Raw genomic sequence first — 57,671 nt, 5'->3', positions numbered from 1 at the left:
ATTCCTTCCATTTGCAATACCTGCAGAAGGAAGCCCGTTTGCATAATAATCCGGTATAAACGGATACATACTAACAGTTTCATGAAGAATACTCCCTACTGATGCCGATGGATAAACTCTACTCTCTCTACGTCCGGCAAGATCAAAATTAACTTTCAGATTGTTACTTATTTTTACATCAATATTAGATCTTAGGTTGTATTGTTTAAACAATTCATCACTGTTTCTGAAATTACTTTCCTGATTAAGATACTGACCTGATAAATAATATTTCACATCCTCACTCCCTCCACTAACCGACAACGATTGGGTAGATTGTGGCGCATTTTGTCTGAAAACTGCTTTCATCCAGTCTGTGCTGGTATAGTTTGGGACATTTCCTGCTTTGTATTTATCAATATCAGATTGCGAGTAAGGTGGGGTATTTCCTTTGTTTACATTTAATTCGTTATAATAGGTCATATACTGCCACGAATTAACACGTTCCGTCATTCTGGTTAATTGCTGTATACCATAAGATCCATCATATTGAATGGTTGGTTTGCCAGCTTTTCCTCTTTTGGTTGTAACCAAAATAACCCCATTTGCCGATCTTACTCCATAGATAGCTGCAGAAGCATCTTTTAAGATGGTTACGGTTTCTATATCGGCCGGATTCATTCTGTTTAGGTCACGATCCGGTATTCCGTCAATCACTACTAAAGGTCCTGTACCACCACCAAAAGAATTAATTCCTCGAATCAGTATAGTTGCATTATCATCCCCGGGTCTTCCGGAGCGGTTGTTTGCAATAACACCGGCAACTCTACCGACTAATGTATTGGAAACGTTTGGTGTGGAACTCTTTACCAAGGCAGCGCCATTTATAGAAGATACTGCACCGGTTAAACTCCCTTTCTTTTGAGAACCGTATCCAACAACTACAACTTCATCCAATGTTTTGTTTTCTTCTTTTAGTTGCACAGTAATTGCATTCTCTCCTTCTGAAAGCGCAATTTCTTTTGAAACAAAACCCGTAAAGGAAACAATCAAAGTGCTTTTGTAACTTGGAATCTGAATTTCAAAATTTCCATCATCCTGCGTCAAAACCGTTTTTTTAGTTCCTTTTAAAATTACATTTGCTCCGGCAAGCGGCAAACCACTTTCGTCGGTCACTTTACCGCTAATCTGCAGTTGCACGGGATGTATTATTTCTGTGAAATTTCCAAAATTGCTACGTTTTTTCAGGATCACATGATTCCCTTCTACTGTATAGGTCATGGGTTGGTTTCTGAAAATCAATTCTAAAGCGGTCTCCAGTTTTTCATTCTGAATAGAAATCGTAATGTTTTGCGCCTTCGTCAGTTGCTCTTTCCCATAAACAAAACTATAATTAGTCTGTTTTTCTATTTCTCTAAAGACCGTCAGCAACTTATCATTTTTAAATGTCAGACTTACTTTTTGAGCCATTCCTGTTGCGCAGACCTGTATGGTTACTGCTAGCAATAAAACGCCGGTGATTTTCATCTTTAGTGATGTTTTAAATTTTGACGTTCGCTTGGTAGGCGAAGTCTTCAAAATTGGATTTAAATTCATAACTTTGGTTATTGGTTAATAATTAATACTTGTGGAACTTGTATGATTAAAACAACCTCTTATATTGCCGGAAGTGCTCGAACACTTTCCGGCTTTTTTTATAGGTTTATTTTAATTTTTGGTTAACCTTATTAAGACTCTCGAAAATCTTTCTACGGTTTTGTATAAGACATTACTATAATTTTTTTTCCTTCCCTTTTAAATCGTACCAAATCTGTCATTTCCATTATTTTGAGTATTTCAGACAAGGGCACGTCTTTAGCTATTTTCATCACAAACGAAGAAGTGACAGTTCCTTTATAAACCACATCAAGATCATACCATTTCGAAATCTGATTCATAACCACTTTAATATCCGCCCCTTCAAAATAAAACTGTCCGTCTCTCCATGCAGTTGTTTCTTCTATGTTTGCTTCTTTAATTAAAGTCAACTTCTTTTCGGCTATAACCTGTTGATTGGGTTTAACGATTAGACTACCTACCAAAAGTTTAGAGTTTCTCTTCTCTACTTTTATACTCCCCTCTACCAACGTGATTTTTGTAGTAGGCTGATCTGTATAGGCATTGATATTAAACTGGGTTCCCAACGCTTCTGTTTTTGTACCATTTGCCATTACTCTAAATGGCATATGTTTGTTCTTTGCTACTTTAAAGAAAACTTCACCTGTCATACTTAGTTTTCGCTCTGCACCTATAAATTGCAACGGAAAGGTTAAAGAAGATCCGGCATTTATCCAGGTCTTTGTGCCATCTGCCAGTATTAACTGCAGTGGTTTACTTCCTTTAGGAACAAATAAGGTATTTTGATTTAAAACCTCTTTTTTAGAATTAGTACCGTTTTTGTGAATCACCTTATCGTCAGCCATTTGTAGTGTTAAATCTGCTGCACGGATAATCAGTTCTTTCTTCGGATCATTGCGCACGATGATTTTTTTTCCATTTGAAAGCGTCAAAATCGCCTGATTGACCACAGGAGGCATAATTTCTGCACCGAAACGCTCTTTTTGAGACAAATTTTGATCCGGGATTGTCTGATCAGGAGTCTTATAAAACAACGAACCTATACCTAATGCCAATAACAAAACGGCAGCCACCATCTGAAACCACTTTATTCTCTTTTTCTGAGCTGTTTTTTTAGAATGTTTTAACGAAGCTGCAATCGTTTCCCAGCCTGCATTTTCTTCAAACTCATACATTTTATCTAATTCGGTGCTAACCCATTCTTTATTGGTAAGATTCTCAAAGATTTCTCTGTTAATTTTGGATTTGTTAATCCATTCCATTAAAACAGAATGTTCGTGAGGTGTAATTATTCCGCTCCGGAATTTTACTATCAATTCATCTATCTGAAATTGCAAATTTGACATAATCTTAACTTTGATTTTATAGTGTATAAACAACACGTATAAAATGTTTTTTTAACTATAAGAAAATGTAATTATTTTTTAAATATTTCGGAATTAACTGATTTACAGTGATAAATAAAATAAAAAAAGATGGTGTTTAGAGGAGGCTCCTCGGCTTCGCTCGGAGTGACAATATAGGGTGGCTCTTCGCTTAGAGTAACAATATGGATTGCTCTTCGGCTTCGCTCGGAGTGACAGAACGATAAAGGTAACGTCTGGGCAATTAAAACAAATTAGTGCAAATTCGTGTAATTAGCGGCAAAAAACATTATCGCTGTTTATAAAACAAAACAGAGAGCATGTTAACCAGTGCTATTGCAGACAATATATTCTCCTGATGCAATGCCAAACGAATTTTTTGCAATGCTTTTGATTTTTGATTTAAAACCGTTTGTGGGCTTATCTGCATTTCACCTGCAATTTGAGCGGTGCTTTTTCCATCGATAAAAATAGATTTGAAAACTTCCTGACATTGTTGTGGCAGATTCTCCATCTCGCAATAGATGGCTTGAAGTACTTTGGCAGTTATCATCTCTCCTTCTCCAAACTGTTCTACAGATTCGGTTAGAAAGCTGATCTCTTCATGTGCTTTTTTATGACGTTTCTCTTTTCTTAAAAAATCATAACAGGCGTTTCTCGAGCTTACAAAAAGGAATGCTTTTATATCGGATAAGGTATCAAAATCCTTCTTTTTTTGGAGTAATTTTAAAAAAGTTTCCGTAGAAATATCCTCTGCTTCCTGCGAATATTTAATCAAAGTCTTATTAAAATAACACAACGGTCGGTAATAAAGCAGATACAACTTACGAATTGCTTTTTCCTTGCCATTTCTGAAATCTTCAATCAGATCTATGTCGTTATTTTGGATCAAAATATTCTTTTTTATTTTAAAAATACAAGCAATCTGTTCACAAAACTTATACTATATTACCTCTAAATTGTATTATACTACTTAGTTTTATGTTAACTAATCTCTATAAAAATATTTCTAAAAAAAGCGCAGCAATTCCTGAACCATAGCAATTATGGAAGATTAATGACACGAAACATTCCCTGCTAAAATTGAAAATTAAGACAGCTGCCAGACGCAAAAACTGTTTTATAAAATCTAAAAAGGTTCAGTAACTGCTACACTATATTTATAAGGATGTTTTTAGAACAATTTAAATCATTCTGTAACAAAGAGATTTTACTTGTTGAGCCATTTGTTTAATGTATTCATAATAAGCGCCTGATCCGCTGAAGGAAAGTCTTTAACTCTGGTAGCATGACTTCCTTCCGGTAGCACCATTTTTAAGGCGTCTACAGTTGATTTTGGTGTTGGAGAACACGAGAACCAAGTATCATAACCTCCATAGATGTATAAAATATGGTCTCCCTTATTCTCCACATACTTACGTACTTTTTTAATATAGTCCGGATTGTATTTTATGGCAACTTCTTTTGGAGCAAATCGATCGTTGGAGCTGCTTTTTACGATTTTTAATAAATCTGCAACGGGAGAAAAGTCGAATCCGTAGTACCCTAACTCACTTAAGTGCTGGTAATATGAAGGCAGGTAATTGAAAAACATTTTATCATTATATGTTCCCACACCTACTATTTTATTCAGATAATCGAATAGTTCTTTGGGAGTTGCATTTGCAGTCGGAATCTCATCGCATTTCCCACCCCATTGCCAAAAAGAAAAAGGAAACTCTAAAACGGCATATTCTAAAGCCTCCTCCATGGGAACCTTAGTATATTGCATTTTTTTAGCTGTCGCATACTCTGAAAAAACAGCCATGACTTCTGCTCTCTTTTCTAAAACCGCTCGCTGAAGGGCCGTAACTTTTGCTCTGCATTCTGGTGTGCCAACCACTTTTACATGGGTTACGGTTCTTGGGTCTTCGCAGGTATTTATTAAAGGAGCTACGTATGGCATCGCTACATCAACATCTTTTGGATATTTTGACTTATAAATTAGAGCAGTCTCACCTCCTTTGCTTATTCCGGTTGAAATCCATTTTCCTGCATATAGTTTCTTTAGTTGTGTTACTATTCCATGATAATCTGCAATCGCCTGATCATTGGTTAAATACTCCCACGGAATCGGATCGGGTCTTGATTTTCCGTAAAAACGATACTCTACCGCAACCTGATTCGCTTGCAGCAAACTACTTACTTCACTTTTCGTATTTCCGGTATTATATCCATGCGTTTCTATGACCATTGGCTTATCAAAACCAATGTGAGACAAATAAATATAATGCTGAAAAGTTCCTTTTTCAGGGTGTTTGTGATCTAATGGTTCCTCTAAGATCAATTGATAAGATTCTGTATACCCATCGAGGTTTTCAATTGGTGTAATGACAGCTTTAGGAAATAGCACCGTTAATTTTTGTTGGAGATCGGCAGCAGATTGTACTAATGTCTGAGCCCAACCAATTGAACTACTCAAGCCGATGAAGAGCAATAAAGCGATGTACAGTTTTTTATTCATTTTTATAGTATTTAATTTTAGTTGCTGCTTGTGAAATGTGAAATGTAAAATGTAAGATGTGAAATGTGAAATGTGAGATGTTAGACTTAGAAATTATCTGGTTTTTTATAACAATCAAACCTTAATGAATAAAATACTTGCCAAAGCAAAAAACGATGCTGATTTCTATTTCATTAATTTATAAGAACCAAGCCCGAGCTTGTTATTAATTACTGTATTTCAACAATTTCTGTAAACTCCACAACTTTCTATGTTTTCCTTGTAAAAAAAGCCGCAAAAGAAAACAAACAAAATTTCAAACTCACATCTCACATCTCACATTATACGTTATACATTATACATTATACATTATACATTATACAACTTTAGTTATTCAATTTTTAAAATTACTGTCATTGTCAGATCAGAACCAATACTATGTTATCCCTTATTTGTAATATTTTATCTGATTCGGGATAAAATATAGTTATCCTCAAATAAAGTTCTACTTTTAGTCTAAAACCAACTAAAAATGACTACAATTCCCTTTATATCCGACTTATTTATAGCGGAAAATTGCCATTACCAAACCTTAATAGAAGTCTTGAGAAAAGGTTTCTCCAATACTGAAATCGAAGTCCCGATGCGGCATCATCACGACTTTCCAAATCCGGAAGAAAAAACAGATTCTACCTTATTATTAATGCCGGCTTTTCATCCGGGTAATAATCTGGGAGTTAAAATTGTAACGGTAAGCCCAAACAACGGCAATCACAATTTACCATCTATTCAGGGGATTTATGTTTATTTAGATGCACACTTAGGTCATGTAAAAGCCATATTGGAAGCAAAAGCTTTAACCGCAGCCCGGACAGCAGCAGTTTCTGCCTTAGCCAGCAGTTATCTTTCTCGACCTGATTCTACTACTTTATTTATGATTGGAACAGGTGCTTTGGCGACTAACTTAGTTCGGGCACATGCCAGTGTTCGTCCTATAACAAAAGTTTATGTCTGGGGCAGAAATTCGGATAAAGCAAAACAGGTTTGCGATTCCCTGAAAGAATATCCTTTTGTCTGTGAAGCGGTTGAATCTATAGAAAATACAATTCCAAAAGCCGATATTATTTCCTGTGCTACCTTATCAAAAACGCCATTGGTTTTAGGAGAATGGCTACAACAAGGACAACATTTAGATTTAGTAGGAGCCTATAAAAAAGACATGCGTGAGGCAGACGATGTGGCTATCACAAAAGCTTCCGTTTTTATCGACACTTACCAAGGCGGATTAAAAGAAAGCGGAGATATCGTAATTCCGTTGCAGAACAATGTTATTAAGGTAACCGACATCAAAGCCGATTTGTTTGAATTGTGTTCCGGTACAAAAAAAGGCAGAACGACCGATACCGAAATCACGTACTTCAAATCAGTAGGCCACGCTTTAGAAGATTTAGTGGCAGCCGCTCATTTTTATCAGGAATTCAGTACTTCAAAATAAATACCAGAAATGAAAAAGACTTACCAAACTATTTTAGAAAACAGCACTTATACTGTGCCCGAAAATTGTTTAGCTATTAAAACCATAGACATGCATACCGGCGGAGAACCGCTTCGGGTCATTATGGATGGTTTCCCGGAATTAAAAGGAAATTCTGTTTTAGAATATCGAAGATATATCAAGGAACATTATGATTCTCTGCGTACTGCCCTAATGTTTGAACCCAGAGGTCATGCCGATATGTACGGTTGTATTTTGGTTCCTCCAAACGATGAAAGGGCTGATTTTGGAATCCTCTTTATGCATAATGAAGGTTACAGCACCATGTGCGGACATGCGATAATTGCTATTACGACACTGGCCGCAAAAATGAATTGGATTCTTTTAAAAGAAGGAGAAAATGAATTAAAAATTGACGCTCCATGTGGAAGAATTCACTCTTATGCTACTATAAAAAACAATAAGCTGACTGGAGTTCACTTTCATTGCGTGCCGAGTTTTGTGGTGGGTCTTGATCGTGTGGTTTCTGTTCCCGGAATTGGAGATATTGTCTATGATTTAGCCTATGGAGGGGCTTTTTACGCTTATGTTGACCTCAGAAAAAATAAAAATTTGAGTTTTAATTTAACCCCCGAAGACAATCGCAAGATTATTCAGGCCGGAATTGATGTCAAACATGCCGTAATGGCTCAGGATAAGGAAATACTACATCCGTTTGAAGACGATCTGAGTTTTTTGTATGGCACTATCTTTATCGATAGCCCGTTAGATTCTAAAAATCACAGTCGAAACGTTTGTGTTTTTGCAGAAGGAGAAGTCGATCGTTCGCCAACAGGCTCTGGTGTTTCGGGAAGAATTGCAATAGAAAATATCAGAAATCAAATTAAAAAACATCAAAAAATTAGTATTGAAAGCATTACAAATAGTATTTTTAATGGCTCACTGGTTGATGAACTAAGCTTTGGTAAATTCAAAGCAGTTATTCCTCAAGTAGAAGGAACAGCCCATATTACAGGAACAAACACATTTATTATTGATCCCGAAGACCCAATGAAAAACGGTTTTATATTACGTTAATACTGATAAAGAAACCTTTAAGGGTTATGAGAGTACCCCGCTTTATAAATAACTTAAAAAAAGACAAACAAATGACAATTGGAGTTGGCGGTTCAACCGCAAGTATCGAACTAGACAAAATACAAAACATGACCACAACTGTTCAGCCGATTGCAATCGCTGAATACAAACAACGCCTTAAAAAAGCGGTTCTTTTAATGAAAGAACAAAACTGCAAAGTACTTTATCTGCATGCCGGAACCAATTTGTATTATTTTACAGGAACAAAATGGAATCCTTCTGAAAGAATGGTAGGTGCCTTACTCTTCGAAGATGAAAGCATCGAATACATCGTCCCTAAATTTGAAGAGGGCACTTTTAGAACCTTTATGCAAGTCGAAGGTCATCTAAACTTCTGGGAAGAACATGAGAATCCTTGCTTGTTATTTGGAGCTATTCTACAAAATAAAAACATCACAAACGGAACAATCGCTTTAGATGAATCAGCGACTTATTTTCAGGTTGACAGCATCATCAAAGCCAATCCGAACTATAGTTTTGTAAACGCACAACCTCTGACTGCAGGTTGTCGCATGCACAAATCTGCAGCTGAAATTGCTATAATTCAGCAGGCAAAAGACATTACAATGGTGGTGCAAAAAGCGGCTGCACGCATTCTATATCCCGGAATTGAAGCGGCTGCAGTTGTTGATTTTGTCAATAAAGCTCATATCAAGGCCGGAATAGCTTCAGGGTCTTATTTCTGTATTGTTCTTTTTGGAGAGGATTCACAATACCCACACGGTGTTACTGCTCCGCAGAACTTAAAAGATAATGATGTCGTATTAATAGATACCGGATGTCGTTTAGAAGGCTATCTTTCCGACATCACACGAACGTATGTATACGGTACACCAACCGAAGCGCACAGAAAAATATGGAACTTAGAAAAAGCCACTCAGAAAGCAGCTTTTGATGCCGCGCAAATTGGCGCAACTTGTGGTGCTGTAGATGATGCTGCCCGAAAGGTTTTACTGGAAGCGGGACTTAGCGGTGATTACCAAATCCCGGGTTTACCACATCGCGTAGGACATGGCACCGGATTAGACATTCATGAATACCCATATTTAGTAAGAGGAAATCAAACACAGCTTCAGGAAGGCATGGTCGTTAGTAACGAACCTATGATCTGTATTCCCGGTCAATTTGGTATTCGACATGAAGATCATTTTTACATGACCGCCACTGGCCCGAAATGGTTTACGACACCTATGGAGAGTATCGATAATCCGTTTGGAGTGTAAGAAGGTTTCTTTTGTTTCAAGTTTCAGGTTTCAGGTTTCGAAATACCAACGGAATGTCTCTGTTTAAATGTAAAATATCTAAACTTCAACCGAAGTAAATCGGATAGGTTTTAAAAACCTGTCCGATTTGTTATTTTGGATTCATCCTTTTAGTTCGTTTTTATCTCGCTAACAACGATCACTAAATTTATTAGTTTCGACCGAAGTAAATCAGACAGGTTCTAAAAACCTGTCTGATTTGTTATTTTGGATTCATCCTTTTAGTTCGTTTTTATCGCACTAACAACGATCACTTAATTTATTAGTTTCAACCGAAGTAAATCAGACAGGTTCTAAAAACCTGTCTGATTTGTTATTTTGGATTCATTTGATATACTCTACGGAAAGAACATACTGCATCTTAAGCAAACATTTTACATTTTACATTATTCATTATACATTTCACCTTAAAAGTAGAAAAATAAAAAAGGGACTGTTTTTTCAAACAGCCCCTTTTCGTTAAATTAACCAATTTAACTATTCAACTAATAACTTTTTCTTTTCGATAAAGTTCCCGTCAGTTGCTACTACAATATAAACTCCTTTTCTTAAAGAATTAACAGAATAAGAAGTGGTATTACGTACTACATCAACCAGGTTACCGGTGCTGTTGTAAATTGATACTTTAACTTTAGCAACGTCAATATTTGTAAAATTAAAATTCACTACATCTGAAGCCGGGTTCGGATACATGGTAAATGATCTTGTTGTATCCATTTGTTGTGGTCCTGCACTGGCTGTTTGCAAGTCAATTGTATGAGAAGCACTCCAGGCGCTTACTGCTGTTCCGTTTTTAGAGCGAACTCTAAATTCGTAAACCGTTTGTGTACCTTGTTTCGGAATCCACAAATAATAAGTAGTTGAAGTTCCTGCTAAAGTCCAACCAGTAGCACTGTTTAACTGTATTTCGTAGGATGTGGCCTCTGGTTTTGTGTCCCATGATGCATAAAATCCTGATGAGTAAACACCTGAGTTGGTAAGATTTGTTGGTGTTGGTAAAGTTGTAGGCTCAGGAGTTACAGTTCCTGATATAACGGTATAGTCTTCAATCTCACCATCTCCAATATTACCGCAAGCAGTCGTTGGATTAGAATTGTATTTCATCACAACACGCATACGAGTAGTACCTGTAAACGAAACCGGAGTAAAACTTCCTGTTACCGTTGTTTTTGCCGAAAGTGCGTTAATTACTTTTTCTGATGCCTCAAACTGATTGTTTTTGTTGTAATCGATCCAAACACCCCAGTATTCTGTATAAGCAGTACTTGAGAAGCCCGGAGTTAAACTAACATTCATGCTTGTATTAGGTGTTAAAGTAATCACTTTTGAAGTATGATCAGCATAACCTGCTGCATCTTTTCCTGTAGTATTTGTAAAAGTTCCAACTGCTACTGTATTGATATATTCATAGCCGTTTGCTGCCTGAGCACTGCAAAAAGCAGCGTTTGGAATCGTTACTGAAACCTCCGTAGTGTAAGCAGAATAAACTGCCCCCGCTTTTGCTCTAACTTTATATTTGTAGGTGCTACCAGCTGTTAAACCAGTATTGGTATAACTAGTTGCTGTATTGGCAACAGTAGCGATTTCAGCATAAACATTATCAGAACCGGCTCTTTCGATTACCACATTGGTGGCATTAGTCGCATTATTTACCCAAGTAAGTTGTGCTTGTAAACTAGTTGCATTTGCTACAGCTGCTAAATTAGAAGGAGCTAAAACAGTAACTGTTGTTTGAGTACCTGCTTGCAAGCTTTCGTTTGGTTTTGTATTGTAAGCATAGTCTAAAACAGTATATCCTACTCCACCCGCTTCTACTTTTATATGAAGCCATCCGTAACAAGTACGTCCTCTGCTTTTGTACTCAAAACCAACATATCCTGTTTTATTATCCCAGTTAGTATAAGTTGCTGTTCTTAAGTCCAATTGATCCGGATAGGCACTTCCGGGAGTAACAAAATTACTGCTTGCACCAATAGTAGTTCCTTCAGGTATAAATGAGATGTTTCTTGTACCTGTTTCACCTACTAATCTTTTTCCGTAGGTTTCAATCTTTAATGCTGCTGCCGCAAATTGCCACGCACCATACTCTGTGTTATCTCCTATTCCTAAATCAAAATACTGCCATGTTGAAGCTGCCGATGCCACATAATCCGGATTATTTACATAAAATATACCGTATGGTGCATCAAATTTCAGATTTATTGTTTTTACAGCATTATCTAAAGTTACAATTCCACCTGTAATGGCTGCATCTTTAAAAGTAACTACAACAGCCGCATCATTAGCAGGAAGATGTGCAGTCGCTTTTCCTGTAAAAGTTAACACTGCTTTAGAGTTACTCTGAAGTGTCAGAACTGCTGTTAATCCGGCAGGTACTCCTGTGATGGTGTAATCTGTGCCGGCAGTAAATGTTCCGCTGCTTTTTGTGTATGTTCCATTGTTTGTTGATAATGAAATAGTAGTACTTGTACTTACAGCACCATCATTTACTTCTGATTCATACAAAGTCCCTTCTGATAAAACTACAGCAGTTTTTGCAGTCATACCCGTGTAAATAGCAGTATTAGGTTGTGTATTATACGCATATTCAGAAATGGTGTAACCGTCTCCGTTAGCTGCAACGGTAACTTTAAACCATCCGTAGCAAGTCAAGCCGTCCAATAAATAATCAAAACCTACATAACCAGTTTTTCCATCCCAGGCAGTATAACCGGCTGTACGCAAATCAAGCTGATTAGGATATGCTCCCGGAGCCGTCATATTACTTGTTGGACCAACAGCAGTATTTGCTCCTAATAATGATATATTTCTGGTACCTGTTTCGCAAACTAGTTTTTTAGCGTAGGTTTCAATTTTCAAAGCATTAGCAGCATATCTCCAACCACCAAATGCACGATCATCTCCTTTTGCGATTTCAAAATATTTCCAGATTTGTGCGGCTGATACGCTAACATCCGGCATATCTACAAAAAAGATTCCGTACGGATCTGAAAATTTAAAATTAAAGAACAAAGAAGTACAAGACAAATCAGTCGTTCCACCAACAAAAGCAGCCGCTAAAAAGGTGATTCCACCGGAAGCATTGTTTGCCAACGCATGATTTGCAGCTTTCCCTGTAAGGGTAATTGTTACCTGATTGTTTGAATTTACAGTAAGAACAGGAGTTATTCCAGCTGGAAAAGTATGAGTGAAATGAGTCCCTGCAGTCATTGTTCCGGAACTAAGAGCAAACGTTTTTGTTCCGCTTAAAGTTACTGTTGAAGAGGTATCAAAAGAACCGTCATTTACAATTGCTTCTTTAAAAGTTGTAGCCGAAGCCAATAAAGCACTTCCGGTTAAATTAACACCTGTATCAATTAAGTTTTGTGCCTGCCATAGCGATTTACGCGCCGGATGCTCTAATGCAGCAAGCATTCTGCTAATCTGACCTTGCGTATACATTTTATAACAGCCTTGTGCGCCATTATACCCCATATAGTTTTCAAAATTTACTTTTCCACCACTACAATTAGTTCCCGGAGTACAGGCCAAAGTATGATTTCCATCCTCTGCAGGTGTATCATCTACTTCATCCGTTCCTGAGCAACCACCTTCAAAAGTGTGAATTAAATTTAAGAAGTGACCGAATTCATGCGTCAATGTCGCTGCAAATTCTTTATTATAAGAGTTGTCATATAAGTAAGCTCCATTAAAAACAACACGAGCTGTATTGTTAGCAGTCATATCTGTACTAGGATACCAAGCTACTCCAGAGTTATTTAACGCTCCATCGTTGTACAAATCATTTTGGATATAGACATTCATGTATTTGGTGTTGTCCCAGGCATCGGCAGCAATTTGGTCATCATAGCCGCCTCCATTTCCATATCCGTTTTTTGCCGGATGAAAAACAACTCCTGTAGTACAACCTCCGTTAGGATCTCTTTTTGCTAATTTGAATTCAATATTCAAAGTTCCTCTTCGGGCCTGAAAAAAAGACTCCACAGTTTGATAATCGGCATTTCTACCGTTAAAATCATCATTGAGCTGAGCAAGATGATTTACAATCTTTTCATAAGTAACGGTTTTTCCGCTTTGAACGTCTCCGTAAATATGAAATACCACTGGTATGGTATAAGTAGACGCAGCTGCTTTTGCAGTCTTAGATTTTTGCTGTAACACAAACTTTTTGGTAAAAGCATCAAAATCTTTTTTCTCTTGTAACGACCTTGGATTGTTCCGGTACATTTTTGCGTTTTCTTCGGTTGTTCTACAAGGCAAACCTTGAGCACTAACTTTCAATAAACTGAAAATCAGAAAGAACAGTAGTAATTTTAATTTCATTAATATTTGGGTTTTAATTAGTAATAACCAAATTTAGTCCTACCTATAATTTTATTTTGATACTATTTTAGTAAGAATTAATACATAATTAACAACTTATTAACTTTAAAAAAACACACTATGAAAAAATAACCATAATTATTTACGAATACATCCTTATTTCATACAAAAAAGTACGTTTTTAATTTAAAGAGATAGGTGTTGATTGTGAAATGTGAAATATCAGATGTGAAATATCAGATGTGAAATGTGAAATGTGAAATGTGAAATGTGAGATGTGAGATGCGAAGCGTGAAGTATTAAGCTTAATTACAGATTGGAGATTGTAAAATATCCTTTTTTTAGAAGCAAATCTTGTTTCAATGCAAGAGAATCGAGCGATAAATAAAACGCGGTAAGAACTTCATGCGGCACATTACTAATCTTTGTCGATTTGCGTGTGTGTTTTCTCCTTCGTCGAAAAGACAAACTGAATGGAATAAATCCAGAAACAACAAATCTGACAGGTTTTTAAAAACCTGTCAGATTTACTTCCATCGAAATTGACGAATTAATTAGTGTTTTATTCTTACGATAAGAGACAAACTAAAAGGATAAATCCAGAAACAACAAATCCGACAGGTTTTAAAAACCTGTCGGATTAAATTCCGTCGAAACTTACCTGTCTTACACTTAAACAGAGAGATTTACTTAATTTTTCAAAACTTGAAACTTGAAACTCTAAACAAAAAAACACCATAAAAAAAGACCGTCCCCCACTTTTGGGAGACGGCTTCAAAAAACAAATAAAACTAACTCAAAAATTAAAATTTGTCCCAGAAAATTTTGGTGGTCATTAAATCTCCACCTATAGCAGCTGATGCCGCTTCGTAATTTGCTTTATTCAACGTTTTATCATTAGTAGAATAAATATTTCTTACCGGAACCTTACCTTCCGCTTCTGCTACTGCAGATACCGGAGCTGTTAAAACAGGGTAATCTAAACGTCTGTATTCTGTCCAGGCTTCAAAACCGCGGTTGTAATAAGCAATCCAAAGCTGGTAAGCGATTTTTTGTTTATCTGTACCGGCTGCAGTTGCAAATGCAACATCAGGTCTTGCCAAGTACGTCTGTGCTGCTGCGTCCGCAACTCCCCAGAATTTCATACTTGCTTTGATTCCTTTTGTGTAATATTCTTCAGGAGTTCCGCCTACACTAAAACCTCTGTTGGCAGCATCAGCTAGTAAAAAACAAGTTTCCGTATAATCAAATAATACTCCCGGATTGTTTTTCTTCTTCAATCTTGCGCCTGTATTTGAATAATTTGAATAATTAACCTGTTGCGCATAAGGAGCACCTTTGTATTCTCCGTTTATTTTTGAATCAGGATTAAAAAAGAAATCACGTCTTGGATCTAATTTTCCATTTAACTCATCTGCAAAAAAGGCCGAGATAATAATTTGACTTTCATTTACCAAACTGTCATAAAGCGGATTCATATCTGTATTTGTCAAATAATAATCAAACAACGCAGTCTCACTTTCATTAGTCATTACTCCCGAAGTATAGGCACTTTCCACCATAGCTTTAGCTTTTACCGGATCTACATCTGCCAGATGTAATCCCATTTTAAGTTTTACGCTATTCGCTAAAATCTTCCATCGGGAAACATCACCTTTAAATACTAAATCAGCTGCTCCAAAACTTCCATTTGCAGTATCCATACTTGCGATAGCGACATCTAAACGAGCAGCTAAATCCAGATATATAGTTTTAGCATCATCATATTTAGGGTAAGGAAATGCTTTAACATTAAGCGCTTCTGTATAAGCTACATTTCCAAACAAATCTACAAGTGTTTGGTATGCCATTACAATCTGCACATCCAGTATAGCAATGTTATTCTTTTTAACCGCCTCTTCAATAGGTCCTAAAGCCTGAGCTTCTCTAATTTGAATCTGAGCATTGGTCAAATCCTGCAATACATCTCTATAAAGCAAAATAGCATGTGAACTACCTAAATTTCTTTTAGCTTGATTGTAATTTGCTTCGTCTGTATAGGTCGAAGTAGACCAATGTTGCGCATAGGCTCTGAAATTATTAGAGTTTACAGAAGCATTGGTTAAAAAATAAGCGTAATTTACCTGAGCATTAGTCATCAAAGCACTTGGTACCACTTTAGTATATGCTTTTTGATCAATGTTTAAATTATCTAAGTTATCACATGAAACTACCGAAAGTAAAACAGCTCCTGCAAAAAATATTGTTTTTATAATTCTCATATCTTTATCTTTTTTATTAGAATTGAACTTTCAATGTAAAACTGTACTCTTTTGTAGTTGGCAATACACCCGTCTGGAAACCTTGCAAATTACCTGAAGACATACCCGCCTCAGGATCTGCATACGGTAAGTTTTTACTAATAATCCAAAGATTACTACCATTTAAAGCAAAAACCATATTGTTAATGAAAGTATTTTTCAATATACTTTTTGGCAATTTGTAGCTAATCCCTACTTCACGCAATTTCACATAAGAAGCATCATAAACATACTCTTGCTGTGGCATTGAGTTGTAAAAATAATACCCATCAGTCCCTGTTACACTTGCTACTACATTATTTGGAGTACCATCAGCTTTTACACCACCTAACAAAATTCCACCACCATTAGCTACCGGTTCACGTTGCGGAACTCCTAAATGGTTATTACTTACCGTGCTTTCATAAATACCTGTAGTATGTCCGTATAGCTGATCTAACGAATACACGTCTCCTCCTTTTTTAACATCAATTAAAAAATTCAAAGCGATATTTTTGTATGTCAAAACGTTATTAAAACCTCCGATCCAATCCGGATTTACACTACCAATTGTTACGCCCGGAGCCTGTAAATACCTTCCGTTAGAACGAATAACTTTTTCTCCGTTCAGATACGTATATCCTGAACCTACTAATTGACCTACTGGCTTACCAACTTCGGCTACATAACTTACTCCCTGGAATCCTCCTAATGAAATCCTCTCAGGTCCTCCCAATGAGATCACCTCGTTTTTGTTAGTAGACCAGTTTATGGTAGTCTGCCATGAAAAACTGTCTGTTTTTATTGGTGTTGCATTCAATGACAACTCAAAACCTTTGTTTTGAACATCACCTGCATTGATCCAGGCTCTTGTATAACCAGTTTGTGTTGGTGTTTCAATAGAAAGAATCTGATTTGTTGTATTGGTTTTATAATAAGAAAAATCAAATCCTAATCTGTTTTTGAAAAATTTAAGCTCAATACCAGCTTCAACTCCTTTAGTCAACTCACTTTTTAAATCTGAATTACCTTTATTATTGTCGGTTGAAAAACGAGGCATTCCACCAAAATTATTATTCTTAGGATAAATAGCATTTGTTACTCCAAATGGAGCATCGTTTCCTGTCTCAGCATAATTCAAACGCAATTTTCCAAAAGACAACCAGTCTGCTTTGATATGATTGCTAAAAATGTATGTTGCTGTTACCGACGGATACGTATAAACACTATTGTCTTTTGGTAAAGTCGAAGATTGATCTACTCTATACGTTCCTTCTAAGAAATAAGTATCAAAGAAATTAAAGTTTGCTGTTGAATAAACACTATTCGTTCCTATAGTTTCCAAAGCTTCATCCGGACTATTGATAGCATCCACTGAATTATCTAAGGCATAGATCCCAGGCACTACTAATCCGCCATTTGTCACTGCAAAAATCGAAGTATTTGTTGAGCGTCTTGAATTAGCTCCCAACATACCTGTGAAATTAATTCCGTCAGTGATTCTTGTTTTAAAGTTCATTATTAAATCTAAATTGATTTCTCTGAACGTTTTGTCGAATCTGGAATATTCCCCTTTTCCGTTTGGTGTTCTCTTTGAACCTGCCGCAACACGCTCTTCCTGCAACTGGTGGTAATAATCTACAGCACCTCTTCCTGTAATATCAAACCAACTTGTAACATCAGTCTTTATCGATACATTTCCAAAGAAACGATCTCTTACTAATGAATTGTAGTTCTGATATCTTTGAAAATAAGGGTTATCATGAAATTGTACATTTAAATTATCCGGTCCGCCAACATTCCAAGTTGTATTTCTTCCTGTTAAATTATAAGCAGCTTCAAGATCTTTAAAATCTACACTTGTTGAATACCATTGTCTCACACTGCTCAAGTAGTTATTTCCTCCATCACCATATCCTGTCTCATTCATACCCTTAGCATAAGATTTCAGGTAATTTGCCGTTGCAGAAATTTTGGTTTTTTCGGCAATTTTATAACTTCCAGAAAAGTTGAAATTATCTTTTCTATTCTCGCTATTTGGCAAAATTCCCTGATTCTGGTTGTAGTTACTGTAACCAAATCTAAAATCTCCGCTTTCATTTGCTCCTGAAACCGCAACACTATTTATATAGGTAACGCTGTTCTGGTAAAAGCTGTTTGGATTATTTTTTACCGCTGTCCAAGGAGTCGCTTTTCCGTAAGTTGGTAATTCAGGATAAAAAGAATTCCAATTGTACACTAATAACGACGGATCGAATCTTGGCCCCCAAGAAGCATCATCAGTTGCCGTATAAGGATGAGTTCCACTGCCTAAATCGGTAGTGCCATAAAAATCTCCATAACCACTACCGTATTGGTTTTGGTATTTTGGCAATGTCTTTTTATCAACAACTCCAATATTTACGCCTGAACTAAAACTTACACCTAAACCCCCTTTAGATTTGCTTCCTTTTTTCAACGTAACAATAATAACTCCATTGGAAGCCCTCGATCCGTATAATGCCGTTGCTGCAGCACCTTTTAAAACGTTCATATTTTCAATGTCATCCGGATTAATATCTGAAGCCGCATTTCCATAATCGTAGCCTCCTTTATTTCCTCCTGCCATCTGATCACCTGTATTGGTATTATCATTATTCAATATAATTCCATCTACAACCCACAAAGCCTGATTGCTTTGTGTTAAAGAAGTAGTTCCACGAATAACAACATTGGTAGATCCTCCAATATTATTGTTTCTTCTGATCTCTACCCCGGCAATTTTTCCTGAAATGTTGTTAGAAACGTTACCCGTGTTTACTTTCGTAAGTTCTTCACCACTTACTTCTTGAGTAGCATAACCTAAAGATTTTTTCTCTCTTTTAATCCCTAATGCCGTTACTACAATTTCCTGTAACTGCATCGACCCCGAAGACATTTTTACATTTAAGTTTTTATCAGCCGCTACAACTTCTTGTGACTGCATGCCGATATAACTAAATACAATAACAGCATTTGCTTCTGCTTTTATGGAATATCTACCATCAAAATCAGTCTGAGTTCCTGTTTTTGTTCCCTTAACCAATACACCAACACCAGGTAATGGTATTCCTGTATTATCTGAGACAATTCCCGATACAACCCGTTCCTGTGCGAACGTAAGTTGAGCCACAAGCACCAAGAAGAGCGTTGCAACTTTCAAAAAATTACTTTTAAATTTCATATAATGGTTTTATAATTAGTTTGGCAAATGTTTTGATTTTTAGCTAACTTTTATGATAATATATTAGCGCAAAAGCAGCATATATTACCCATTAAGTGGAGATATTACAATTTCAGAAGTATTATCTTACCATTTCTAAATACCGGAATTGTTCTTGTGAAATGTAGACTGTGAAATGTAGACTGTGAAATGTAGACTGTGAAATGTAGATTGTGAAATGTAGATTGTGAAATGTAGATTGTGAAATGTAGATTGTGAAATGTGAAATGGAATTTGTGAAATGGAATTTGTGAAATGTAGACTGTGAAATGTAGACTGTGAAATGTAGACTGTGAAATGTAGACTGTGAAATGTAGACTGTGAAATGTAGACTGTGAAATGTAGACTGTGAAATGTAGACTGTGAAAAATAGTATGATATAAAATACATCTTTGGAAACAGTACAGATTCTTAAGTAAAAAAATAAAAAAAAATCTAAAAGCAAAATCACTTGTTGTTACATCATTATAGTTGCCAGATAACAATTAATATCTAAGTAATTACTTTTTCCAAATTGCTTTTCACAATCTACATCTTACATCTTACATTTTACAATCTACATTTTACAATCTACAATTCACAAATTACTTTTTTACATTTTTCACATCACCCCATTTTACTTCTAGAAATATTTCTTTAAATTTGTTTTTATGAAAATAGAAATCTGGTCGGACATGATGTGTCCGTTTTGTTATATCGGGAAAAGACAATTGGAAACTGCTTTGGCTGAATTTCCTAATGAAAAATTTGAAATTGAATGGAAAAGTTTTCAACTTGATCCCAGTACTCCGCTACAATCAGGTCAAGATGTTTTTAGCTATCTGGCTGAACAAAAAGGTATTTCCGTTGAGCAATCAATAGAAATGCATAAAGACGTCACAGAACGTGCAAAGACTGTTGGCTTAGACTACCATTTTGACAAGGCTATCGTGGCCAATTCTTTGACGCCGCACCGAATTGTTCATTTAGCTAAAACCAAGAATCTGGGTGGAGAAATGGAGGAAATTTTCTTTAAAGCTTATTTTACAGAAGGAAAAGATTTAAATGACAATCCTACCTTAATCGAACTAGCCGAAAAAGCCGGTCTTCCATCGAATGAAGTATTGGAAGTGCTGGAAAACGATAAACTGTTTTTACATAATGTACATACCGATATTATTGAAGCACAGCAATTTGGTATAAAAGGTGTTCCTTTTTTCGCTTTTGATCGAAAATTTGCCGTATCAGGTGCGCAACCGGTAGAGGCTTTTGTACAGACGATTAAGGAGTTGCAGAAGTAAATTTTAGAGTGTTGATTTTAGATTGTTGATTGTAGATTGTAGATTTTTGTATTGGACGTAATTTTAGATTTCCTTGATCTGTGTGATTTTGGATTGCGAAGCAAAATACCCGCCCAGTATGTCATCCTGACGAAGGAAGGATCGCACAAGAAGCTCGACAATCTAGATCACTTAACGTTGCGGAATTACTGATGCGATTTCTCCTGCGTCGAAATGACATTTGTAACGAACAATCTAGATCGCTCAACTTTGTGGAATTACTGGTGTGATTTCTCCTGCGTCGAAATGGCATTTGGAACGGACAATCTAAAATCCTTAGATAACTCCCATTTTCTGCATTAGAAAAGTAGCGCTTTTATTTTTACAAATTCCGTTGCGAAGTTTATAATCAAAATGCAGTTCGTTATTTTGAATTTCGACTTCGAAACATTGGTTGGTTAGAGTTTCCGGATACTCGTTTGTTGTTAAGCAGACTTCTATATCGTGTGTGGCGATGGCTCCGATTGCTTTTTTGGCAATTATCTTTTTTACGACTTCAATTGTTCCGTTACGTTTGTCATCGGAATTGGTTCCCCTTAGAATTTCATCCAGTAAAACGAAAGCCGGTTTTTCTTCAAGAGCATCCATAATTTGTTTTAAACGTTTAATTTCAGCAAAGAAGTAAGATTCACTATCCGATAAAGAATCTGATAGGCGCATCGAAACCAAAACAGGTAACGGATGAATGTTAGCCGCTGTGGCGCAAACTACAGAACCAATTCCGCCCAAAACCATATTAACTCCCAAGCTTCTTAAAAAAGTACTTTTTCCGGACATGTTTGACCCCGTAAGAATCACAAACGATTCGGGATAGAAATGTGTGTCATTCCCTACTCTGCTTATCGGATTCAGTAATGGGTGCGCCAAATCCTTAAATCCAATTTTAAAATCGGAATTTATTTCAGGGAACACAAAATCAGGGTTATTATAAGCCAGGTTAGCCAAACTGTTTAAAGCTTCAAATTCTCCTATAATCGAAATCCACTTTTCGAGTTCCGGCGCATAATTCTCTTTCCATTTTAAAAGTGACTTTAAAACATGCAGGTTAAACAAAAATGTACCATTAAATACAATTGACGTCACAAAATTATTAATGGTGTCCATTCTGGAGAACAGTTCAGACAATTCTTTTAGATGTGTACTGGCTTTTGCATTTCTGGAAACAAGCAGCTGCTGTAGGTCAATTAACTTTTTAGATTGAAAAGTTTCGGTTTCGATCTTAGCTACTAATAAACTATATTGTTTGATTATTTTATCAACGTTATCTGCCTTCGCAATTTCAGATTGAATTCTTTTAAAATTCTGTCCTAAAATAACCAGATTAGCAATAAAAACATAAGTCATATAAGACAACAACATGGTTTTTGAAGTAAAAAGATAGGCTACTAAAAACCCAAAAAACAGAGTTGGCATTAGTATAGACAGGGCAATCGTAACTTTCTTTAGCTTGTTATTTTTAGCTCCATTCCAATGCATTATAGAATCGTACGAACTTTTAGAATCATTGCTTATCGTTGCCAAAGCTAAAAAATCCTGTCTCCAGTCGATCTTTGCTTTTAGTTCATTAATCGCTTCCTGATTCTCTAAAATAACCGCATTAGGAAGTATATCCAATAACTGACTGGCTAGTGTTTTTTTTCCTGTGAAAGTGGCAGTTCTGTTTAAGCTTTGGAACAAAGAGTGTTCTCCAAAAATATCCAGATCGTATGCGTAAGGGTGGTGAAAATCATTGAATTCTATTCCATTTTCAAAAGGAAGTTTTTCTCTTTTTAAAAATGCGATTTCATTTTCATTAATCTTCAAAATGGCAGTCACAAGCTCCCTTTCAAAAGATAACCTGGAATGGATTCTCATCAAAAAAATAAAACCAACAAAAGACAGAAAAGCAAAAGCGGCATACCCAATCTCATTTGTTTTGATGTAATAAAACAATAAAAACAGGCAGAGAAAAATGCTTAAAAGGCGTGAAATACTAATACTGTTGTATCTTTTATTGATTTTTTTTAAAAGTTCAGAATACTGAATTACTTTTTCTTGATATGAATTCATTTTGTTTATTTGATGGAATACAAATATAGGTTTTACACAACAAAATAAACTCTCTAAATTTATACTAATTTGACTTGTTGGGTGCGATTATTTTTTTAGCACATAGGAACATCGTTTTTACAATGCGAAAAGGCGTTTCACTTATTTAAAATTTCAATTGTCAGTCTGAGCGAAGTCGAAGATCTCATAGTTTAACTATGTGCTAAAGCTTGCGTTTTTCTTTTTTCACTCTTTTCTACAAGTAAAATTCATGCTTATAATTTAAGTTACTAGTCACTAGTTGTGAAATGTATACTGTGAAATGTATACTGTAAAATGTAAAATGTATAATGTGATATGCTAGTCTAAAAGGACAGATGCCTTGATTAATGATTTTTATTACCTTTAAGCGAAGCGATAGATTTCAAACATATATTACTGTATTTCAAAGATCTGACACAGCTATATATTTATACAATTCAAGAGAGTAAATCAATTAAACAAAACGTATTACTTTTCACATTTTACAATATGCATTTTACAGTATACATTTTACAGTATACATTATAAATTTAATCTTCATGCATAATTAAAACCGGCACAGGCACTTGCTTTGTTAGTTTTTTAGTGAAACTGGAGTCAAAAAGGCTTTCGAAAAAAGAACGTTTGTGCGTGATCATGGAAAGAATATCGACTTCTTTGTAAAGTACAAAATCCAGAATCGTTTCTTTTACTTCATCACAGGGTAAAACTAAAAAATCTACATTCTCCTTTGCAAACTCTTTCTCCCACTCTTTCACAGTAGTGTCAGCGACATCAGAATTTGAAGTTCGCACGTATAAACTTTTGACTTTAGCATTTGTTTTCTTCGCAATTTCCAGCACTTTTCTCAACTCTTTTTTATCTTTCTCTCGATAACGGGTTGTAAATCCGATTATTTTAATCTTTTTAAACTTAGCATCAACAGGCACACATAAAACCGGAACTTCTACCCCTGAGATTACAGAACTGGTATTGGAGCCCAGGAAAAATTTTGTCCAGTCAGACGCTCCTGACGTGCCCATGATTACAAAATCGACATTATCTTCTTTAACTGCATTCTTAAGATTATAAAGCAAATCACCATCCATTAAACGATGTTTAATTACGATGTGACCTAATTTTCGTTCTTCAGCTATAGCTCTTAGTTTTGGGATTTCGTTCTTAAACATTTCAAATTTTGCCAACTCAACCGAACTATAGATCGCTGCGTAATTTTCAGGAAAAAATTGACTGTCATAAACCGGAATCTCAAAAGTATGCAACAAAATAAGCTCGGCATTTACAATTTTAGCAAACTCTAAGGCATGAACAAAAGCATTTGTTGCGGCCTCAGAAAAATCGGTGGGAAATAGTATCTTTTTCATTTTGTTTGAGTTTAAGAAGTTGTATTCTCAAATTTAATCATTCTAAAAAGAAAACAACCTGACAATTATCAGTAATTTAACAATTTACAGAAAACTTACAAAAAATAAAACCAGGCAACAAATACGCTATTGACGACAAAGTAGCGGTTCGCAATTTTGAGGCTTTTTTTATACCTTTGCACCATGATAAATCAAGATTCTATAGTTGCATTGGCTACCCCTTCAGGAGCCGGAGCAATCGCCATCATTCGAATTTCAGGTTCCGATGCTATTACGATCGGAAACAGCGTTTTTAAATCCATCAAAAACAAGGATTTAACAAAGCAAAAAACACATACCTTACATTTAGGTCATATTGTTGACGAATCAAAAACGCTTGATGAAGTTTTGGTTTCTGTTTTTAAAGGACCTAACTCGTATACCGGCGAAAACACTATAGAAATTTCCTGTCACGGATCTACTTATATTCAGCAGCAAATTATTCAACTATTATTGCGAAAAGGCTGTCGTATGGCCGATGCAGGAGAGTTTACACTTAGAGCTTTCCTAAACGGTAAACTAGATTTATCGCAAGCAGAAGCTGTTGCTGATTTGATTTCATCAGATAACGAAGCTTCACATCAAATTGCCATGCAGCAAATGCGTGGTGGTTTTAGCAATGAAATAGCCAAATTACGCGAAGAACTCTTAAACTTCGCTTCTTTAATTGAATTGGAATTAGACTTTGCTGAGGAAGATGTAGAATTTGCCGACAGAAGTCAGTTTCATGAATTATTGAATCGAATTGAGTTTGTTTTAAAACGCCTGATCGATTCTTTTGCTGTTGGAAATGTCATCAAAAACGGAATTCCGGTAGCAATTGTCGGAGAGCCAAACGTTGGTAAATCGACTTTACTAAATGCATTATTAAACGAAGAACGCGCTATCGTTTCGGACATTGCCGGAACCACGCGTGATACCATCGAAGACGAATTGGTAATTGGCGGAATCGGATTTAGATTCATCGATACAGCCGGAATTCGCGAAACAAAAGATGTGGTAGAAAGCATCGGAATCAAAAAGACATTTGAAAAAATAGAACAAGCGCAGGTGGTAATCTATCTTTTTGACGGTTTAAAGTTTCAGGTTTCGAGTTCTGAATTTGTCTCTGAAATCGAACAAATCAAAAATAAATATCCTTTAAAACCTTTGTTAATTGTCGTTAATAAAAGGGACATTTTATCTGCAGATGAAGTTTCAAACATCACCGATAAACTTGATAATCTAAATGCCAAACTTTTATTAATTTCTGCAAAAGAGAAAATCGGCGTTGATGATTTAAAGAATGAATTGTTATCTTTTGTAAATACCGGTGCCCTAAGAAATAACGAAACAATCGTTACGAATACAAGACATTACGATTCCCTGTTAAAAGCTTTAGATGAGATACAAAAAGTAAAATTTGGTCTTGAGACAGGGCTTTCAAGCGACCTTATGGCACTTGATATCCGCGAAGCTTTGTACCAATTTGGGCTTATTACAGGTCAGGTCTCTAATGATGAATTATTGGGGAATATTTTTGCTAATTTTTGCATCGGGAAGTAGACTTAATTTGATACACTAAGGTACAACAAAAGTATTTTAAGGCTTTTTGAAATATTAAAAAACAGAAGAGACGACCTGTAGGTCATCTCTTTTAGTATTCAAAAATTACAAATTTATGTTCTCTTTCTATTAATTAAATTGCTGATATGTACAACACCTAATCTGATACTACCTATAAACTATCATTTTTTTAGTTTTATAAACGCTTTATACGCAAAAAAAATAAGAAAGAAACTAAGATAGGGTACTATAAAATATTTTGTATCTACATTTTCAAAGAATACTCTCCTAATAAATTCTAAAAGAATTAATGGAAGAATTAAGATAAAACCATTTTTTAAAAAATACTTCATTTGATTGTGATTTATTGATAAAGAATTTATTAGTTGCGTCCAATAATTAGCTTCATATTCTATACGCTTGCATTAATTGAAAGACTGTCTAAAAAATTATTTAGTTCTATTTAATGCCCAGATTAGCGCTTTTTCTTTTGTTGCCCTGAAAATGGTGCTGTGATTCTCTTTTGGCTCATCAGAATAGTTCCATTTTAAGGATTTCAGGTTTTCATTTTTTAAAACTGCTGCTAATTCCTTGCTATAAAGCGAAATTTCTTTTACGTCTGAGCTTGCAAACCAAAGTCGTTTTTTTGTTTTCGGAAATTTTACCAAATGTTCTTTTGCTGTTCTCACCAAATAGTTATTATTCCACCAAAAAGAAGGATCAAAGGCAATGTAATTGTCAAACATTTCAGGTGTCAGAAAAAAGGTTTCCATAACAAAAAGCCCGGATAGAGACTCGCCGAGTATGCTTTTTTCGGTTGTTGTTCTGTATCGTTTATCAATTTCGGGGAAAAGTTCTTCTCTGATAAATGACCTGAATTTTTCTGAACCGCCTACAACAGGAGCTATTTCTTTATCTTCTGCCACTTCTGTAAATCCTGTCAAATCTCTTCTTCTTTGTGTGTTTTCTATACCAACAAGAATAAGTGGTTTTATTTTTTGCTCTTTGATAAGTTGAGCCAAAGTATTAGCAACATGCGGAAAGTCTTCTTTTATCCCACCGTCAGCCATATAAAGTACAGGCAAAGGCTTTGAATTTGTTTTATACCCCTCGGGTGTCCAAACATTGATAACTCTATCCTCCTCAACTTGTTTGGATTTAACAATAAAAGTTTCGTATTCAGGAATTGGGTCACTTTGCTGTGAAGCACCGAAACAGTTTGTAAATGGTAAAAGCGCAAAAAAAAGGATTGAGTAGAGTAATTTCATAGTTTCTGATTTATACTGATTTTTATTATTGTTATCCTACTGTAAAAGACTAAGAAAAAGTCTTCCCAAATTATTTAAAGGATACAAATAAACAAAATTCGATGCAATTACCTTATATGGTATAGGCATATTATCAGCTTTTTAATTCAGCCAAATTCTTACAGATACTCCACAGCATTTTTAAATTCATGTACAAACATTATAAATAAAAAATAACCTATTTAAGATTAGCTAATTAGATCCAAATTCTAAGTTTAACAATTAGTCTTCCGGTCTTTTCGTTTTTTAAACAGTCCGACACAATACTATTTACAATAGAGAAACCTAAGAAGTTGTTTTCAGCCTTGGTTTCTTCTTCGCAATCACCCGTTCGAGAAGATTTTCCACCCAACCCCGCAATCGCTGAAACCATGCAAAGGGCAGGCTGTTAAGAATGGAGCCTAACAAAATGAGTACTATACCCACATACACGCCTGTTCTTAGATTCAGCCATAGAACACAGATAAGCAGTGAAGCTGCACCGAGACCACTGACCCAAAACGGCGTCAATCCATTGCGTTTATTTCGGGCACGATAAAGAAACCAGAGATTTACTCCGATCCCAAGTGCGAACAACGGAACCAGCCAAGGAGAATAAGGAATGTCTTTCATGCTGGCAATTCCAAAGGCACTCATGTAAGCAGCCCAGCAGAGGGGGCACTTTGGAAATACTGCAATAAGCAAAGGAAAGACTAAGGTTCTGAGATTTTCGGAAACTGCTTTTGTAATCTGACTCCCCTTGCCGCTCGGTATCTCTTTTATCAGTCTTACTATTTTATCCTTGATTTCATCCTCGCTCCATTGAATCCTGATCAAAGAATTTCGGATTCTACCCTTATAATCCAGAAGGTAAGTCTCTACCTGGTGCTGGTTTACAATTGAGGTGGAATAACCGACCTCCAAGCTAAAATGTTCCTTCAGTAATTCATAATCTTCAGGCGATACCCGAAAGGCTTTAAACGAATCTGAAAATTCGCAACGGCGGGTTTCCGCATAAACCTTGATTCGTTTAGGAAGATCATAGACCGGATCGTAAGTGATGAGCGCCACATTTACTTTGTCCTGAAGATTTATTTCACAGAGCGCTTTTGCAAGTCTCCCAGTATTGCCCACCGTCAGCGAACATTTGTTGATCGCTATGCAACGGGTGTAGAAAAAACTAACCACTGTTGGCTTGCCATAGAAAAAGGAAGAGAACGGAATCTTGGCTCCGTTCTGGTCTTCCAACACGATGTTTTTTAACAGCGGGTTCAACTTGCTACTCCCCTGCACTTTTTCTTTCCTTCCTGCCAATTTTGGTGAAGGCCCGCAACAGGAGAAATCCACTACACGCGGGTCGCTTTCAATCGCTTCAATCGCCCGTTTTATTTCGGCAAGCACTTCGTCCTGAAAGGCCGAGTCCTCCGCATATTTTTTTAACTGCGGAATCGCCTCTTGCGCATAAGCACCCAGCCAGGCAAAAGTTTTGAAAACTTCGCGCAGGCCGGTACTGAAATTTGTAACAGGCCAAGCCGGTTTATAAGTATGAAACGTAACGGTATCATCCATATTTCGAATGTTCACCACTGCTTCGAGGAGATAGTGTACCACTTCCGGATGAGGATGAGCCATGCCACGGATTGCCTTGGCAGCGCCGGCTATGAGATAGGCACTGCGGGTATTGTACAGGTCTTCTAAGGCGAATATCAAAGCTGAGGGTGGCAGTCCGGTCACTTCAAAAGCCGCCAGAATGTACCCCCTTAGACGTATGCATTCCTGTGTACCCCTTCCTTTATATAGCACATGACCTTCACGCAGCAGCGGGAGCAATTGATTCCTGAATTCAGGATTTGCCCGCACTTCATCTACAAATGCGGCGATGCTTTCCTCAGAACTGTGCTGGTCAAATGCGATCAGTGTTTTATTGTTTTTCCTTTTCCAAAACATAATACAATGTACTTTTGTTGAAATTGGATTATAAAAGTGTGTTCAGTCTATTCAACAAAATTCCAAAGTCATCTTGTCCGGCTTCACTGCTTTCTGCATTTGCCTTGAATCGTAATGGCTGTTCAGCATGCTGCCTGATTTTGTTTAAAAGTTCTTCGTCATTACGGATTTTGTTTAGACCATCTTGATCCTGTAGGGTAAGTTTAGATAACAATACCGTTAGCAGCTGATGATCCTGCTCTTCATCATCCTTAAAGGCTTCAACTGATTTTGCAAGGAGTAGTTCGGGATTTTGGGCATCCAGTGCATGAGCAGCTGCTTCCCGCACTTCCGATGATTCTGCTTTATTCTCGAAAACAGAAAGCAGAAAATCCGCACTACTAGTATCAGAAGACAAAGCATGGATGGCCATGATTTTGGCTTTTTCATCACTTGATTCTTCAGCAACCTTCCTGAACAGATCGAGGAAATTATGAGGATCAAGAGACAGATAATAGACCGCAGTTTCGTCTGAAACAATAGCCTTGTCTGCATTTTCCAGTCCCTCTATCAGCACCCTTTGTAACCACTCGTCTTTCTGGTAGGCCAGCAAATCAATGGCTTCAAGGGCAATCTGCTTATCCTTATCTCTGATAACTTTTCTAAGGCCATCTATTACTATGGGACGGAACTGTTTAAATGCAGGCCCTTCAAGGGTTAACGCCCGGATTTGAAGTATCACCGTCTTTCTTAATTCCGCAGGCTCAGAAAGGTCTGTCAGGATCCTGATAAGAACCCTCACGAATTCTATAGTATGCCCAAGGTATCTGGTGAGAAGTTGCGCAACTCCTGCTCTGACTCCTGCGGGCTCCTTTTTGTCAGTAACAATTCTGGCCAGACTGTCCAGTTCTCCAATAGGTTCGTCAACGGAGGCCAACGCTGCAAGTCGAAGCTGACTGTCGAGACTCTTGTTTAAAATTTGTCTAATATGTTGAGTTCCGGCCATAGTTTTAAGTAAAGGTAAGGAAGTGGCGGTGAAATGAAAAGGGACATTGTCGTAGTCAAATCCGATGGAATTATTAGGAGCGAGCCTGCCTTTGTAATCAATCACCTCCTCGATGGTAGGTTCTGAAGTCGGTTTAGGCACTACCTTATATCCTTTTTTAACGGTTGGATATTCACCATAAGGTGCTTGTGGTGGTCGGGGAGCATTTGTGTCTCCGTTCCATGGCCATTGTGTTTGCTGGGAATATGCTGCGAATCCCTCATCACGGTTTGGACTCAATCCTTGTGGAGAATAACTATCAGCCTCATCCGGGGCAAAACGATCCCAGTTATTCTGCCATAGCGCCCACAGACGGTCTACGTTGGAGTGCAACATAAAGAAAACCGGATCCTGGGGAGCGTTTGCAATATCAGAAATCTGCCCCCTGAAACTCATATGACCGCCCCCATGTGGCGCACTGAAAATATATCCGGGACTACCTTTGCCTCGTTCCCTGTACTGATCCCAATATAAGTCATGGTAAATTCCTTTCCCCATATTAATCGCATAGGCCTCCGGAGCCTTCCTGGCTATCAGTACATTCCAGCCTCCATTGAGCGTCAAATCCCAATTGAAGGCAGATCTAAAAAGTTGAGCTGACCCAGGTGGTTTCCAATTTCGCCAGGGATTCGAGAGAGAAAAAATGGGTACAGCTGCATCTGCTGTTTTGGTAATTGTAATTTTTCCGGCAAAATTTTCACTAAAGAGATTGGGAGCAGGAAAATCCCAGCGCCAATAATGAAGAGATACACTAGAATCAATTTCCTGTAAATCCCGTTCGAGATTCAAAAGATACAAGCGATGCCAAGGAAGAAAGTTTTCGTAAAAATGAATTTCATTATCCGTGTTCGCTATATGCATGTCTGTGAACTGCTTGTAAAATGCATATCCGTCCTTCTGGTTTAATATAGAGAAGGCTCTGATGAACCGTGTTTTCTCTTCCTCAGTAAGCGTCTCAACATCCTTTCTCACTCGTACCATTACAGCTTCAGTAGCAATAGGCTCCTCATCTGGATTTTGGTTTGGGTCATCCTGAAAAACCAAAATTTCAATGTCTTTATCACGAGTACTGGCATTTCCAAAATCTCCGCTTAAGTAAAAAGTAGTCCAGGCTTCATCCTCACAAGTTAATGTGGTGATTGGGTAAACTGTCTTTCGCTGTGCATCGGTAAAAACGGCCCGGCCCATGCCCAGATTTCTTGATCTTAGATAAAGAATTTTGTTGCCTGTGTTACCCCTTACTCGGATATGGCAAATGGAAGGTCCCCATGTCAAATAAGGAATATGAAGATCCTCTTCAGGATTAGGGCAATTAATTTTAATTTCTATATTCATTGTTGTCCGGTTTTAATGACTAAATAATAGTATAAGTTGTCGTGTAAATTGCATCTATACCCAACAAATACTGGATATCTGCCTTGATTAAAGTAGATTGATACAATCACCTTTTGTTTTATATCTTTTCAAAAATAGCCATAAAAAAAAACACCAAACCCAGTGTATATACCTGTTTTTAGATGCATAACTGTCTCGGGGAGGAACTATGCTTTTCTTAAGTTTTTACTAGTTGAATGGTGTTGGATTGGTGGAATTTAGTAAATACAAAAACTGAAATGACTATATGGTTTGTTGGCTTGTTTTTTTTTGTATTCTAACTTTTAAGGAACTCTTTTTTGGACTTTTTAAATGAATATTTTTGTTTACCGTTTCCTTGGTGATTTCTGCTGGCAGTAAATTATGGTTACACACAACAAAGCAGTCTTCCTTTTGAAAATAATGAAATTACAATTGAAAAAATAATGGCTGGCTTTTTTGCTCTATGTGTTTATTTTATACCTGCGATAATCGCAAGAGACAAAATGTATTTTAAACGTACTTTTATTTTTAATTTGTTGACAGCTTGGGCGATAATTGGTTGGTTTATTAGTTTTTTATGGGTAATAAAAGCAAAAAGCAATAATAGTTGATGCGCTATTATTAGAAGACGATATTTAAGATTGACTAGACAAACCTGCCTATAACAGCTCCTATAAATGTATTTGGGCAATTGGTTTAATGGAAAGTTGGTTTTGTATCTGGTATGTTTGGCAAATCCAAAAATAAGGCTTAATTTAACCTAACGCCTCTTGTAGTAAGGCAACGTTGATTTAAATTACCCTTAAGAAATTGCATTCTTCCGAAAGGATAGTCTATTTGAAAAGCGGATATAATATCTGATAAAAGGGATTTTTTTTCTGCTGTCATCCTAAATTAATCATTTCTTTTTATTTTTATTGAAACAATGTTGCATTTATAAATAAGATTTTTATATTTGCAACTATATTGCGTTAAGACAATGGGTTTGAACTACAAATAATTAGTTTAATTCTTTTAAGCTTTATTAAAATATTGATTCATTAGAATGAAAAAGAAATTTAAAATTATTAATCTTCTTATGCCACTGGTGGTAGTATTTGCAATACTATTTCCGATAGTCCATTCATCTGAACACATTCAAAGTCATGTTAATTTTCTTAAACACAACTACCACTACAGCGAAGGCAAAACTGAACTTATAACGCACAATCATTCTTCTGATGAATGTGTTATATGTCATTTTAAATTTACATCTATAAGTACTTTTTCTTTTGTGTCTTTTGAATTTTATAAAAACGGTAGCATAACTTCTTATGTTTCTTTTTATTTCAAAATCTATTCTAATTTCTTCAAAGGTTCTTTATTTTTCCTTCGAGCACCACCGACCTTTTAAAGCATTAAAATCAGTCATTTCAATCTCGATATGAGAATGCTTACTTATCTACTTTAAATATAAAGAACTGCCGAATACTCCATTATTTTGCAACAATTATATCATTTTGCATGATACAATTCTTGTATAATTTCAGAAGTAAAACACACGTAAATTACTGTATCACTGATCCTATTAAAAAACCTTTAAAATCAATACTTTATATAAATTTAGCAAGCATTCACGAAGGGCTAAAAAGTTATAATGCTAGTCAAGAAATCAATATCCCCTAAAACATTGATACTTGAGATTGTCATTTTCTTATTCGCTTGACGGAGAAAGAAGGTTGGCAGAAAATTAAAGGATTAAGAGTAAATACCTGATTTTTACAAAAAAAAATCAAATCGATTACAGATATTTATCTGTTAGTGCTTTGTTTTGTTTTTTTACTAAAACGGCATCCCAAACCGTCAATATATCAGGTAAAATAGTATCCACTACCCACAAATCATTAGACGGAGCAACTGTAACGGTTCATCCTTCTACTCTATTTGGTTATACCTACAATCCAAAATAAAGTCACTTAGAGATACTTTATCGCTTTAAAGCTAAACAAAATCTAATTGCTCCATCTAAAAGAAAAACAGCCAGTAGACAGGTTTTTAATCTTGCATTAGGAACAAAAGTAAAAGCAGGATGTCAAAATTTAGATATTTCCAAACAAGTTCAAAACTTGTTTAACACGAAATACCTCAATCATACCAGTTTTCATAGGTTAGTTGAGCTTCCTGAGACTAGTAGAAATATTATTCTATGCCTCAAAATTCCTTTTTTAATACTTAAATAAAAATAATATGAACCATTTTAAACAAAAAAAGACTTTTATGAAAAAAGCAAAACTATTTTCAATGTTTTTACTATTCGCAACAACATTTACAGCTTGTAGTAATGATGATGATACTGCTCCCGAAGAAACAAAAACAACTACTGAAGTTATAAAACCAATTGTCGAACGTCTAGAAATTGGTCTTGCCGATAATAGACAAGGCTTAATTGGACGAGATTTTCACCTTGGTGGCAATATAACTGCTCGTGATAGAATTGCTGCCGTGCAAATTAAAATACTTCCTAAAAAAGGAGAAAAATATGCCGCCGATTGGAAATTTGAATTAAACTGGACTTACGCAGCCAAACCAAAAAACGATATGTTGCACAAACACTTTGATATACCTAAAGAAGCTCCCGAGGGTAAATATGATTTTTATTTTATTGTATTAGATACTAATGGATCTAAGCTGGAAATTAAAAAAGATTTAACCTTGGTTAATCCTGCAAATATACCTGCTGATCCACATTTTGGGTCCAATCCGTCAGATAACCAAATTAATAGTACTCCAGCCCAAAGTGAACTTAACTTTAATAATTTAAAAGCTGGAACGGATCAAGAAATAATACCAACTTTCGAAAAAAATGATCCTTTTTGTGGACGAACTACTATATATAAGATTAAAGGCGATGGAATACTTTATTCCTTATTGATTAAAAAAAGTGCTAATTACCATCCTGAAAGCATTGATAACTTGGATTTTAAAAAAGTAATAGTGCTTGCAAAAAAGGAGCATAAAAACTCTGATATTAATTCAACTATTAGTACAAATACATTCGATGAAATTACCATAGGCAATTTAAATGATAATAATATACCTAATGCAAATCCAATAGCATGGGAATCCGGAGAATATGAATGGGTAGTATTGTATAAAAATACAACTTACAATCTTAATATATATAAATCATTAAGAACTATTAAGGTTAAAATCTAAATAGTACCTCTTTGGATATAATCATTTAAAGTAAAACAAACTGGATTAAACACAACTCAAGATACTAATATTTCAGCATATTGAGTTACAAATCAGTTATCTGAGACTAATAGAGACATTATTCTCCCTTCAAAAAAACACTTGTAAATTCTTAAACAAAACAATATTAACCATTAAAAAATTATGAGAAAAACAAAACTACTTTCAATGTTTTTACTAATCGCAACAACATTTACAGCTTGTAGTAATGATGATGATACTGCACCCCAAGAAACAAAAACAACTACTGAAGTTATAAAAACGACTGCTGAAGTTATTAAACCAATTGTCGAAAGACTATATATTGGTATTTACGATAGCAATCAAGGTTCGATTGGACGTGATTTTCAAATTAGTAGCAATATAACTGCTGGTGATAGAATTGCTGCCGTGCAAATTAAAATACTTCCTAAAAAAGGAGAAAAATATGCTACGGATTGGAAATTTGAACTAAACTGGCCATACTCAGACCAACCTGAAGACACTATATTGGATAAACAGTTTGATATACCTAAAGAAGCACCGGAAGGTAAGTATGATTTTTATTTTATAGTATTAGATACTAATGGATCTAAGCTAGAAATTAAAGAGGATTTAATCTTAGTTAATCCTGATAACATACCAGCTGATCCACATTTTGGGTCTGATCCGTCAGATAACCAAATTACTAAAAATAGCATCAACAAAATAAAATGGGACGAAAAAATGCCAACCTTCAATAAAAAAGAAAGATTTAGTGGAGAGACAACTATATATAAAACTAAGGGCGATGGAATACTTTATTCCTTACTGATTAAAAAAAGTGCTAATTACCATCCTGAAAATATTGACAATCTTGATTTTAAAAAAGTAATTGTATTAACAAAAAAAGTGCATACAAATCTTGATGGAGGATCAAATTTTGACATATCATATTTTGATGATTCTGAAATTATCATAGGTACTGATTTAGATGATAATAATACCCCCAAAGCAAATCCAATAACTGGTGAAAATGCATGGGAATCCGGAGAATATGAATGGGTAGTATTGTATAAAAACACAACTTACAATCTTAATATATATAAATCATTAAGAACAATCAAGGTTAAAATCTAAATAAAACCTCATTGGATATAATTATTGAAGTAAAACAAACTGGATTAAACACAACTCAAGATGCTACTATTTCAGCATCTTGAGTTAATTATAACCAGAAGGTGATTGTTTAGTTAATTCAAGTTGCCAGTTTAAATACAGTAGAGACACAAAGCAGAGGTTTAGTAAATTTATTTTGCGAAACAATAAACCTCACCAATGAATGCTTTGTAAAGACCAAAATTGCATCAATTTTCTGTTTCATGGATGATCTTTTAAAAAGCAGATATAATATCTGACAAAAGGCATATTTACAGGATATTTTTTTATCTTTGAAATTCAGGATTTTTAATCTGAATGGCTTTATCTTTGAGCCTTCAGAAAATTGATATTTGTTATGGAACAGAAAATACATCAGGGAAGAAACGTAAAGCGTTTTAGAGAAATGCTTAACATAAAGCAGGAAGCATTGGCTTATGATTTGAGACTGAGTTTTGTTTTTCTAAGGCAATAGTCAAATGAACTTTAGCTAATAATAACCACGATGTCACCCTCAGCGAGGTCGAGGACATATAGAACTGAAAAGGGGCTTCGACTCCGCTCAGCCTGACAGTTGTGTTCAGATTAAACTTAAACTGTTTTTGGGTTCTTACTTCTTCATTTGCCTTTTCATTACCCTATCAAACAAACTTTTTTCGGTTATAATTTAGTGTGACAAGAAGACTTCTTTGCAAATTATTTCAAAATTGCAAGGTCTTTTTTTGAACTTTTGAATCTATATTAATTGCCTCCAGTTTTAACTGGAGGTAAAGAATTGATTAAGAATAAAGAGGCTTTAGCCAAACTCTTTAAGGGTTCGACTAAAGCCTTTGTCTTTGTGTCTTTCTTAAAAAACTCCAGTTAAAGCTGGAGGCAATTCATTTTTTTGCCTTAGCCTTTCAATTTTGGCAATAGATTTATATCAAAATTACAATAGCTGTCCGATACGCTTATCCTGCGATAATTCGTAAAAATATTTTGCTATTCCGATATCAAAAATCGCCATCCCCATCGGGCAGAACATTATGGTATCGTTTGCGCTTATTCTTTTCTTTAATTTTCCGGATAGGACATCAGTGATAATGAGGACATCTTTTTCAAGTAGGCCTTTTGTATTGTGCATCATTTCAATATCTGTGTTTTCTCTGCATACTTCGTTCCAATTATCAACAATCATGCAGTCGATATAATCATAAATACTTGGTTCATAATCTCTTAATGAGACATTGAGTTGCAACGAGCCTTTTGGAGGTGGAAGATTGATGTATCTTTTTGACGAGGCCGTACAGGTAATAAAAATTTTTGAGTTTAAATAGGCTTGTTCCCAATTGTTTGCGAGTACAATTTTATGTTTCCATTTCTCGGGCAGCACCTCAGCGTCAATTGGATTGATATCGTAGACATAAACTTTGTCAATGATATCTTCATGCAAAGTAAAAATCATCTCGAGATGCATCCTTCCAATTGGTCCTAAACCAATAATACCAAAATTTATTTTTTCGTTAATTTCTACTGCTTCCCTATAGCTCTTTATAACAGCTCCTGTAACTGCCGATGTGCGAATGGCTGAGACCATAGGTGTATTTATCACTGATATGGGAACACCGGTATCGGCATTGTTTAGGATGATAACTGAATTGGCTCTCGGTAGGTTGTTTTTTATATTGTCAGGAAAACTGGCGATCCATTTTATACCCGAAATATTATAATCGCCCCCAATATAGGCCGGCATAGCTATTATTCTGTTTTTTAAATCTTTATACCTGAGATATGGTTTTATAGGCTGTGCGTAATCCTTTTTGTCTAACAGGAGAACAGTATCTTCTATAACCTGAATAATTTCATTCCAGTTATTGCCTATTTCCAGTATATTTTGTTCATTAATGTATTTCATAAGAAGTTTTTTGAAAGCATTTGTAATCTATTATTTCCAGGTAATCATCACCGGAATCGGGTATAATGACCAGGGAATTTTGTTTGTTTTCAGAATTTTCAATGTTTTGTAAAGCGGCATAAAAAGCCGCGCCTCCGGAAGCACCAGCCATGATGCCATAGTCGTGAAAAAGCTTTTGGCATCCGGTTATTATTTCCTCTTCACTTAAAATAACATGATCGTGTATGTCTGCCAGAGCAATAAAATCGGATGTTTTACTGGCACCAATACCCGGTAGTTTGCGTTCTTTGGTTATGGTAGAAAAAATCAGTGAGCCTTCAATATCAACTGCTATGATTTTTATTCCTGCAAAATACTTTTTTATATGTTGTGATATCCCGGTGACCGTGGCTCCTGAACTCACCGCAATAAAAATATAGTCTATTTGCTCTATTTGATCTTTAATCTCGTCTATCATCGAATTATAAGCCAGGTAACAATTCTTGTTTTTGTATTGGTTTGGCTGGAAAGAATTTTTATTTTCTTCGAGATAGTTTTTGATAAATTTTATTCTGTTCAGCAAATAATTACCTGTCTCGTCTTTTTGTGTGATCTGAACGATGTGACTGCACAATAGTTCCAGCTTTTTCTTTTTGTATAAAGAAATGCACGGATCTATAACGGGTATAAACTTTAAGTCCAGTTTTTTGCAGATCAAAGCGAGCGCTATTCCAAAATTTCCCGAAGTAGACTCAATTACAACTGTGTCTTCGTTGATTGAACCATCAAGAATTGCTTCTTCTATTACCTTAAATGCTGATCGCATCTTTATACTACCGCCTAGTTGATAGTATTCTACTTTTATAAAAATACTCTTCTCGGTGCATAAATTATGCAAAGGAGTGTTTCCAATAAGTTTTTTTAGTGTATACAGTTTGTCTAATAGCTTATTCATTGATTAGGATTTGTGTTTTTTTGCAATGCATATATAGGACAACGGATAGGAAAGTTCTTTTTGCTCCAGATCTTCTTTTGTATTTGATATATCATTAGCATATTCAAATAATTTATACAGGCACAGTCCATTATCTGCAATGGCATTGAATAGGTCAGAGAACGTGTAATTAAAACTATAGTTTGCGCTTCCTTCATATTCAGTTTTTCCTAAATAATCCAGACCGCCTTCCTCTTTCAATGGTTCTTTTCTAAAATAATTTTCGTTTTCCGAAAGTTTCAGATCCTCCTCTATGAGCCAACTAAAAGGATGTTGCTCCTGAATAACCAAAAAGCCTTCGGGAACTAATGTTTTTGAGATTTTTTCAATTATCGGGTTAAGACTCGGCAACCATGCCAGGGCACCTACGGTCACTAAAACGATATCAAATTCTTCGTTTTTTACAACTTCGTCCATTTCATAAACATCACTGACATGAAATATACAGTCAAGTCCCAGTTGGTCGTTTAGTAGACGTGCCGAATTGATCGCTTCGGCAGAGATATCGATACCGACACATTTGCCGGCATTCCTTTTCTTTAATGAGATCAGTTCTTCACCGTCATTACAGCACACTTGAAGTATCGATTTGTTTTGGAATGTTATTTTGTTTAATACTTCCGTAAGGTTCTCATCCAAAGTGCTAAAATGATCTAAAGCGAATTTACTTTTATAGTCCTTTTTAAAATCCTGATGTATTGGGTTCACCTCATCCCATGCAATCCTGTTTGCTTCTGTATATTTTTTATAATCCATATCGTGTATAAATTTTTCAGTTCTGTAATCTGCTTGATACGATTTATTGGTCCCAAACAAACTTCTTTGGGACCAATAAATAAAATTATCTTTATCTTAAAAATAATAAATTATAGGCGGGTTTATATCACAATGGTCAATCCTTACTGTATAGATAATAAACACTCATTCCGCATTTCAGCCGGCTATCAGCCAACTTCATTTCGGTAACCTATTTTTATAAAATTCTCTGACACTTGCCATTTCTTCCATCAAAGGACATCAGTTTCTCACCATTATCTTAAATGGTGCTCTTTCTCGTTCAGAGCTCTGCTATCGCTGTGAAGATGAATTCCGGAGTCAATGAATCTCTTCAAAATTTTTCATTCTCAAAATAAAAAGCTTACACTTTTTCTAAATTATCCTTTTTGTTTAGAATATAATTTCCCATCACCAAATAATCAATATTGGATTTCAAAAATGTCTTAATAGCATCCTCAGGAGTACAAACAATTGGTTCTCTGTCATTAAAAGAAGTGTTTAGAACCATTGGGATTCCGGTTAATTTATAGAATTCTGATATCAATTCATGGTATTTTGGATTGGTTTTCTGATTCACGGCCTGTATTCTCGAAGTTCCGTCAACGTGTACTACTGCCGGAATAAGTTCTTTTTTATTGGTTAAAGCCGGATAAGCCATAAGCATATACTCGGCTACGGGTGTGTGCTTTTTAATCTCAAACCAGTTTTCTGTTTCTTCCGATAAAACACTCGGGCAAAATGGTCTGTGATCTTCCCTGTGTTTTACTATTGAATTGAGTTTTTTAATCATATTGAAATTTCTCGGATCTGCCAAAAGGCTTCTGTTTCCAAGCGCCCGGGGTCCAAATTCCATTGCTCCCTGAAACCATCCTATAATATTACCCGCGTCAATGAGTTCTGCCGCTTTCACTTCTATATCTTCTACATGAGAATACACCAGATTTCTCTTGATCATTTCATTATGTATTTCATCAGCTGTAAATGAAGGTCCCAAAAAAGTATTATCCAAAACCAATCCTTCTAAATTACCTTCTGATTCAATATTCAGTTTTAAAGCCGCTCCCAATGCAGTTCCCGCATCATTTGCCGCCGGCTGAATAAAAATATTTTTAAATTTACTGTTTTCAAAAGCTATAGTGTTGGCAACACAGTTTAAAGCTACGCCACCTGCAATACAAAGATTTTCAGATTTTGTTTCTTCATAAAGTCTGTCAAAGATTTTTACAATAATATCTGTTGTCCACTTTTGCAGAGAAGCGGCAATATCCTTGTGTACCTCTTCTAATTCATCCAGTGTCTCTCTTTTTTTAATTTTGAATAACGTTTCTAACTTAGAATAATCTTCGACCCTGAAGCACAGGACCTCATTATCCAGTTCGAAAATAGTTTCTTCATTTATGGAAATTATCTTCTTGAATTCTTCTTCGAATCTTGAAGGATTTCCGAAAGACGCTACACTCATTACTTTACAGGCATCGTATTCTGAAAAGCCTAAAAATTTAGAAATTTTCTCCCATAAAAAACCAATTGAATTAGGATAGGCAAGTTGTTGTACCACATCAATTTTTTTACCATTCCCATAGGCAAGGGTGGTCGATTCAAATTCACCGATTCCGTCAATAGAAAGTATGGCAGCATCATTAAACGTTGACGGATAATATGCTGATGCACAATGGGCAATAGCGTGCTCTATAAAACTAAACTCTCCCTTAAAACCCATTTCCTGGAGTTTTTGAGGAATTTTTATTACTTTATCATAAAATAACTTTTCGCCATCCTCACAACCCCAATTGTTCGGTAAGAAACGATCTTTTGAAGGTATATTTTCTAATCTTCTTTCCGGTAGAAATGAAAATCCAATTAAAGAAACATCTTCCAAACGTATCCCTCCCATCTCGAGACATTTGTTTAAAGCCAGAATCGGCAGTTCATCCGGGTTGTCAATTTTTGATTCTTTTGCATGTTTAACTCTCGAGAGCCTCTCTTCTTCAATAGCAGCAACTACCTTATTATCAATTATTAAACATACAGAAGATTCGTGATATACACAATTTATTCCTAAAATAATATTTCTCATAATTTTGTATCTTTTTATTTCTCTATTTGATTTTTTATAATTTGGACATTGTTTTGTACATTCTCTTTTTGGAGTATTTCATAATGATCGCCTTCAAGCCTGATCACATTTATTTTACTTTTGATTAATGCTTGCCAAATACTGTGTTTCTCGATGTTGGAATTTTCACTAAGAAAAACATAGGTCGGGATATTAATCATCTTGTTTCCGGATATAAACGAAGTGATTTCCGCATATTTCCATATTCGTTCTACGATTGTTTTTCTTTCATCGGGATTAAATTTATTGAGCTGATTAAGTGCTAAGAATGCATCAACGTCAGCATCTTCATAAGCAACTGCTTTTTTATTTATTTTAACCGTCTGAGGTGGTGGCACAATATCTAATACTATAAACTTGTTGACTACTTTATAATCTTCGAGTTTTTTTAGCAGTTCATAAGCAAACAAACCTCCGGCCGAATAACCAAGCAGGTCAAGTTCACCTTCAATTCCGCTGTTCATTATCATTGATATAGCACTGTCTACAATGTCATTCAAACTGTTATGCATTTCTTTATAGGAATCTAAAAAAGAAAAATCAAGCGCATATACGTTATAAGTATCAAGGTGTTTTGACAACTCTAAGAAATCTAATGCCGTGGTGCTGATAGATGGTATGCACACTATATTCTTTGTTCTTCCACTGCTGAGTTTGTGTAGATAGATACCAGCCTCTTTATTCTTTGCATTTTTGTCTACATAGGCAGCTATGCTATAAATGGATTGGCGATTAAATACTTCAACTATCGGGAATTTTATACCGAACTCTCTTTCGATTTTAGAAATCAGTTGAATCATATTTATAGAATGTCCTCCGTATTCAAAAAAACTTGAATGAATTTGGATTTCTTTCTCTAAAATTTCCGTAAAAAAGCTTTTTATAATTTGCTCTGTTGCCGTCAATTTGGTTTCGGGCAATAGGAAGTCACTATTGAGCTTTAACTTATTCAATTTATTTTTGTCTACTTTTCCATTATCATTCAGCGGTATTTTATTCGCTACAATAATTTTTCGGGGAACCATGTATTGCGGTAAATACACAGACAAATGCTTTCTGATTGCATGATCATTCAGATAATTGCCCGTCGATTGTTCATTAAGCAAATAAGAATAATCCGTTTGAATAAAAGCACCTTCACTTTCAGTAGCCGATTTGAGACTGACTAGCTTAGAATATCCAAAATGATTACATACCGTTACATAAGCCTTTAAAATATCATCCTGTTCTAATGTGTTGAATGACGAAGGAGTCGAAATATTCAGAATGGCTACGGCATTGTATTGTGTCTCTTCTACCCTACGCAGTAAAATGCTCCTATCATCGGAAGCAGCAGTTGCGTCTGACAGGAAAACAGGAATAGCCGTTACACAACAAATTGTTTTACCGCTTTCGTCACTAATCATTATTTGCAGATCGGGATAATCGTAAAGTATCTGATCAAAATCCTTAGAAGAATGAAGAAGCAATGGCTCAATAGCTGCTGTTTTTGAAAGGTTAAGAAAATCTTCTCTTATCATTTCGTTTTGATGCAGTGTAATCCATGTGTACATGCTGCCATTACTAGCGACAAAGCTGTTGATTGCTTTTTCGGGTTCAATAAAAGCGATTAACTGTTCGTAGGATGCTTGCTTGTTTACAATTACTGCAGTATTGAAAATAGCATTATGATTTAACAGTACAGATTCTATTTCATCAATCTCAATCCTGTTGCCATTCAGTTTTATCTGATTGTCCAGTCGTCCATATACAATTAAATTACCTGCTTCATCATAAACACCCTTATCTCCTGTTTTGTAAAGCCTGGTGCTTAATCCGTCCTGAAAAGGATTATAAACAAAAGCATTTTCTGTTTGCTCGGGATTGTTCAGGTAATCTGCAGCTCCACCTATTGATGAGATATACAACTCTCCCGGGACACCAAGAGGGCACATTTTCATCTTCTTGTCCAGAACATATATCTTGGTATTGGCTACCGGCTTGCCTACTGGAACAAACTGATCTGTACCAATAGTGCTTATAGAACAGTCAAATCGGGTAGAATCTACAGTGGTTTCCGTTGGTCCATAACAGTTGAACAATTTACACTCCAGCACATTAAAAAATCGGTTTCTTAATGATGTCTGCAATAAAGCGCCACCTACAGCTATTCTTTTGAGGCTTTGAAGATTTGAGATTTCGTTTCTTTCAAGACCATCAACAATTGATTCCAGTAACAAAGGCACCGACTGCACATGCGTAATCCGGTACTTCTCGATATAGGTTTCATAGGCTTTTATGCTTTTTTCATCATCATCTTTCATCACGACAATTTTTGCACCTACGGCCAATGGCCATAAAAAGTCCATAATTGATGCGTCGAAGACTACGGGTGTATGAAATAAAACAGCTTCATTATCCTTGAAACTAAAAGCCTCTGTGGTAGATTTTATAATATTGATAATCCCTACATGCTTGATATTAATACCTTTTGGTTTCCCTGTTGATCCTGAGGTAAATATAGTATAAGCCAAATCTTGATTTTCTACCTGTACTTTTGGAGCATATTCAGGATACCCCGAAATATCTGTTGTATTCAGGTCGATGAACATTTTCGAGAAAGAAGAGTCCATAAATGCCTGAGACAAACATGCTGTAGTCGCAACTATTGTTCCTATTTCTGCCTGATTAATAATTTCTTCGATACGCTGTACAGGATAATCTTTACCCAGCGGCACATAAATCGCACCTGCTTTAAGTATTCCCAACACTGTGGCTACAAATTCTGTAGATCTCTGCATCAAGACTCCTACTCTGTCTTTTTTCTTAATGCCATTTTCGATCAGATAATGGGAAATTTTATTGGCAAGAGTATTGATTTGCGTGTAAGTAAGCTGTTGCTCGTTGTCAATTATTGCGACATTTTCAGGATATTTTACCGCAGTTTCTTCAATCAGGTTATGAATACCATAATCTTCGATAGTGAAAACATCTGCATTCTCAGTAAAATCGCTAATGATCGTTTTCTCTTCGGCCAGCAATATGTCGTAGTCTCCAATATTCTGCTCGGGAGTTGCTATACATTGGCGGATCAGCTGCTCGTATCGCTCAAGGAAATTTTGTGCTGTTGATTCTTTAAACAAATCCGTATTATAGCGTAAGGAATACCACATATAGTGCTTGGAGTGGTCAATCTGAAGGGTGAAATCAAAAACGGAGGTATGGTTTATTTTCAAATCATACTGACCCGTGATATCATTGATTGTGACACCATCAAAATTCCTTTCGGTCAATTCGGTGTCATCATTTTGCACACCAAAAAATACGGACATGATTTTTTGTCTTGAAAAATCTGTAGTCGGATTTAATTCTTCGATAATCTTGTTGAAAGGATACAAATGGTTCTCATAAGCATCCAACGAACTTTTCTTTGAATGCTCCATTAATTTACTAAAAGACCAGTTTTCATCTACTGTGCAGCGTATTGGTATCCCCGATGCAAACAGTCCGATAATATCCTCCAGATTCTCCTCATCTCTGTTCCAAATAGGAGTTCCCACGACAAAATCTTCCTGGTTCGTTAATCTGTATAATAATAAGTTTAATACAGAAATTAAAAAGATCTGATACGTGACACCATTTTGATTACAGAAATCGGTTATTTCCTGTTTGAAATCTAAAGCAACAGATTTGAAAATAAAATCTCCATTAAAGGAATGAACCAGTGGCCTTGGGAAATCTGTAGGCAGTTCCAGTGGCTCCGGTATTGTTTTGTATTTTTCTAACCAATATTGTCTTTGGGACTCTAATTGTCCCGTATCTATCAAAGCGTTAATCCACTCGGTGTAGTCTACATAATTTATCTTTAATTCCGGAAGACCAAAATCGCCTTTGGAAATCAAATTGTTGTAGCCCTGAGTCAGTTCTTTATGGAAATTGAAAGTGGATATCTGATCCCATACAATATGGTGCGTCTCTAACGTAAAAATATACTTGTCATCAGCCAGCCTAACAAGTTTAGTAGTACAGATTGGTGGTTTGGATAAATCGAAAACAGTATTGCTGTATTTTTTTATTATTTCCTCCACCTTACTTTCCTGCTCTAACTCTTGCCTGATATCGATCAGGAAGTCAGCAAAATCAAGTTCAATACTGTCCTTAAGAAGCTGATACGGCTTACCCTCATCTTCTATTAATGCTATTCTGAATATATCATGTCTGCCATAAAGATGTACTATGGTTTGGTATAAGGCCTCAATATTCAGATCACCACTGAATTCAAGTATGAATCCGATGTTGTAAAACGTACTGTTGGGATTAAACTTTTGCAGATACCATTCTGCAAACTGAACAGGTGATATTTTATACCTGCTCTTTCTGCTTTTTTTCGAAGGATTTGGCAATACCAGATTTAGCTTTTCTTTTTTATGAAAGTCAATTCTTTTTGCAAAATCTTCCAGAATTGGGTATTCAAAAAGGTCCTTCAACGGGATATCAACCTGAAACTCTTTCTTGACCTTTGTAATGATCTGTATAGCTGAAATAGAATGTCCGCCATTCTCAAAGAAATTGTCATTTATTCCTAACAGATCTCTCCCTAATATTTCTGTCCAAAATTCAAGAATCTTTTCTTCATACTTGTTTGTAGGCAGAACTATTGCTTTTTCAGGATTACTTTTTGAATCGCACTTTGCTAAAAGCTGGTTACGATCAATTTTCCCGTTAGAAGTAACCGGAAGACTCTGCATGATAAACAGCTTTGAAGGAACCATATAATCAGGCACGCTTTGTGCAAGGCGTCTCCTAATTTTTTCAGTTTCCCCCTCTATTTCTTCATTTGTAACAGAATTGTTTAGTACCACAAAGGCAACAAGATAGTTTTGTTCCTTGTTTTTGTTTAAAATTACTACTGCTTCTTTGATATCTGCGATTTGTAATATTTTATTCTCTATCTCGCCCAGTTCTATTCTCCTGCCATTGATCTTAACCTGAAAATCGCTTCTGCCAAAAAATTCGATGTTCCCGTCCGGTAGGTATCTTCCGACATCTCCTGTTCTGTACATAGGAACTTTTAAAGACTGAAAAGGGTCGTCTAAAAACACTTGAGACGTTTTTTGAGGATTGTTAAGATAGCCATATCCGACTCCTATACCTGAAACCACAATTTCTCCCCTCACTCCTATCGGCACCTGTTTAAACGAATCGTCGATGATGTAGATTCTGAAATTCTGCAAAGTTTTTCCAATCAATATATTTGGCCCTTGAGGGCAATCTTTCATAATATAATGCGTGATATCATCAGAAGTTTCTGTTGGTCCATAGGCATTGACAATCGGGATATTCGGAAAGGCTTCAAACCAATTGCTGATCAGGGCATGATGTACGGTCTCACCGGTAACTAGCAGATATTTTAAATATTGCAGTTCTTTAAAATCATTGTTTTTTGCTGAATTATACAGCAGTGACAAGTAAGAAGGCACTACTTCAAGAATACTTACCTTGTCTGAAGTTAAATCATACAACAGATATTCGGGATTCGTTATCGTATCATCATCATAAATGACAATTGATCCTCCCTGAACCAAAGCAGCAAAAAACTGCCATATCGAAATATCAAATCCTTGTGAAGCATTTTGTGCCACTATACTGGCACTCGTTATTTCCAGATCATCAATTTTTGCGTAGATGTGATTCATCATCCCCAAGTGATGTAAAATTGCACCTTTGGGTTCACCCGTTGAACCGGAAGTGTAAATGATATAGGCGGCATCGTCTAACTTTGACAAATCAGAATACGTGACGTTACTTTTTTTAAGTGAACGTTTATCGTACTGATATCTTTTTTGTACCCCTTCTGTGGTATGAATTTTAGATTTATCTAAAGAAATTAATGTATCATATCGAAAAGAATACAATTCATTTTCAATACTTCCGATTTTATCTGTATGCGATACCTTCTTGATGAAATTATATTTAAACTTTAAATCATCGAAGAAACCTCTTTCAACAAAAAATTCTTCGTCCCATTCCAGTTTAACTTTTTCATTGCTATTGGCCTCTTTATAATCATGCAAGGAAGATAGCAGACTTTCTTTCTTATCATTGTCCATGATATCTCCAACGAAAATTTTCCCTTTGTTTCCCAATAAGGCAAAACATTTTTCTAATACATCCAGAAGATAGTTATAGCCGTGAAAATTCTGTATAACGCTATTGATAATAATCAGGTCAAAATCACCCTCATCAATTTGGTCAATTTCATGGGCAAAAAGATTGTATTGATAAATATTATCAATTTCTAATTCCTTAATCGTTGCTTCATTGTTTTTTAAGACGCTTGCCGATAAATCTACTCCGTGATATTCCTTGACTAAAGGAGCAATGGCAAACATTGTAATTCCGGAACTACAACCTATTTCTAGTACTTTAGATTTTTTATTTATTTCCCGGTTTATCTTAAATCGGGCATTTTCACGATACTCGTTCATCTCTTCCCGGCTGAAAGGCTTACCTGTATAGCTATTGAGCCATCCACCGGCAGTGATATCATCTGTAGAACGTTCGGCTACATATTCCCAAAGATCTTGGCTCATAGAAGCATTTTTTGATTCAGCTTCCAGAAAGATATTTTCACTGTTGACGCAAAAGATACTTTTAAGACCGGGACAATCCCACTGCAATAACATGGCTTCCTTTACATAATTTTTGTCGATAACAAGCATCTCCAGACCGGCATCGTTGATTAGTTTTTTTATACGCTGATAAGGATAAGTTGTGTCAAAAGGCAGGTAGGTCATACCGGCTTTCCATATTCCTGTAATTGTTTTTACGATTTCAGGCGAGCGTTTCATTAAAACCCCTATAAGCTTGTTATCGGTGTTTAACGACAGAAAATCAGCAATCTGATTGCTTACGTCCTGAAGTTCGCCATAGCTAGTTTGCAGGCCATTATACAGAATCGCACATCGATCAGGATTTGTTTGTGAATGATCCTTTATATAATTCGGGATCGTTTTATGAGGAACAAATTTATCTGTCTTATTGAATTCGCTGATGCGTTTCCTGTCTTCATCGATTAGCAAATCATAGTCACTAAGATTTTTGTTCGAATCAATTCCGATCTGATCTAACAAATAATTAAAATGTTTGAACAAACGCTCAATATGCTCCGAGTCATAAACGTCGGTATTGTATCTGGCATTAAAAATAATTTCTCCGTTCGCTTGTTCCACCAGCATGATGTTGAGATCACATATCGCTGTTTTGTTATCTGCTTTTATCACATTCACTTCTACAGATTCTGCACTAAGATCTTTATCGGAAGAAATTGTATTGGCATAATTTTGAGTCTCAATCAAAATATCAAAAACCGGAGAACGGCCTAAATCTCTTTTAATATTTATGTCATTGATTAACTCATCAAAAGGATAGTTTTTATACTCAAATGCTTCAATTATATTATTCTTTGTTACCTCGATAAGGTCTGAAAATGTACCACTTGGATTAAACTGTGTCCTTACCACTAAAGTATTAATATAAAATCCGATTTGATCTTGTAACGACAATTTGTCCCTGTTTGCAATAACGGTACCTAATACAATGTCGGTGTTTCCTGTGTATTTATAAAATATATAATTAAAAACAGACATTGCTGTCATGAACAGCGTCGCATTATGGTCTTTGCATAATGCATGCAGGTTTTTTATGCTGTTTGACGGAAGATTGTAAACAACATATGTTCCGTTATAAGTCTGCGTTCTTGGACGCTCACTGAACGAAGGCAGGTCAATCTTCAAAAGATCTCCCTCGAGTTTCCGGCTCCAGTATACTTTTTCTTGCGCATCTAGAGTACTATTTTCCCATTCTGCATAATCCTTATTCTGAATTTCCAGAGGAACAAGATTTGATGGGATCTGAGCAGAAAAAGAATTATAATACGATAAAATGTCTTTCATTATTATTTTGAGAGACCAGGAATCGGATATGATATGGTGCATGCATATGAGCAGTAGATAACTGTCCTCTGCTTTTTTCAAGAGACTTAGCTGGATCAGCGGTCCCTTTTCTAAATCAAATTTATGCTGAATAAAATCCTCAATGTAGCTATTGATTAATACATCGGGATTATTTGCTTTGCTATAATCCAAATATTCCAACTCTGAAAATTCAGCGCTGAACGGCAACACGTCCTGTACAATTTCGTCATCTAAAAGAACGAACGCTGTTCTCAGTATTTCATGCCTTTCCATTAAAGCGGCACACGCTTTTTTTAAGTGATCAATATCCAGTTTCCCTTTAAGTTCAGCTACTACCGGAACATTATAGGCTACTGAAGCTTCATCAAATTTACTTAAAGACCAAAGACGCTTTTGAGAACTGGTTGTTTTATAATATTTTTTCTCCGAAATCTTTGGAATTTCAGAATAAGCAGAGTCCAATTTATTCTCTTGAATAAACGAGGCAAGCGATCTAATGGTAAAATGTTTAAAGATGTCCTTGATCTCAATTTTAATGCTCAATTTTTTATGCAAAAGCGATATCAGCGAAACAGCATTCAACGAATGTCCTCCGATGTCAAAAAAGACGTCATTAACCCCAACCTTTTCCAAATTGAGGAGTTCTTGCCAGATTAAGCTGATTCTTCGTTCTAAATCGCTATCAGGTGCTACATATTCTGAAGTCAGACTGTCTTCTGCATTTACGAACTTTGGAAGTTTTGCTGTATCGATTTTTTCATTTGTTGTTAAAGGAAAGCTATCCAAAAAGAAAAAATAGTCCGGCATATAATACTCCGGCAGTTTTGTTTTCAATTCTTCTTTGATCGTTACAGCCCTAATCGGTTTGCTATTATTTTTTGGAACTATGTAACAAACCAGATAATCATTCTCTGTTTTTGGATCCTGAATAACAGTTACAAAAGCCTGACTTACTTCATTCAATTTTAAAATTTGGTACTCAATATCAGCACTTTCTATTCTTATACCTCTAATTTTTAATTGATTGTCTTTTCGACCTATAAAATCTAAATTTCCGTCCGGTTGCCATCTTGCGAAATCACCGGTTTTGTAAAATCTGGTAGTATTAAAATTTTCAATGGTAACAAACTTCTCCGCATTCAGTTCGTTAGCATTATAATATCCATTTGAAACATAAATACCTGCTACATAAAGTTCACCAACCATTCCCATTGGTGTAAATTTTTTATGCTTATTAAGTAAGTATAGCCGGGTATTTTCAATTGGTTTTCCTACAGGAACCTTTTTAAGCTTTGACGAAAATGCAGAACAATCATAGTAAGTCACATCTACAGTTACTTCTGTTGCACCCCATGTATTTATTAATCTTGTGCCATTTGCAGCAAACAAAATATCGTTGAATGTATTGACAACCCTAGGCGAAAGAGATTCGGCACCGGTAAATACCCATCTTAAAGTTGCCAACTTTTCAACATGATTTTCAAACGTATTAATATAGTCTAAAAAAACAGAAAGCATCGATGGGACGAAATCAATAGTTGTTACTTTGTATGTGCTTACTGCATCAAGGATCGCTTCGGGATTTTTCTCTTCTCCATTAGGCAAAAAATAAATTTTTGCTCCTGAAGCCACTCCACGAAACATTTCACAAATTGAAGGATCAAAAGACAAAGGAGTTTTCTGAAGGGTCACATCACTGGCTGTGAGATCATACTGACGTGTTAACCAGCTCATTCTGGAAACGAAAGATTCATGCAAAATAAGTACCGCTTTGGGGTTACCCGTTGATCCCGAAGTAAATATAAGGTATGCCGGATCATTTGGGCCTGCTGTAGACTTACAATTTGTAACGGGATAATGATCTAACTGCAAATTATCAAGATCAACTATTATTCTGTTTTCATTAACTACAACGTGACTGTAAGGAGCTTTTGAAATTAGTATAGGAACTTCCACTTCAGCAAGCATCAGATCAATCCTTTCAGGAGGAAGTGTTGTATCTATCATTAAAAATGTCCCGCCAGCCTTTAGTATTGCCAATATAGAGATGATAAGATCATTCGATCTTTCTAAATAGACTCCGATTACAACATTTTTAGTATCGTTTTTTTCCTGTAGATAATGTGCTAAACGGTTGCTCCTTTCATTAACCTCCCCATAAGTAAATTGGCTTTGGGAATCGATTGAAAATAAATTATCGGGATTACTGGCGGCTTGCATTTCAAAAACAGAATGGATGGTATTGGCCGCAAGAGTAGTTAAACTCGCAGGTGGATTCAATCCGTCTTCGTAATATTTTATTTCATTATCAGAAAATATGCTGATATCCTGAATAATGATATCGGGATTACTTATGGCCAACCTCGCTACATTTAAAAAATGTTTCCCCATCTGCTCAAGATAGATGTTTGATACAGCGGCCGGGTTGACTTCTATTTTGCCCTCAAGCACATTACCGTTTTTTTCAAATGTAAAAACGATATCGTCGCTGCTCGATTGAACTGCATCATGAATTGGCTCATATACATGCCAAACGTTTGACAGATCGTTGCCGTTACCTCTGCTTTTTTCGGATAAAACATTCCGAGGATAATCCTGATTTTCATAAGACATCTCAACAGTCTCACTCAATTGCATTACAAATTCTTTAAAAGAATTTGAAGAATCAATTTTTTCGGATATGTAAACCGAATCGTTGAGAGTCTCCTCATCGGCATTTTCGTTTAAAACTGATGAAATTGTAGTTATCGTATCCTGATCAAGATAATTATAAAGCATGATTTTTAGAACAGCATCCAATAGGACATAAACAGACAAATCATTTCCTTTAGCCAGAGAAAAAATCTTTTCGCTGATTTGCTGATCAACACGAAAAACGTATTCCTCTTTCTCGAAATTATCCGAAACTGTGGCATTATTACTAAATAATAACTGTGTTTTCTCTGTTATTTGAGCGATTCTGTCAGACCAATATTTTTCTTGTTTAAGGAACTTTGCAGATGTAAGAGTTAAAACGGTGTCTAAAGTTGTATTGGTATTATCCATTAATCTTCCCTTTTTGAGTTTCTAAAATTTTTCGGCATTATAAAATTTTCATTCCCCTGAATCAAATCCATAATTGATATGTCTTTGCCTTTACTGTTGCCTGAAGTAATTTCCTGATCCTGTTCATCATCCGAATCTCTGTACACAGAAATAAAACCTTCATAGTTTCTTAAAACAACTTTATTCGGGGCATAACTTAAAACATAGTTCGGAGCCAGTGGGATTTTACCCCCTCCGTATGGGGCATCGATTACGAAAGTTGGAATCGCATATCCCGAAATATGCCCCCTTAGTCCTTCCATAATCTCAATCCCTTTGCTTATAGGAGTTCGAAAATGGCCTGCTCCTTTTACTAAATCACATTGATACAGATAATAAGGTCGTACCCGCATCCTTACTAATTCTGTACAAAGTTTACGCTGTATTTCAACGCTGTCATTTATCCCTTTTAATAATACGGTCTGGTTGCCTAAAGGAATGCCTGCTTTCGACATCTTATCACATGCCTGTTGCAACTCCGGAGTAATTTCTTTAGGATGATTCACGTGGATGTTCAGCCAAAGAGGATGGTACTTTTCTAACATGTCGCAAAACTCCTGAGTTACAATATTGGGGTTGAATACCGGTGTTCTCGAACCAATTCTAATAATTTCGAGATGAGGGATTTCTCTTAGTCGCATTAAGATAGATTCCAGTCGTTTAGGTGGTAACAGTAAAGGGTCTCCTCCCGATAGCAATACGTCCCGGATTTGGGGGTTATTGCTTATGTATTCAATCTGATTATCAAAATCAGTGGAGCTGTAATTTTTTGAATTGTCTCCCACCAATCTGCTTCTTGTGCAATATCTACAATAGGAAGCACATTGGGTAGTGATAAGCATTAAAACACGATCTGGATACCGGTGTACTATACCATTCACCGGTGAATACTCGTCTTCACTTAAAGAATCTGAATTCATACCGTTAAAATCAACCATCTCTTTCTCTGTCGGCAAAACCTGTCTTCTTATTGGACAGTTGAAATCGTCTTTATCTACCAGACTCAAAAAATAAGGCGTAATGTCGACTCTAAACAACGAGTTGTAATTTAAAGCGTTCGTTTCGGTTGGCGTAAGATTGATAATTCTGGATATTTCTTCAAAACTATTCAGTCTGTTGCTTAACTGCCATCTCCAATCATTCCATTTCTCATCAGGAACTTCATTCCATTCCGGATGCCTGTAAGATTGGATAAAAGATTTCTCTTTTTCGGTACTAATTATTTGCTCATCTTGCATTAAAAGTATGATTTAAGTTCGCCAGTTCTTCGTACATCCAATGTTGCACAGTGAAATCCTCCGCCAAAAGTGTTGAAATTGTAAAAACTACACGGTATTGGCTTCATACCAAATTTTTTAAGTGCTTCTATGGTTGGTTTTTCGTTTTTCTCAACCAGAATTCTTTCACTGTCAATCATAAAGGTGTTCATGGTAAGCCATTTGCTGCTCATATACAAAACCTGGCTGTCCGGCATAACCGGTGCAGGAGCTTTGAGAATGTCCCAACTTTTGAACATCTCAGGAATTCTTACCATCCTGTCTGGGTGGATCAACAGTTTACCTGGGGCTAACGGCACAAAAGTGGTGTCAATATGCATAGGGTGCCTGTCATTACAATCTATTTTATGAATTGTATATTCGTCCCCTATGTGCTGCTGAAGCCACTTAATACCTGCATCATTGGTTACGTGACTTTTAAGTACAAAGATGTCTTTACCGCATTTGGTAAAATCAGCGGCGTCAAATACCGGTTCAAAATCATTTATAACATAATTGATCGGATCGTTACCGCTTCCTTCCACATAATTATAGTCATAAAGTTCATCCAGCAATTGTGGCTTTGGAGCTGCCGACCATTTTGCGCCTTTATTAAAATATTCTTTTATCAATGGTCTGAAAGAATTCACTTCATGATGTCTTGACCTCCAAGGCATTGGAGCTTCAATTATGTTATCCCCAATAACCAATAAAACATCACGTGGCATTGCGCTATACAACCCGCCTTCACTTTTCCAGTCGGGAGTGCTATAAGGTCTGTTAAAATCTACCGGATCCGGTCTTCTGACGATTACTCCCTCCTGTTCCAAAATATGGGCCAGGTTGTCCAGTTCTATTTGCGCAGCTTTTATCTGTTCTGCGGGGAATAATTTCCCTCCATTTTTTTTATAAAAATCCCAATGGTTTTCAGGCATTGTTGCTTTGAGGGTAACATGCCAAGGTGGTACTGATGCACCTTCCATAGTTCCAACAATTACTTCTTCTAACGGGTCCCATTCATTGTAAGAACTTACAATAGATTTTGTTTTCGACATACTTTTTACTTTTAAAAATTAAAACTTATTTTTTTACTAACTTTTTCAGGATCTGATTTGATTGTATTTGATAAATTTATTTCTGAGATTTTTATTTCGGAGTTATGCAGTACCTGTTCAATAATTTGCCTAAATGAATTAGAAAATGCCGTAATTGTAGAAGGTTTGAATAAACTTGAATTAAACTCGAAGTTGATCAGCATAGAATTGTTATCCTGCACCATCGCATCGAGCGTTAAATCATATTTACTAATTCCTTCCGAGTACTTACCTTCATAAGGAATAATTTCTAATCCCTGTACATCTCTACTTTTGACAATGTCAAAGTTTTGTAGCGCTAACATTATATTAAATACTGAAGATGTTTTTGAACTGTCGTTTTTGAAAGACAATTCGTCTGTCAGCAAATCAAAAGAATAATTTTGATGCTCAAAAACCTTAAGATTATTAAGATGTACCTGTTCGTACAGTGTTGTAAAATCAATATCCTGATCGAATATATTCCGGATGGCTATAGTGTTGATATAGAGTCCGATTTGTCCCTCTAGTTCAAGCATGTCTCTACCTGAAACAACTGTTCCGATAATTATGTCCTGATTTCTTGTATATCTAAAAATAGCTATGTTTAATACCGATAATAAAAAAGAGAAAAGCGTTGCGTTTTTCTGCACTACCAGTTTTTCTATACTTGCTGTGAGCTCTTGGGAGAGTTCTAAATAAACATTCCCACCTGTATAACTTTTAACCATACTTTTGTGCGGAAAGTCTGCCGGAAGATTAGATATTGGCAGTTCGCCCTGTAAATGCCGCAGCCAAAATTCTTTGCTCTTCCGGTCTTTAGCCAGTTGCTCCTGATCATTCTTTTTCCATGATAGGTAGTCTTTATAATGAATTCGCAATGATGGCAAAGAAATATCTTTCCCTTTTACCAGGTTGTCATAATACCTAATGAGTTCTTCAAAAAGTATTTTCAGAGACCATCCGTCTGCGACCATATGGTTTAATGTTAGGTTTAGAATGTGTTCATTATCGCTTATTTTGATTATGTTTATTCTTAAAGGAAGATCTTCTTTCAGATTAAAAGCGAGGGTTAGTTCCTGGCGAGTAAGTGTCTCTGCAATCTCTTCTTTATTGACCTCTTCGGATAAATCAATAAAATTGATAAGGTTTTTATCTAAGTTTTCCGGTGCTATAATCTGCTGTTTAGGCTCTCCTTCAAAAAAAACAAATATCGTCCTTAAGCTTTCATGCCTTTGGATTACTCTTTTTACAGATTCATTAAACATTTCCACGTTTAAAGATCCCGATAAGATACATGCAAAAGGAATGTTATAAATGGCCTGTTCTTCTATGCTTGAGATAATCCAAAGTCTTTTCTGCATATCAGACATATCATAAAACTCTTGTTTTTGGACAGGAATGATTGGTGAAGCAACTTTTTTGAAAACTAAATCGAGATAAACACTCTGTGAGACAATCGTAGGATATTTAAACATGTCAGAAACTTCTATTCCATGGCCTATCTCTCTTTTTATTCTATTAATGACTTGTATCGCCTTCAAACTATGTCCGCCCAGCTCAAAGAAATTATCTGTTATTCCGATTGTATCAATTCCCAATACTTCCTGCCAGATATGGACTAATTGATGCTCGATATCGTTTGTGGGTGCTACATAGGATTTTCTTATAAAATCTTCTCCCTCGACATTCGGAAGGGCTTTACGATCTATTTTACCATTTGGAGTTAAGGGTAAAGCATTCAACGCCACATAAAAACCGGGAATCATATAATCCGGTAGGCGCTCTTGCAGAAAACTACGCAATTCTGATTTGTTGATATCCAATTGGGTCACCAGATAAGCCACTAAAACCTTCTCCTGATGGTGCTCTTTTGCTTCTACAACAACTTGTTTGAGATCTTCTGAATAGTCTAAAATGTTATTCTCTATCTCTCCCAGTTCTATTCTGTAGCCGCGAATCTTGACCTGATGGTCTTTTCTTCCTAAAAATTCAATGTTACCATCAGGCAACCAACAACCAAAATCACCCGTGTCATACATGCGCGAGCCTTCAATAAAAGGATTAGCGATAAACTTTTCGGCTGTAAGCTCAGGTTTGTTCAAATAACCACGGGCAACACCTGCTCCTGATACATACAACTTCCCGGTAACTCCTATCGGTAGTGGTTGTAAGGCCTCATCTAAAATGTAGACCTGAGTATTGGAAATCGGTTTACCGATTGGAATTGATCGATATTCTTGGTTTTGTACCAAATAACTTGTACTGTATGTGGTGTCTTCCGATGGACCGTATAAATTTCTAACTTCTGCTTTTTCGGTTTGAAGTTTTAAAACAATATCAACAGGCACTACTTCTCCTGCCATATTGATAAAGGATACGTTGCTTAAATCTATCCCCTCTTCTACTAATTTTCTAACGACCGAAGGGACTGTATTTAATAGTATTTTATTCTCTTTATTGATATAGTTTTTGATGTCTAAAGCGTTTTTTAAAACCCTTATTTTTTTTCCAATTGATAAGGGATAAAAGATCTCATAAACAGATAAGTCAAAACAATAGGACGTTACGGCATACATCATTTCAAATTTTGACGAATCGAACTCTAATTGAGACCAATTAATCAATTCAGATGCATTCCTGTGTTCTACCATCACTCCTTTAGGATTACCTGTAGTGCCTGAGGTATAAATGACATAGGCTAAATCTTCAGAGGTATTGATTTTCTCTAAATTCTCTTTTGAATAGCGCTCCTGAACGGCATTGAATCTCTTAAATGCTGCTTCATCTATAATGACTTTACTGGTACTGTCTTTTTCGATATAGGCTATTCTGTCTTCAGGATAATTGATATCTATTGGGACATAGGCAGCTCCGGATTTTAATATTCCTAAAATAGCGACAATCATTTGTTCGTTTCTATCGAGCTTGAGTCCAACTAAATCGTTAGGTGTAATCGAATAGTTTTCTCTTAAATAATAGGCTAATTGATTGGCGCTTTCATTAAGCTCCTGATAGGTAAATTCCGTTTCTTCAAATACAACAGCAATCGTATTTGGAGTTC

The 57,671-nt window shown here is 35.9% G+C and carries 28 protein-coding genes and 1 pseudogene (1 of these 29 running past the window's edge); 9 read left to right on the top strand and 20 right to left on the bottom strand.

Features of this window, described 5'->3' with window-relative positions; translation table 11 throughout:
- From G3A47_RS13065 to G3A47_RS13050, 4 genes are all read right to left on the bottom strand, one after another.
- Positions 1 to 1,506, bottom strand: the 5' portion of a protein-coding gene (locus G3A47_RS13065) for a TonB-dependent receptor (protein WP_166922993.1). 1,803 nt of this gene lie to the left of the window's left edge; the window shows 1,506 of its 3,309 coding nt (coding positions 1-1,506); it begins with the start codon at positions 1,504 to 1,506; the stop codon falls past the left edge of the window.
- A gap of 221 nt (positions 1,507 to 1,727) precedes the next feature.
- Positions 1,728 to 2,942 carry a FecR family protein gene (locus G3A47_RS13060; RefSeq protein WP_166922991.1) on the bottom strand — a complete coding sequence of 405 codons (1,215 nt, stop codon included), beginning with the start codon at positions 2,940 to 2,942 and terminating at the stop codon, positions 1,728 to 1,730.
- A 307-nt stretch (positions 2,943 to 3,249) separates the two neighbouring features.
- Positions 3,250 to 3,852, bottom strand: a complete 603-nt coding sequence (locus tag G3A47_RS13055) for an RNA polymerase sigma factor (RefSeq protein WP_166922989.1) — start codon at positions 3,850 to 3,852, stop codon at positions 3,250 to 3,252.
- A gap of 318 nt (positions 3,853 to 4,170) precedes the next feature.
- Entirely contained in the window at positions 4,171 to 5,463 is a 1,293-nt protein-coding gene (locus G3A47_RS13050; RefSeq protein ID WP_166922987.1) for a S28 family serine protease, read from the bottom strand.
- Positions 5,464 to 5,974: 511 nt separating this feature from the next.
- On the opposite strand from G3A47_RS13050, the gene lhpI reads away from it, so the two are divergent.
- Genes lhpI through G3A47_RS13035 form a run of 3 tightly spaced genes read left to right on the top strand, consistent with a single transcriptional unit; the run spans position 5,975 to position 9,297 of the window.
- Positions 5,975 to 6,937 (top strand): bifunctional Delta(1)-pyrroline-2-carboxylate/Delta(1)-piperideine-2-carboxylate reductase, encoded by a 963-nt coding sequence (lhpI, locus tag G3A47_RS13045; RefSeq protein ID WP_166922985.1) that lies wholly within the window; start codon positions 5,975 to 5,977, stop codon positions 6,935 to 6,937.
- Positions 6,938 to 6,946: 9 nt separating this feature from the next.
- Positions 6,947 to 8,014, top strand: a complete 1,068-nt coding sequence (locus tag G3A47_RS13040) for a proline racemase family protein (protein WP_166922983.1) — start codon at positions 6,947 to 6,949, stop codon at positions 8,012 to 8,014.
- A 26-nt stretch (positions 8,015 to 8,040) separates the two neighbouring features.
- Complete coding sequence (locus G3A47_RS13035) at positions 8,041 to 9,297, top strand: M24 family metallopeptidase (protein ID WP_243860450.1); 1,257 nt, start codon at positions 8,041 to 8,043, stop codon at positions 9,295 to 9,297.
- Positions 9,298 to 9,813: 516 nt separating this feature from the next.
- On the opposite strand, the gene G3A47_RS13030 is transcribed toward G3A47_RS13035, so the two are convergent.
- The 3 genes from G3A47_RS13030 to G3A47_RS13020 form a co-directional block, all read right to left on the bottom strand.
- Complete coding sequence (locus G3A47_RS13030; RefSeq protein ID WP_166922981.1) at positions 9,814 to 13,659, bottom strand: M43 family zinc metalloprotease; 3,846 nt, start codon at positions 13,657 to 13,659, stop codon at positions 9,814 to 9,816.
- 803 nt (positions 13,660 to 14,462) lie between these two features.
- Complete coding sequence (locus tag G3A47_RS13025) at positions 14,463 to 15,920, bottom strand: SusD/RagB family nutrient-binding outer membrane lipoprotein (RefSeq protein WP_166922979.1); 1,458 nt, start codon at positions 15,918 to 15,920, stop codon at positions 14,463 to 14,465.
- Positions 15,921 to 15,936: 16 nt separating this feature from the next.
- Positions 15,937 to 19,140 carry a SusC/RagA family TonB-linked outer membrane protein gene (locus G3A47_RS13020; RefSeq protein WP_166922977.1) on the bottom strand — a complete coding sequence of 1,068 codons (3,204 nt, stop codon included), beginning with the start codon at positions 19,138 to 19,140 and terminating at the stop codon, positions 15,937 to 15,939.
- Between the two features lie 689 nt (positions 19,141 to 19,829).
- Here G3A47_RS13020 and G3A47_RS13015 point away from each other — a divergent pair.
- A complete protein-coding gene (locus G3A47_RS13015) occupies positions 19,830 to 20,459 on the top strand; it encodes a DsbA family oxidoreductase (RefSeq protein WP_166922975.1) in 630 nt (209 codons plus the stop codon).
- Between the two features lie 315 nt (positions 20,460 to 20,774).
- Here G3A47_RS13015 and G3A47_RS13010 read toward each other — a convergent pair whose 3' ends face one another.
- The gene (locus G3A47_RS13010) at positions 20,775 to 22,547 is read right to left on the bottom strand and encodes a MutS-related protein (protein ID WP_166922973.1); all 1,773 of its coding nucleotides are present in this window, start codon (positions 22,545 to 22,547) and stop codon (positions 20,775 to 20,777) included.
- A 551-nt stretch (positions 22,548 to 23,098) separates the two neighbouring features.
- Entirely contained in the window at positions 23,099 to 23,932 is an 834-nt protein-coding gene (locus G3A47_RS13005) for a universal stress protein (protein WP_166922971.1), read from the bottom strand.
- 183 nt (positions 23,933 to 24,115) lie between these two features.
- On the opposite strand from G3A47_RS13005, the gene mnmE reads away from it, so the two are divergent.
- Positions 24,116 to 25,516 (top strand): tRNA uridine-5-carboxymethylaminomethyl(34) synthesis GTPase MnmE, encoded by a 1,401-nt coding sequence (mnmE, locus tag G3A47_RS13000; RefSeq protein WP_166922969.1) that lies wholly within the window; start codon positions 24,116 to 24,118, stop codon positions 25,514 to 25,516.
- Between the two features lie 449 nt (positions 25,517 to 25,965).
- Here the strand turns inward: mnmE and G3A47_RS12995 are convergent, their stop codons facing one another.
- The 3 genes from G3A47_RS12995 to G3A47_RS12985 form a co-directional block, all read right to left on the bottom strand.
- A complete protein-coding gene (locus G3A47_RS12995) occupies positions 25,966 to 26,784 on the bottom strand; it encodes an alpha/beta hydrolase (RefSeq protein ID WP_166922967.1) in 819 nt (272 codons plus the stop codon).
- Positions 26,785 to 27,108: 324 nt separating this feature from the next.
- Positions 27,109 to 28,749, bottom strand: coding sequence for an SCO family protein (locus G3A47_RS12990; protein ID WP_166922966.1), 1,641 nt, complete (start codon positions 28,747 to 28,749; stop codon positions 27,109 to 27,111).
- Positions 28,750 to 28,777: 28 nt separating this feature from the next.
- Positions 28,778 to 31,108: a tyrosinase family protein gene (locus G3A47_RS12985; protein ID WP_166922964.1), complete on the bottom strand. Its 2,331-nt coding sequence runs from the start codon at positions 31,106 to 31,108 to the stop codon at positions 28,778 to 28,780.
- Positions 31,109 to 31,572: 464 nt separating this feature from the next.
- On the opposite strand from G3A47_RS12985, the gene G3A47_RS24010 reads away from it, so the two are divergent.
- From G3A47_RS24010 to G3A47_RS12965, 4 genes and pseudogenes are all read left to right on the top strand, one after another.
- Entirely contained in the window at positions 31,573 to 31,740 is a 168-nt protein-coding gene (locus tag G3A47_RS24010) for a superinfection immunity protein (protein WP_166922962.1), read from the top strand.
- 1,645 nt (positions 31,741 to 33,385) lie between these two features.
- Entirely contained in the window at positions 33,386 to 34,324 is a 939-nt protein-coding gene (locus G3A47_RS12975) for a DUF4625 domain-containing protein (protein WP_166922960.1), read from the top strand.
- A gap of 183 nt (positions 34,325 to 34,507) precedes the next feature.
- The gene (locus G3A47_RS12970) at positions 34,508 to 35,461 is read left to right on the top strand and encodes a DUF4625 domain-containing protein (protein ID WP_166922958.1); all 954 of its coding nucleotides are present in this window, start codon (positions 34,508 to 34,510) and stop codon (positions 35,459 to 35,461) included.
- 376 nt (positions 35,462 to 35,837) lie between these two features.
- Positions 35,838 to 35,924: pseudogene (locus G3A47_RS12965) on the top strand (XRE family transcriptional regulator); the annotation flags it as partial.
- A 483-nt stretch (positions 35,925 to 36,407) separates the two neighbouring features.
- Here G3A47_RS12965 and G3A47_RS12960 read toward each other — a convergent pair.
- The 8 genes from G3A47_RS12960 to G3A47_RS12925 all read right to left on the bottom strand — a co-directional run.
- The gene (locus tag G3A47_RS12960; RefSeq protein WP_166922956.1) at positions 36,408 to 37,373 is read right to left on the bottom strand and encodes a 2,3-diaminopropionate biosynthesis protein SbnB; all 966 of its coding nucleotides are present in this window, start codon (positions 37,371 to 37,373) and stop codon (positions 36,408 to 36,410) included.
- Entirely contained in the window at positions 37,360 to 38,307 is a 948-nt protein-coding gene (locus G3A47_RS12955) for a pyridoxal-phosphate dependent enzyme (RefSeq protein WP_166922954.1), read from the bottom strand. The genes G3A47_RS12960 and G3A47_RS12955 overlap by 14 nt, the downstream gene beginning before the upstream one ends.
- 3 nt (positions 38,308 to 38,310) lie before the next feature.
- Positions 38,311 to 39,102 (bottom strand): class I SAM-dependent methyltransferase, encoded by a 792-nt coding sequence (locus tag G3A47_RS12950; protein ID WP_166922952.1) that lies wholly within the window; start codon positions 39,100 to 39,102, stop codon positions 38,311 to 38,313.
- Between the two features lie 382 nt (positions 39,103 to 39,484).
- Positions 39,485 to 41,200: a carbamoyltransferase family protein gene (locus tag G3A47_RS12945; RefSeq protein ID WP_166922950.1), complete on the bottom strand. Its 1,716-nt coding sequence runs from the start codon at positions 41,198 to 41,200 to the stop codon at positions 39,485 to 39,487.
- Positions 41,201 to 41,214: 14 nt separating this feature from the next.
- Entirely contained in the window at positions 41,215 to 52,239 is an 11,025-nt protein-coding gene (locus G3A47_RS12940; RefSeq protein WP_166922948.1) for a non-ribosomal peptide synthetase, read from the bottom strand.
- Positions 52,239 to 53,516, bottom strand: a complete 1,278-nt coding sequence (locus G3A47_RS12935) for a KamA family radical SAM protein (protein WP_166922946.1) — start codon at positions 53,514 to 53,516, stop codon at positions 52,239 to 52,241. The genes G3A47_RS12940 and G3A47_RS12935 overlap by 1 nt, the downstream gene beginning before the upstream one ends.
- Positions 53,516 to 54,589 carry an amidinotransferase gene (locus tag G3A47_RS12930; protein WP_166922944.1) on the bottom strand — a complete coding sequence of 358 codons (1,074 nt, stop codon included), beginning with the start codon at positions 54,587 to 54,589 and terminating at the stop codon, positions 53,516 to 53,518. The genes G3A47_RS12935 and G3A47_RS12930 overlap by 1 nt, the downstream gene beginning before the upstream one ends.
- An 11-nt stretch (positions 54,590 to 54,600) precedes the next feature.
- A partial coding sequence (locus G3A47_RS12925; protein WP_166922942.1) for a non-ribosomal peptide synthetase occupies positions 54,601 to 57,671 on the bottom strand: 3,071 nt, incomplete at its 5' end.

The organism is Flavobacterium poyangense, assembly GCF_011751075.1.
Lineage (GTDB): Bacteria > Bacteroidota > Bacteroidia > Flavobacteriales > Flavobacteriaceae > Flavobacterium > Flavobacterium poyangense.
Note: the sequence above shows the minus strand (reverse complement) of the source record. Positions and strands in the feature narration are given on the sequence as shown.

Bases quoted from the DNA above. Each gene is read 5' to 3' on its own strand.
- G3A47_RS13035 (WP_243860450.1), top strand. From the start codon at position 8,041: ATGAGAGTACCCCGCTTTATAAATAACTTAAAAAAAGACAAACAAATG.
- G3A47_RS13040 (WP_166922983.1), top strand. From the start codon at position 6,947: ATGAAAAAGACTTACCAAACTATTTTAGAAAACAGCACTTATACTGTG.
- G3A47_RS13025 (WP_166922979.1), bottom strand. From the start codon at position 15,920: ATGAGAATTATAAAAACAATATTTTTTGCAGGAGCTGTTTTACTTTCG.
- G3A47_RS12935 (WP_166922946.1), bottom strand. From the start codon at position 53,516: ATGCAAGATGAGCAAATAATTAGTACCGAAAAAGAGAAATCTTTTATC.
- G3A47_RS13030 (WP_166922981.1), bottom strand. From the start codon at position 13,659: ATGAAATTAAAATTACTACTGTTCTTTCTGATTTTCAGTTTATTGAAA.
- G3A47_RS13020 (WP_166922977.1), bottom strand. From the start codon at position 19,140: ATGAAATTTAAAAGTAATTTTTTGAAAGTTGCAACGCTCTTCTTGGTG.
- G3A47_RS12975 (WP_166922960.1), top strand. From the start codon at position 33,386: ATGAAAAAAGCAAAACTATTTTCAATGTTTTTACTATTCGCAACAACA.
- G3A47_RS12950 (WP_166922952.1), bottom strand. From the start codon at position 39,102: ATGGATTATAAAAAATATACAGAAGCAAACAGGATTGCATGGGATGAG.
- G3A47_RS12960 (WP_166922956.1), bottom strand. From the start codon at position 37,373: ATGAAATACATTAATGAACAAAATATACTGGAAATAGGCAATAACTGG.
- G3A47_RS13005 (WP_166922971.1), bottom strand. From the start codon at position 23,932: ATGAAAAAGATACTATTTCCCACCGATTTTTCTGAGGCCGCAACAAAT.
- G3A47_RS12995 (WP_166922967.1), bottom strand. From the start codon at position 26,784: ATGAAATTACTCTACTCAATCCTTTTTTTTGCGCTTTTACCATTTACA.
- G3A47_RS12970 (WP_166922958.1), top strand. From the start codon at position 34,508: ATGAGAAAAACAAAACTACTTTCAATGTTTTTACTAATCGCAACAACA.
- G3A47_RS13060 (WP_166922991.1), bottom strand. From the start codon at position 2,942: ATGTCAAATTTGCAATTTCAGATAGATGAATTGATAGTAAAATTCCGG.
- G3A47_RS12955 (WP_166922954.1), bottom strand. From the start codon at position 38,307: ATGAATAAGCTATTAGACAAACTGTATACACTAAAAAAACTTATTGGA.
- G3A47_RS12945 (WP_166922950.1), bottom strand. From the start codon at position 41,200: ATGAGAAATATTATTTTAGGAATAAATTGTGTATATCACGAATCTTCT.
- G3A47_RS13015 (WP_166922975.1), top strand. From the start codon at position 19,830: ATGAAAATAGAAATCTGGTCGGACATGATGTGTCCGTTTTGTTATATC.
- G3A47_RS13010 (WP_166922973.1), bottom strand. From the start codon at position 22,547: ATGAATTCATATCAAGAAAAAGTAATTCAGTATTCTGAACTTTTAAAA.
- mnmE (WP_166922969.1), top strand. From the start codon at position 24,116: ATGATAAATCAAGATTCTATAGTTGCATTGGCTACCCCTTCAGGAGCC.
- G3A47_RS12985 (WP_166922964.1), bottom strand. From the start codon at position 31,108: ATGAATATAGAAATTAAAATTAATTGCCCTAATCCTGAAGAGGATCTT.
- G3A47_RS12990 (WP_166922966.1), bottom strand. From the start codon at position 28,749: ATGTTTTGGAAAAGGAAAAACAATAAAACACTGATCGCATTTGACCAG.
- G3A47_RS13050 (WP_166922987.1), bottom strand. From the start codon at position 5,463: ATGAATAAAAAACTGTACATCGCTTTATTGCTCTTCATCGGCTTGAGT.
- lhpI (WP_166922985.1), top strand. From the start codon at position 5,975: ATGACTACAATTCCCTTTATATCCGACTTATTTATAGCGGAAAATTGC.
- G3A47_RS12940 (WP_166922948.1), bottom strand. From the start codon at position 52,239: ATGGATAATACCAATACAACTTTAGACACCGTTTTAACTCTTACATCT.
- G3A47_RS24010 (WP_166922962.1), top strand. From the start codon at position 31,573: ATGGCTGGCTTTTTTGCTCTATGTGTTTATTTTATACCTGCGATAATC.
- G3A47_RS12930 (WP_166922944.1), bottom strand. From the start codon at position 54,589: ATGTCGAAAACAAAATCTATTGTAAGTTCTTACAATGAATGGGACCCG.